This is a genomic window from Bacillus halotolerans (genome assembly GCF_004006435.1).
In the GTDB taxonomy this organism is placed as follows: Bacteria; Bacillota; Bacilli; order Bacillales; family Bacillaceae; genus Bacillus; species Bacillus halotolerans.
Genome location: NZ_CP029364.1, coordinates 3,034,995 through 3,089,723, shown reverse-complemented (window position 1 = coordinate 3,089,723; position 54,729 = coordinate 3,034,995). Strand labels below are relative to the sequence as shown.

Sequence of the window (54,729 nt, the reverse complement as noted above, 5' to 3'; positions counted from 1 at the left end):
ATAAATCTCAATTAAAGGACTCGTGAAAAGATCAAGTTGACGTGGGGTGAGGCTCATTCAACTTCATCTTCTTCCGTTTTTTCCTCTTCTTCCTCATCCTTTTCCAGTTGACCTTCTTTTTGGCCAAATGTATCTAACATAAAAGCATCATCAGCAGTAGCATTTTCATCTTTTATTTCTAGCAACATTTCTTCCGCTTGTTCTTCTGTTAGATCAAGGATTCGCTGAAGAGCATATTTCTTTGAAATAAGTCCGGCGCTCTGTAATGTCATATAATATGTGGCATTTGCCGCCCTATCTTCTGCAATGCTATCGTCAAAATCAACCGTTACATCATAGTCATCAGGAGCTGTAAAAATATCATATAGCTCGGCCACATTAACAATGACATCTACGAGCTCTTTAATCCCTTCTTCAACTATTGTTTCATGGCTATTTTTAGTCCTGAACGTCTTACTGTTTTCGCTGACAACCTCTGTCGCGGTCTTTAATCCTTGAGAATCAAAAGTAAATGTCCCTGCTGAGAAACCCAACTGCATAGACAGCAAATTCAAAATACTATTGATAGCATCAATATGTTCACTCACCCGCAATTCAACGCTAATGTCTTTTATTGCATCTTCACTTTCAAAGTTCATTGCCTGGTACGCTTCATCCTCAGCGTCAAAATAACGTGACATTTTTCCGCTCTGAGGATCGACTACGGTCTTTATCGCGGATTGTGGAACTAAAATGCGTTTTTTCCCTAATCGGAATTCCCTTTGAAAGCTATCATAAGCAATATCCAGAGTTTTTAATGTATCAAGGGCATTTGCATAAATGGATATCCCTAAAGGCGAATACATATCAAAATTATTTGCTGTGTTGGGCCGAATATAAACGAACAAAGGTCGTGTAAGCCCCTCAATCCTCGCCTCTTCCTCTAAATCTGGATACATAGTAGATAAAGGGACTCTAATGCCTAATGTAGCTGAGTTATTACTCTCATAAAGTTCATTGGTAATGACATATTCAGAGCCTTCCCACGTATGCCATTCAAGCAGTGTATATTTTTTGTCGCCTTTTCTTGTCTCATTAACAAAAACGCCTTCTGTCACTTCGTCACTTGTTGAGGACAAAGGATAAAAGGCGTCAGCAGCTACATATGAAATTTTAATCTGGCCGGCATCCACATGTACTTTCATAACCATGCCACCAAGAGCAAAACTGTATTCCAAATATCGTTGAAATTGCTTGCCGAATTTATTATGGTCCAGAACGTCTTTAATATTGTCATATAGTGTGTTATCTGACACATTCACCAAGCATTTTTCATTGAACACCAGTTGGGCCATTTCTGCAGCCGCAACTTTAGGCATATTTAGTGTGGCTCTGCGACGTGATCTCTCACCGGCAACTGTTTTATATCTTAAATCATGAAAGTCTTTGTGGTATCCCTTGTATAAGGCATACCATGTATCCACGTATTCATAATGCTCATCGGTAACCATTACCTTTTTGCTGTCTGTAATCTTGTTTATCCCTTGTATTAAACCCATTCTGTACATCACCGCCTTTAATGCAGAGCCTATTTTTTTGATCATTGTTTCACCGCCCTAATTTTTCAAGCCGAGCTTTTGCAAATTGTCATTAACGTAATATTGAAAGGCGTCACAAGTGTGATCATCAATTTTTATTATCTTCGGATCATCTGATTGAAGAGTGTCTGCATCCCACTGGTATTTCCTGTGCTCGGTCAAAAAGATTTGATTCGATTCTGTTTTAAGCACAAAAAAACGCCCTTGAGCCAATAGGTCCTGAACGTTATCGATCATGTCAATTTTCTTTTTCTTCGCTACCGGGTGCAGCCTGATTCCATAGTCTTTGAAGAATTGATTTCGAAGGGCACCTTCAGCTGAATCGATCGTCTGCTTGTCGAAATACTTGTTGTATTCTTGGCTTATCTTATCCATCCACTCTTTTAATTCTGTAGAAAGTTCAGATGGAGCTTTTTTCACGACTTTGTTTTCTGGGCTATAGTAATAAGTATCAAGCAGAATGACATTTTGTTTCTTTGTTAAACCGAACGCTAAATAGGTTGTCGCTGATACTTGGTGCCCGGTATCAATAGCAATATCTATAAGAATCAGTCCGTCATCCTCTGGCAACTGATCAATTTCATGAAAATGGTTCATGTTATAGACCATATCCCCAAGACCGATAACCTCTCCGCTATACATCCAGCGCCAGTAATCCTCGTCCTGTTCCTTATAACGCTCAATTTTTCGAATGAGCTGATCAGATAAGAAGCCTTTTTCATCCTCAAGGTATGTTGAGTGATGAAGGAAATACTCATCATCTCCCGCCTTATCGTCTCTCCACTCATTCACCCAAGCGTAAGGATTCCGCGGCGGGTTATAAGAATAGTAAATTTTCACTTCTTTTTCGCCCAGGTCTTGTCGGATGAATGTATCTTCCACAATATCAATATCCTCTACACCGCTAAACTCGGCCAACTCCTCAAACCATAGAGCCATGATATAACCTACTGCTATATTCATCGATTTCAGCTTCTGCGGATCATCCACGCCATAGAAATAAAAAGCCGTTTTCGTTTCCTTGTGTTCGATCTTTAATGGAGATTTACCAAAAAAGAATTCATCCTCCACACCAAGCATGTAAATAGCCCATTTTATCTGTTCATAAACAGAGGTTGAAAGGTATTTTGCAACCTTCCGCAGACAAATCACATTACCTTGGGGATCATCTAAAAAATCAATGACGAGTTTCAAAGAAATTACGGATGACTTCATAGAAGAACGGCCGCCAGATAATATTGACTTTGGTCTTTCGTTCAGCCAGAAAGAATAGAAATTCTTATTCATGAGGTCAGTAATTTTAATTGTCTTGGTTTCCATCGCTAATTGCCTTCCTCATAGCATCTTTATCATTAACGATAACAACCCGGTTCTTTCCGGATTTCTCATTCTTTGTCTCAGCCTTTGTCTTCTCGATATTCAAGCGCATTTGCTCCAATTTAAGGCGCCGTTCGTCTTCTTCATGCGCCAGCTGGTCAAATTGCTTTATCAAGCTCCTGAGCTCTCCCATTGCCCGTGATTGGGCGTTTAGGAAGGTTGCATGACGATCCCAAGCGAATTGTATTTCAAGCTCTTCTTCAGCAATGGACTTTTCAAAATACTCGTTTCCGTCTTCATCCTCTTCAGGACGATAAACGTATTTCGCTTTTTTCAGCTCTTTTGCAAGGTCATCTTTATCCTGCACGAACATAATACGCTGCGCCCGGAGAATGGCTGCATATTGAATCTGTATCTGATCCCATATCATATCAGCAGGCGAACGTTCTTGAATCTCTTCCATGATTTCAAGCGTCTCTTCTGGCAGGAATTTAGAGAAAAAGCCGTGAGTCACAGCATTTTGATTCCTCTGTGGTGCGCCGCCGTTGTTCCCGACTGCATTTTTGTTGCCGGGCTGTCCACCCTTTTTTGTGTGCACACTTTTTTCAGAGGGTGCACCCTTTTTCCTTTCCCAACCATGCCGTTGTTTCCACGATTTAATGGTGTTCACTGACACCCCGTACTTTTCGGCAAGGTCCTTGTATTTCAAGCCTTTGACGTAATCCTTGTACGCCTGAATGTGCTTTTCAGCCATCTACATTCACCGCCGCCCCCTTCTGATTCGTGTTGTTTTGGAAAAGATATTCCCTCTAAACTAAGCCCATACTCAGAGGCCTTGCCAGCAGTCTGAGATTCACTGGACTCAGTTTACAAAGAATATAAAGAGAGCATCACCGTATAGATGACGCTCCGCTTGCTGCTACTTGATATAGAAATTGCTAGTGTAGAATGTTCCTAAAGTGGTGACATAATCCCCGTTTTTATCGTATTTATAAACCTCAACTTTGAAACGGTACGTACCAGCTTTATTCAGATATTCTTTGATGTCGAATTTATCATAAGCTTTTTCATCTGGTTTTAATGGGTTAGGTGAATCAATATCAAGAGATACCCACTTACCGTTCACAAGCCGCTGAGGAATCAAATTGGGACCAGCAATATAACTATTGTCATTTTTGACTGCTACTGTGACATATTTGTCCTCTTTCAAGCTGTGCTGGGCTTTTGTAGGATTTGCACTTACTCCCTTTAATGATGCCATGTTTCTCCCTCTTTTCCGGATACAAAAAGCCCTATACCTTATAAGGGCATAGAGCTCTTGGATCACTATATTTTATTTTGTTGTGACGCGGAATGTTTTCGCCTCCCCGTCCTGCCTTCAAGTTTACACTGCCGATTTAAACGAGTTCAAATATTGCAGAAAGTTGGCTTCTTTGACTTTATTGACGATGTTGCCGATTATGGCTGTTTTGATCTTTCTGATGGTATCACGAGAGCAATCAAGGTGGTTTGCAATAGCTGTATAACTCATGCCTTCCATCATGCAATCATAAACGATACGGTGCTTTTCTTCTTCAATGTGTTCCATTGCGTTGTCCAGGTAATGCACAATAGATTCATATTTGTGGAGCCGTCTCTCTCTTCGGTCCATCTGCCGTAGTTCTGCCTGACTGACGCCTGCTGATCCCCTTGGCATGCCTGCTTCATCCCCGTATGTTGCAGTAAGCTTTCCGCCAATAAAATCTACTTTGTTTAAAACACGGTTGAGCCTTTTGATCTCCCGCAGCATGAATTTATAATCACGAATCCATTCTTCAATCTCCCATGCAATCATTTGATCTGTCATAATAATTCCTCCCTTTATTTACGCTTAAAAGCGCCGCCTTTGCCGCGTCTGAGTGTTTGCATGTTCGTGTTCATAATTGATTGCCAGAAACGATCTGAGCGCTCCTGTTGCTTCTGTGATGGCTTCTTTTTGGACTGTTTCATGTCTCATCACTCCTTTCACCGTTAGTAATTGCGATAGACATCCAGATAGTTGCGAAATAAAAAACGGACACCAAACAAACAGCGCTAATGCTGTAAGTTCAGTGTCCGCAGGCTTTCCGTCTTGGACTTATTCAGTTAAAGCAGCACGTATGTAGCAATGGTGCCGATAATAGATGTGATACATATTGCAGTTAAGTGATTCCGCAGCTGCGAATCCTTATCCTCTCCTATAACTCCCATAAGAGAGATAACCAGAACCAGTAGGAGAACTATTTTCAAGGCTATTAACATCTTTCTCCTCCTAATTAAGACCCATTTGATTCATTCTGGATTTAACAGCTAGAGGCACCACGTCCGCCGGCTCCACATATGGATTCTTCTTGTATTCCTGATAGTAAGCTACAATTAGCTTTGATGTATGGCTAACAAGCTCCAGTTGTAGAGGCATACCCTTTTTTAATTCATCAACAATCATTTGCAGTTCAATCTCAGAAAATCCGTTCATTTGTCTTCCCTCTTCTCTATATACTTATCAATATCTTTAAAGTAAGCCGCAGCCGTGAAAGAAATGATTGCCCCGATCAAAGCAATGTTCGCTTTCATGTCCGGCCTGTAATCGTGTTGGAAAAATATCCAGAATCCGCATCCCATCAACAGAAACAGTATCCTGAGAATCATAGGTTGCTCTCCATCACTCCGCGCCCTCCAATAACTCAGGATATCTGTCAGAAGACCATTCCAACGCTTCTGTGAGAGCGTCGCGTAGACTTTCGTCACTTGTTTCAAATTCACAAGAAATTCCGATGTCATTGGGACAAATATCAAGTTCGAAAAGTTGTACACACCATTGCTCGTTTGATGAGTAAATATCCATTTGGTGTCGTTCTCGTAGCTTCATTATTAATTCATGAGAGTTCATTTCGCCCCCTCCAATAACTCAGGGTTTTGATATACGTCACCGATTACTTTTAATGGAACAGTTTTTCTTATTGAGTGTCCCGTCCATCCGCCATTGCCTGCATTCGCAAGGTAGAACTGAACCGGCACAATTTTAAACATAGCCTGATTCGCGTCATAACAGATGACCCCATTTTGATAATTAAAAGTCCCATATTTGACTATAGACCCATCATAAAGACTTTTATCCTTCAACCCTGTCCCCCACATGAGAACGGATTTTCCGTCCTGACTGGATGCGACTATATCAGGACATAAACCTGCGGAATCTTTATACAACGTCCATACCTTGTCTCTTATAAAAAGGGTCAGATTCACGTCATCCCCATAATGCATATTCTCGCCGTCCCAAACTCTGTATGCTGTGTTCATAGAAGCGAACCGTCCATGATAAGGACTTCAATTTCAGGGTTGTTGAAATCCTCTGAAATACGAGTGTAAGAAACAAGCTCCCCATCTTCATCCTTTGTTTGCGAAAACATAATGAGTGCATCGTCGCGTTCTACTTCTCGGATTTCATCGTCTTGAAAATTTTCGTAATCGTCCGTGTCAGCAATTTGCTCGTTGTAAATCCTTTCAGCATCCGCCTCGTCTTTCGCTTTGAGAAGTGCGTAATATGGTTCATTGATTTCATAGAATTTCATTGTTCTTCCCCCTTCAATTGTTTGGATGTCTGAAATGATCGGGTTGTCGGTATGGTTCATCAATACCCCTCCTGCTGCCGCTGATGATTGACGGCGTTTTTCTCCATGTAAGCAGCTTCGATCTGTTCCCATTTAAAGCCGAGCTTGTTGCCTAATTCAAAGAACGTTGTAAACAAGCTGATATATGTCCCCTTTTCCACATTGCTAAAATGGAATCCATAAGCAATGGATAACAAGCAGGAGAATGTTTTTGCTGTGTCAAACCCTTTGTCAGATATTAAATGCTGCACGACTACATCATCTATGGTGTCAGTATCATTCCAGCCAAGCCGGTTTCCGATGCTCAAGATAAAATGCAGGCAGTCCACGTATTCCTCAAGAAGTGGGTTTCCGCCTTTCCTGAAAGCACCATTAGGAGAAGTTTCTAACGGGTGCTTTGTTCTCGGCTCCCGGTCATTGCTCCAATGCTTAAAGCCTCGCCATTCATTCGCACACTCGGCCAGCTCCACCTGTAAAGCAAGAATGAGGTTTGGCAGCAAGTCCTGACCTTCCAGCCCCTTTTCTTTGATGATCCGTTCATCAAGCGCCTTTTGCATTTCGAACATTTTTTGTAGATTCATTGTTTCCGCCCCCTATTTCCGCCCGCCGACGGTTTTCATTAGATTGTCTTGCAGCAGGAACATTAGATAGTTCCTGCCATTGTCACCGTACTTCTGTTCAAAAACTTCAATTGCTTGCTGGAGAATTGGCTTGTAATCTTGTTTAACAGTCACACGCCGCACATCCCTTCTCGCATTCCCTTTTAGAAACTTGGTTCCGGTTCTTCTTCTGGCGTAACTGCATCATTTTCCCATTCAATATCAAGGATTATTCCCACGCCGTTTTGAGATAATCTCATGAGCAGAATTTCAAATTCGTTCAGACGTCTGAGAGATTTTAAGTCATGCACTGAGTTATATTTCAAATCCCATTCCTTATCTTTTCCGTTCTTATAAAAGGAAATCGGTATTTCAAAGTTCATTTTTTCGTCATGATCGCACTCAAATAAAATTATTGCGTGTTCAAAAATACTCCAACTTCTATCATCGTTACGTTCAACATTTACAGATACCTCAACCGCTTCATATTCAGGTCTATCATCAAATTCTACTTCCAGACCGTCAGTCTCAACGTTTTTTGCGACATAGTTCATCCATTTTGCGAAGAGGTCAGACAGTTTGACTGTTTTTTCTGCTACTTCTTCCGACATCAATTCCTTGAAATTGTTTAGAAGGTTACGGTTTTCCAATGTTGTATTTTGTAATACTTCGACCAGCACATGGTCAAGCTTTGTAATGTACTTTGAGTAATCATAGTTTTCTAAGTAAGGGACGATGACGCTTTTTAGTTTGCTTTTGATAATGTCGGTCACATCGCCATAGCTTGAGAATAAATTTTCAAGCGCTTTTGAAATTCCTTTTTCCAGTTGTTCTGCGACCAGTTTTTCAACCATTCCTTCTTCCATTTGTTTTGCGATTACATCTTTGATATTTTTTTCAAGGTTCATTTTAATTTCCTCCTAATTTGTATATACTTGTAAAATTGTTCATGTGTTCATTTCCTCATGGTTTTATATATGAATTTCCCTTAAACGCCACACATGCCCTCACATTCATTTAAAAAGTGATCAATGTCGAGCTGATTCTCATTGAAATTAACTTCCTCCAAAGGCTTTCCAGACTTATGCAGGAAGGCGTTATTTTTGAATCGTGGCAGCTTCCGAATAAGCCGATCTATTTCCACCGCGTCTTTCCATGACTCTGGGTCCTTCATTTTCATGTCACGCCATGCGTTATAATCATGAAAAGGGCAGCCTATGCAGCTGGATTTTGCCGGGGTCCCGAGCCCTTCACGTTCAACGTAAGTAATGCAGCGTGACCGATCTATGAAAGCCACATCAACCAAAGGATGTTCGGCTACTTGCCAGCTTTCCCGGCTCGGTTTAACTCGCTGAATTTCATCGGTGCTTATGCCTTTCCATAGATGAACGACTTCTTTAATGCGCTGCCTCGGCTTGTATCCGAGCAATGAACGGATTTTCCGGTTAACCGGCAATATTTTGTATTCGTTTGTACACTGACGCATTACCATGCCAATTTCACCCTTTGATCCCCGCGTGTATAAAGGCATGCTCGCGAATCGTCCTCCTGTCTCAGCGCCTTTTACAATGTCATCTCTAATGCTGCCATTGTCTGTGAAAATGATCTCTCGTCCATATGTTTCTTTGATATGCTCGTTTACTTTGTTGATCCAGTCGTAAACGTGTTGAGGCTCCCAGCCAGTATCAGAGAAAATGATATGGTCAGGAATAACGCCATTTATTTCACCTTTCAAAGCCATGAGGAGAAGGGCCGTTGATTGTGTGCCCCCTCCGTATGAAAGAACGTGTATATGCTGTTTGCCATCGTCATAATGCTGCTTGATCATGGTGTCATCCCCCTATCCCTGGCAGAACCGCAATTGCAAAGAATAAAACCGCCACGATCCCGCCAAGGAGCCAAGTATTTGTCTTATCACGCTTTGCAATGATTGTTTCCTCACCGATCATTTTCAGATCGTCTGACTTTGCCACGAGCACCGGTATGTAATCTGGATGTACTTTCAAATATTCCGCCGCCTGCTCAACTGTCATCGCTTCGTCTTTCGTGGCTTTGACTGCCCGTTGAAGCTCAACTTGTAAAGGGATCATCGTTTTGCACCGCCTAACACTTTAGGTTTTTGATATACGTCACCTATCACTTCTATCTGAATACCGCTATTTAACGGGATGCAATTGATATTGCTTGAATTTAGTGTTAAAGCATAGTAACCATTGAAATAACAGACAGTGTATGTTCTACCAAGGAAAACGGCCAAATCATGCTCGTAAATCTCCCTGCCGTTTTTATCCTTCAGCCCAGTGTATAAATCTCTGTTAATTAGTTCATAACCAAACTCTTCACAAAAGACGGGTGACAGCTTCCGGGACGGCCGGCCTTCAAGCTGACCGATGGAATACGTTTTTAACTCGATATTGCCAGTTTCCTTATGCCGAAAAGCGTATCGGATTTTGATGATGCTCATTTCACATCACCCTCCAATTCATTTTGGGCAACTGTTATCGCGAAATTGAGATTGGTAATGATCTTCTCCAATGCCTGTTTGTATCGGCTACTTTGCCCGCTTAGATGCTGAATGTCCTTTTGTGCCTGCCGGAACTGATGTACCGTTACTTCCTGCTGGCGCTTGTTTTCCTCAATGATTTCCTGCTGTTTTTCTACTGATTGAATTAGAAATTCTTGATCCTCAAGAATAGTGGACCAATTAACGTCTATTTGCTTTTTATAAAGTGAAGTTGCTATTGAAAATCTATTTTTTATTTCCTGAAATTTATCCATGCCGTTCCTCCCCCGCAGGGGAAAGCCCCTGCTATTTGATTTTGAAACCTATTTCATGATCAACTCGAGCAAAGCTGCCCTTTGCCGTTTGAATGATTGTTTTGCCATGCTCCGGGGCTTCCAAGACATGTGCGGTACCCTGGCTCCCGTCTAAAACGATGATCTGTATTTTGCCCGACTCCATTGCCTGTTCGATTGTTGTATCTTTGCTTAAATTAATTTCTCTTGGGTTGTACATTCTTAGCGCCCCCTGTGCTATGATAGAAGTACCAGTTCATATCAATGCATCGGGGCTAACGCTTCGGTGCTTTTTTGTGTTTAATAGTGGTCCATTCTCCATCTATCCATCGTGAACGCCGGAGACGGTTTCAATTCCTCCCGGTAAACGATCGGATGCTTCTTCACGTATTCGGCCAGCTGTTCCGGCATCATCTTCCATTCTTCAACCGGTCCTGGCTTGTAAGGATTGATGCTTTGCTGTTCCATGGTATCTACCTCCTGAATTGATTTTGGGAATTTCCGTGCCGCCGAGTTTCTTGCAATCAGAACCCATTCGGCTGGCGCATGCCTTAAACTGAGAGCAACGTGTCATACAGGCCATGAGCTTATCTTCTTCCTGCACCCACAACGGCCGATCGTCTGCGATTACCACGTTTAACAGTGGACTTTCCCGCCTTTCTTTTGAGTTTTTTCAGCTCGTCCAGCTCGATGAAGCCAAGTGACTTATCAAGAGCCAGCACCTTGAGTGGCGTATCGTAAAGCCGCTCGTACAGCTTGCGTTTGATGGCAAATTCCTTTGTTTCCACGCCCTTGATGTCAATGATCTCGATGCTGCCGTCCAAATTATGAACCTCAAAGTCTGCAATATACTCAATCTTCCGAAAAGTTTTGCCGTTCTTTTTGAATGCCTCTTGCAGCAGGAAACGTGGCTGTAGCTTAAAATCTTTGATTTGCTTGCTAACCTTGAGCCATTTCAGCTGCTCATAGTATTTGGCTTCGGCCCGGCTATCGAACGTAATGCCGTCCACCTGTGTTTTTCTGGCGCCGTACTTATTCGCTGGCATGTGATGCCTCCAAAAGCTCTGGATTTTCGTAGATGTTTCCTATGACTTCAAATCTTTCACCACAAAATAGGGAATCACGAATTGGATGGGTCCGTAAATCTCCCAAATATCCAATTACACAGAAACAGCCATCATCAAAAACTACTTCTGCAGAGTTCTTGCGCTTATCAATTACAATATCCCCTTCATAAATCTCCCGACCGTTTTTGTCTTTCAACCCGGTGTATTGTCTTAACCAAACATCACCATACCCGCTTGGTTCTAAAGAGAAATGACACCAGTCGCCTATTTCCCCATCAAAATCTCCCACGACTGTTTTGCTATTAAAATTGATATTGTGCGGAATAAACATTTCTTTTGTTGGCTTATAGATACCTTGAAACTTAATTTCCCTCATTTCCCTTACCTCCCGTCATTCTCTTCCCATTGCTGAATCTGCTTTTCTTTTGCTGGCGCCGTGAGTATGATGGCCGGCAGCAGGATCACCGCTTTAAGCACTGCGCATCAGCTCCATTTGTCTGATCTTTTCCTCAAGCACCCGGATAGCCGGTGTGAGGTCCTTGCCGCCCTTTTGTTCAGCAGGCCCGAACATGTAAATGCCGCCGATTCCGTTCGTTTTTTCATCCATTCCGCAACCCTGCCAATCTATGATTTAATAGCATTCTGTCGCCCTTGATGATCACGCAATAGTCCGCGCACATTTCATAAATCCGGGTACCAAGCGCCTCGTCAATCTCCACAAGTTTCTCGATGTCCAATTCACTCGAGATTAAGACCGGCTTATGATTCAGATACCGATAATTGATGACGGAATATGTCTGCTCCACCTGCCAATCGGTTGCCCGGGGCTTTCCATTCATAGGCTTGAATAAGTCATCTATGAACAGCACTTCAATCTCTTTTATGCGATTGAGTTTTTCTTCAAGCTTGTCAAAATCATCTTTCAGATCGTTGAAGCCTTCCACGTAAGGAAAATACTGAACCGCGATATTTTTCGATTTAATCAGCTTGTTTGAAATAGCTGTCAACAAGTGCGTTTTCCCTGAGCCTGGCTGCCCTAGCAAAGCGATACTGTTGCTACGGGTGCCCCTTATGCTGTCAAAATCCTTGTAGTATTCCACCGCAGTATCGTAAGCGTCTTTCACAACAGCCGGCTTTCCTTCCGTTGTGAAATTCTTGAATTTCAACTTCTCAAATTCAGCAGTTATGTCACTAGAATTCATCAGTTTTCGGATGCGCCTACGTTCTATGCATTTGCACCGGACCCAGACCTCATAGCCGTCTCTGTTCTCGATATATCCGAGCTGATCCTTACATTTAGAGCATTCATAATCAGCCTTTTCTTCTGAGCCGTCCAACCCCGCCGAAAATTGGGCTGACCTTTCCTGAAGCTTCTTCAGTATTGCTGCCATTGCCGCGTCTGTACTTTGCGTTTTGTGTGTTTCCATGTTGCCACTCCTTACTTTTGTTCTTGTTTGACTGGAGAATGCGCTGTACATAGGCCAGATTGCGAGCGTTCCGCGTTACCGCCTCTTTCATTGCCTCCAGTACCTTATCTTCGCCATAATCGTCTATCAAGCTATTAAGCTTTTCAGCCATGAACGATGATAGAAGGCCGAATCCCTCATCCTCGAAAAATGCAAATGCGTTACTTTTCATTTTCTTCTCATCCTCCTGCTGCTCATTCGGTAATGGTGCCGAGTCTTTCTTTTTGTTGTAATTTCCTAGTTGTATGTACTCAGCGTAATGAAGAACTGTTACGATAAAACCGCGCTTTTGTGGTAGCCGGTCCAACTTCAAATATTCTTGTTTAACCATTCGATCTAGTGAATACTTGATCTGATCAGCTGACCAGTTGAAGCGTTTAGCCAGATCCACCAGCTTTATAATTGTTTGGCCGGGCTCTAATTGTTGATCCGGCCTGTACTCAGCCCTTTTAAACAAGTGATCATAAATCGTCTCATCGCGTGAATCCTTAAAGGGTAGCCGGGGCAGGATCACATACCCCAAACCGTGCATATCCATGCCGCTCACCTACTTCCTTTCACACAGTGCTGTCAGGGCTTTAAAATCAATTTCAATTAATCGCAGCGTCGGCTCATTTCTTTTGAGGTAGTCAGTGACATACCGCGTGTACAAGTCTTTTCGCATATCTCGTCGGACAGTTTTCACAAGCCAGACATAACAATGGGGAATATGGACTTTGATCATTGCCCTTTCCATCAACTAACCAACTCCGAAAAATGTATGATGCTGTTCAGTTGATTAGTGGCCCGGCAATACTTACATTTTTCGCACCTTTCAGGCTTCTCTCCGCCATATTTAACTTGGATAATGCGTTCCATCCGTTTTTCAATATCCTCAAGCTCTACTTCCATCCGGCCTTCATCAATATTGATGACAGCTTTATCGGGTGGATCTTCTTTTGAAACCCCTACAATCAGGGGCTCAAGCCATTCGCTCCGTCCAGTCATTCTTTTTTCAAGCTCTGCATACAGTGCCATTTGAGCAATATAGCCATTCGCCTCAACAAATGAGCAATATCCTATTTCCGGGTCCCAGACTTTCTCCCGCAATGACCTTGCTGTTTTCAGATCGGAGAAACGACCGCCAACTGGGTTGTATACGTCCAGCTTTCCTTTCCACGGAACACCGAACAATTCAGCAGTTACGATGACTTCCTTTTCTCCTTGAAGAACAAACATACAGAGATCATCATTTTCAATCGCCTCAATCATCAGATCAGCTAACTGATACTGCTTGTATAGCTGACCTTTTTGAGTAAATAGTGAAGGTGTGTTCCTCTTGAATTCGTCAAAGGCCTGTTCTCCCTCAAGCCAGGCATGAACGTATTGACCGAAGAGAAGGGCCTCCGATGTTGGGGGCGTCCATTCTCCGTTAATCTTTGCCATCGTTGCTGCCTCACATTGCAGAAAGCTTTTGTATTGAGAGTTTGACATGTAGTGTCTATCAATCTCGTTAGAATAGTAGTTCTCCTTGTTTAGCGCCGGTATCCGCATTAGCAGGATCACCCGCCTTCTCTTTACTTTCAGCAGGCTTGTCAGCTTGCTCTTTTTGCTTTTTGAACTCTTCCTCAGCCTTTGATTTTGTTGCACCTGTAGCCTTGGTATTGAAGTAATCTTCCTTCTTTGCCATACCATCACGTAAAGATGTATAAATGCGGCCAATCTTTAAAAAGTCTTGTTCTGTAAAGGCATCAACGTTACTTCCGATGTATTCCTCAATCATTTCTTTAGTAATCCCAAATTCTTTCTTGAATGTTGATAATGCATTTCTGAGACGATCTTCCAATGGTTCTTTATGTCCGTTTATTAACGTTTTCTGGCACATATCAACTGCAGCATCAACGATATCGCCAGGAATCACTCCAAGTATGCAGGAACGGAGTCGACGGGCTCCTTGATTGGCAACCATTTCGTAAATATCCCTTGCATCATTGAGCTTTGTCACTGTACCTTTTGCCTTTCTCTCATGCTTCACAGTGAATATTTTGGTTTGTCGTGTATTCGTTTCGAGGTCCCAAGCATACGCCATGACAGAGGATTCTCCGGCTTTTTGCTCGAGTTCCATAATTCCGTAATCAATGTTGCCCCAATTCTGCGCCAATGCCTCAGCCAATCGGATTGACGGACCAGATACCTTTGTCCCACCGCGGGGATATTCATACACCGCATTCTCAGCTAGCAATCTTCGTTCGCATGCTTTTTTTATCCGATCAAACGCCGCATATACGTCCCGCGGAAATTTCTTTGCAATAACCATAGCCGCCTGTACTTCTTGCGCCTGACGGCTTACCATGGCTTCTGTAGTCACACTTGATGCCTGCTGAGGTGCCGGCATGTAATCTGAGTAATCTACCTGTGATAATCCATTCATCGTGCTTCTGCCACCTTTCTTTTGTATGCTTCCGTTCCAAGCCGCTGCCATTCCCGGTAGTGATCCATTGAAGGGAAACTAAACTGCGCTTTACCGTTTTTGGCGAATACAATTGAACCGCCGACCTGTCTCAAACGTTGCTGATCCTCCGCGCGCTCGCTGAATGCCACTTTAACTGCTTTAGCCATATATAAAACCTCCATTGATTTTTATGAGGCGTTTTGGTATAATTAAGTAACTATTTAAGTCAAAACGCCTTACTGAGTCCACTTTGCCGAGTGGGCTTTTTTATTGCTCATTTTTAAATTTGAAGCCAAGCTGCTCCCTGAGATAGCGATCAAGGTTCTCTCTCAAGATCACCGCGCCGCAATCGATTACATAATCATCGACTGGCGTAACATCATCCCCGAAAAAATCCTTTGGTGTTTCTGGCTCAGTCAGCTTATCGTGCCAGTTGTTTAGAATCATTGGATTTTCGATCATTCATATTCTCCTTTCTGTAATTCGCTGTGCGTTCATCCCAAATCAAGTGCAGTTCGCTATGGTTTCGGATTCTTTCACACCATGCTTTGACCTCCAACGCTGTTGCTGGTTTGTGGACAAAGTGAACCATCATCCCAAACACCTACTTATCACTGCCAAATTGATGCCTCGTTGTTGCATTTTCATAGCTGTTTCATACAACCGCCCTTTATTCGCCAGTCGGCTGATATCCTCTGTAAGAACTTTGATACTTCCCGCGAGACTAATTGCCTCTTCATAATCACCATCACGTAATGCTTCTGAAAGCATGATAGAGAGCTCTTCCGCTGATTCGATTTTTCTTTTAGCTGAATCTACATCTGTCTTTAAAAATTGATTGGTTTTCATACCAATACCGCCTTCCTTTCCTCTTGTTTTGCCATAGCAACCTGATCCATTAACGCTTTGCGCGTCCACCTGTCAGCCAGTTCAGGCATCTTCAAACCGTAGTTCCGTACTAAAGAGTAAATGAGTGTTTTATTTGCTGGAATTAGATCAAAAATTTGCTTAATATCGCTCATCGGTAGTTCCCCAGTTCTGCCCGGCCGATCATTTGCCAACCATCGCGCCAGATGCTTTGTAGCTTGCAATGCTTCTTCAAGTTGATGAATCATATTGATTACTGCGCTACTCGCACTTTCATTAAGTGCAGGGTCTATAGGTGCCGAAGCTGTCGGATGCAGCTTAAACAAGTAATGTACAAGATCGATGTGTTCATACGATTCGCAGGCTTCAAACCACTTGATACACAGCTCAGGTGTTAAAGGAAAAATGCCATTTTCGATATTAGAGACATACGACTGATCTCTGTTACCAATAATCTTTCCAATTTGGTACTGAGACAGCCTTGCTCTCTTCCGCTCTGTTTTGAGTATGATTGGTAAATTGTCCATATTGTATGGATTGTTCGACATAAGTTCGCCCCCTGATATATTTAGTTTTAATTGGTAAAATTTAATTAATGAAGGAACTAGCTTGCTTGCTGTTTCAGCTTGTTGATGATGAAGGCTTGTCCCTTCGGAGTGATGCGCATTGTCAGCCAGGACTTCGGCGTCCCGTTTACATCTCGCACCCCCTGTGCGATTTCAAAGTAACCGCGCTCGACGTATTCCTGGTATGGCTCATTTTTGTTGGCCATGATCATCTTCCATTCGCGCAACTTCTGAAAGAGTCGTTTCTCACCGATAACAATGCCGTTTTTACAAGCAAGCTTTGCCAGTTCACGAACAAGCATTGATCTTTCTGATGCCATACAACTCTGTGCAAAGTTGACTAATGGTTCTTGAATTTTCAATGTTTGTTCAAGTTGCTGCCGTTCTTCCTGCTCGCTGATCCATCGCTTTGCCCGGCTGACTGGATCTTCGATCATGTAGGACGGCTGAGTCATTTTTTGAAGCTCGGCTTCCATCCGGTTAAATTCGGCAATGTATTTTTCTTTGAATAGCGCTGCTTTGGCGCCCGTGTAACCAAAAACCAAAAATGTGAGTCCGTCACGTTTGATCAGATATTTTTTCAATGATCGTCCTGTTGGATCTTGATATTCACTCAACGAAAAATTTCGTTCAGCAAAATCTTCGGAGCAATTAAGCGTTTCAATGCTTTTTATTACATCGGCGTGTCGTTTCCCGAATACTTCAGCCACTGTCAGGCTGTCTGTTACGGCTTGGTTGCCTTCAATAAAAACGAGTTGATTCACTCTATAGTGCCTCCTTCATATTTTCTTGTTCCTGCGCTTCGATCCATGCATCTATATTGTGTCTGGTGAAGAAAATACGTGTACGTACTCGGAAGTGAGGAATTTGCTTTTCACGAACCATTGCATAGATCGTATCGTGATGAACACCAAGGTATTCAGCTGCTTCTTGGACAGTCATTGTGTTGCGAGTCATTTCGTAACCTCCTATGCTGTATGTTTTTCACCCTGCAATTCGTGGTGTTTATTATCAAAAAAAATCTGCTGAACAGTTTTTTGGTAATAATCAGCCAATTTAATTTTAATTTCGTCCCGAGGAATACGCTTCCCAGTTTCATACATCTGCAAAGCACTTATGCTGATTTTAACTGCTTCAGCTACCTCGCTACGGGACTTTCCGGCTCTTAAACTAAGAAGCCTTTGACCAATGAGCTTTTTATCCAATCAAGTCACCCCCTACACGATGTGTGGTGTTCTTGATTATTATATTAAACCACGCGATTCGTGGTGTCAACACTTTTCGTGGTGTTTTTATAAAAAACACGTATCGTGTGGTATTATCAATACAGGTGATGACTGTGAAATTTAATGAGACTCTAAAAAAATTGAGGCGAGAAAAAAACCTCTCTCAAAAGGAATTAGGAAATAAATTAGGTTTAGCTGAGAGTACGATTGGCATGTATGAACAAGGCAAAAGACAACCTGATTACGAAACGCTTCTAAAAATCGCTGATTTTTTTGAGGTTACTTTGGATTTCCTTTTAGGCAATCCAAAAGATGCTTCAAGTATCAAAGAAAAAGAGGCCACTTACAGCATCAGCGATCCAGACTTGCAAATAGCTTTTAAAGATGCATCTGACTTTTCAGAAGAAGCACGTAGACAAGCTATTGATTTTATCGAGTACCTGAAAGAGAAAGAAAAAGCAAAAGGTCGAAAAGGTTAATCAATCGCCTTATATATTTCTTTGTTAATTATGTTTAAATTCTGTTTACTAATAAGATCAGAACTCTCATCCGATCTGGATCAGAACTCTCATCAGGAAAGATAAATTTCACAAGCTGTTAAACCCTTACGTATCAAGGGTTTCAGCGTTTCTTCTCATCCGGATTCCCTTCTGAATTGGATCGGGATTCTCTTCCGGAAAAATTGAAGGTTTTTAAAACGAGGCTAACTCGTTTAAATAAAAGAAATTCAATATAAAAAAGGGGAATTTATTTTGAGAAAAATAGTTTTATTATTTGCCTCCTTCTCTTTAATTTTAATCTTAGCATCTTGCGGTTCTTCGGATTTCAATTATAAAGTTGTAGAGGAAAATAAAAACAAGGCCGGTCAGCTATATTTAAGAATTACAACTGATGTGAGTAAAAAAGACGATCTTAAAACATTAGCTGAACAAGTAGCTCGGGAAAAAGATGACGGGAAATTAGATTCAATTTTCATTTTTATCCACAAAGAAGCTGGTAAGAATGATAAAAAATTCGGCGAAAATATGGCAACAGCAAAAGAAGCTTATACTAATAAAGGACAAGCTCAAACTGGTTTAGATGATAATTACAAGATAAATATAGAATATAAATAAAAGTCTTTTTATAGGCTTTTATTTTATAACCAAAACAAGAACATACATTCCCCTCAGGTGGTGTTATTATGACAATTCAGTTATCTCATCTAGAAGAAGAAGTAAAGAAAATTTATACAAAATTGAATATGCTTACTCCTGAAGAGGTTGACATGGAACGTATTGCAGCTGCTTTTCAGATTTGGATACATTACGAAAAAAAAGGCAGCAGCATGTTTTGTATAAATGGTCTTTATAGCATGGTTTTGGATTCAAGGACTTCTCGTCAACAACAATGGGAGGACTTTGTCCACGAGCTCGGGCATGTGATTAAACACTGCGGGAACCAATTCAATATGAATCGTATGTTCCGCCAGTTGCAAGAGTACCAGGCTAATAGGTTCATGTATCACTTTTGTGTACCGACATTCATGCTCGAAAAGATTTCGTTGCCGCGCATGCAATCGGAGGCTATAAAGTTAATTGGGGATACCTTTAACGTCACATACCCTTTCGCAGCTAAACGGCTTGAAATTTACAAAAGAAAACAGTTCTCTATTCACTGGCATCAAAAGCTCTATCAAATGAATTAATAGAACAAGGAGGTTGCCACATGGCTAGTATTGAAAGACGCAGTGAAAAATCTTTTAGATTAATAGTCGAAAATGGTTATGACGCAAACGGTAAAAGGGTTAGAAGAAAGAAAACAATTCGTATAGAAGATCCAAAGCTATTAAGGACTAAACGTAAATTACAAGAGTATCTGGAAGACCAGCTGCACCGTTTCAGAATTGAAGTAGAGGCTGGCGAGTATATTGCGCCTGAAAAATCAACATTCGAATCATTTGCAGAGAAATGGGTCGAAAAGAAACTCTTTAATAAAAGTGGAAAACCTTACTCTTATAAAGCATCCGAGAAACACTCAGGTCACTTACACAACCACATCCTTCCTGCATTTGGGCATAAACAAATAGACAAAATAAAAACACTTCACGTTGTTGATTTTATAGATGATTTATCTAAAGATGGTGCTCGAAAAGATGGAAAACCTGGAGGGCTTGGTGATAGAACAATTCTTGATGTATTTCAAACGCTACAGGCAATGTTCAAGACAGCTACAGAAGAATGGAAACTCATTAAAGACAATCCTATGGAGGGATTAAGTCAGCCGCATGTGGAACCGAAAGAAATGCAGTATTTTCAGACTGATGAAGCTGAAGAATGTATCCGAGTTTTATATGAGATTGATATTAAATGGCGTTTGTACTTTTTAGGCGCAATGATTGGTGGGTTACGTCGTGGTGAAGGACTCGCCTTTCAATGGCATCTAGATGTCGATTGGGATAGAGGTGGTTTCTATGTAAATCGCTCAATTTCAAAAACAGTCAACGGGCAGCCGCTTGTAAAGGCACCTAAATCTCGCAGTTCAAAACGTTTTGTTAAAATGCCGGATTTCTATATGGAGGATTTAGCAAAGTATTATCGGATGTGGAAGAAAGAAAAACTCATGCTCGGTGATGCCTGGGAAGGCGAGGACAATCAATACATCTTTCACAGTGGAACAGGAAAACCATATTACTACACAACCCCTACTGCAAAGTGGGCTAAAATCAAAAAGAAGTATGGGCTCAAAAATATTAGGCTCCATGACCTGCGGCATACGATGGTGGCTCTCCTTATAGAAGCCGGTGAAAATATGAGTGCAATTCAAAAACGTGCCGGTCACGCAAGCAGACGAATAACATCTGATATTTACGGCCACGTTACCGAAAAACTTGAAAATGAAACAGCTCAATATTTTGATCAATTTAACCCTAATTTGAAGGTGAAAAGCAACTAAATGACCCCAAAATAAAATTTTGGTCCCCAATTTGTCCCCAATTGCTTTTTGGGGTAATTGGCTCTGTTCCTGACAAATAAAAAAACCCTTATAAAATAAGGGTTTACAGGTATGGAGCCAAGGGGGCTCGAACCCCTGACCTCTACGCTGCCAGCGTAGCGCTCTCCCAGCTGAGCTATGGCCCCGTATGTAACGTCATGTTTATTATAGATGATTTTTTTTTGAAAAACAAGCTGTTCCTTTCTAATTGACAGAAAAAAACAAGGCCCTTTCCGGAGCCTTATTTTTCGATTTACATCATAAACAAAAGTAAAATCACACCGAGAATGATTCGATAGATTGCAAACGGAACGAGTTTGATTTTGTTAATCAGTCTTAGGAAGAAACGGACTACAAACAGCGCGACAACAAAGGCACAGATAAAGCCGACGATAAAAAACGGCATTAAATCGGAGCTTAAGCTGTCCCAATGTTTCACTAGGCTTAAGGTGCTGGCTCCCATCATAATCGGCATTGCCATAATAAATGTGAAATCGGCTGCCGCACGGTGATTCAACCCGAGAATAACGCCCCCGGAAATCGTTGAGCCGGAGCGTGAGAAACCCGGCCAAAGGGCAAGACATTGGAATAAACCGACGCCGATTGCCTGCTTGTATGAAATACGGTCTAGGGTGTCTGTCGTTTCTTTCCGTTTATTAATCCAATCGGCTGCAAGCATTAAAACTGCCCCGGCAATTAAGCCAATGGCCACGGTGCGGACTGAAAATAAATATTCATCAATATAATCCTCAAACAAAAAGCCGAGAACCGCGGCGGGCACAAGCCCTACTGCGATTTGGGCAATGCTTAATTTGTGACCATGCTCTTGGTCACTCGTGATATTTTTTTTCAAGCCAAGCAAGTTCAAAATCCTGTCTTTAAACACGATCGCAACCGCTAAAATAGAGCCAAGCTGAATGACAACTTTAAATGAGTTGGCTGCTTCTTCAGACATGAGACTGCCTGATTTAAGCCAGATATCGTCTACTATAATCATATGTCCTGTCGAAGAAACCGGTGCGTACTCTGTTAATCCTTCTACGATTCCTAAAATAGCAGCTACAAACAATTCCCATAGAGTCATGATTTTAATTCTCCCCATTAGACATTTATTTTTTACATAACGGGAGCCTTCCATAAATGGAAAGCCCGTCTTATATAACTATAAATGAAATTTATGCTTTATGACTCTTTGCATTTTCATTTTTTTCTTCATCGTATAGATGCGACTGCATTTTAAACCAGTCAAATAAATGTGTCGTAATGACTTTGGCAACCGCATAGCCCGGAATCGCAAGAATAATTCCGATAACACCAAACAGCTTGCCGGCGGTTAACAGCAGAAAAATAATGGTGATTGGGTGGATATGAAGGTTTTTCCCCATAATTTGCGGGGAGATCAGTTTCCCTTCAATAAGCTGAACAATTGTCCAGACGATCACAAGCTTGAGCAGCATCAGAGGCGATGTCACAATAGCGATAATGATCGCAGGCGTAATGGCGATTGTCGGACCTAAATACGGCACGATGCTTGTACAAGCCGCAATAACGGCAAGTAGCGAAGCGTAATCCAGTCCGATGATCAAATAGCCGATAAACAGCAAAAATCCAATGCAGAAGCTGACAATGATCTGTCCTCTGATATAAGAACTTAGCCGATGATTCATTTCGCTTAAGACTGTGTATGTCTGCTCTTTTAATTGTGTCGGCACAAACTTCAGTATGTAGATCGGCAATTTCTTTCCGTCCTTTAACAGATAGAAAAGAATAAATGGAACTGTCACGATCGAAATGATAATCTCAGTTAAGGCGCCGATAAAATTCCCAACGCCGGTAAAGGTGCTGTTTACAATCGTCGCTGCCTGATCTGACACCTTTGTCGCGAGATCAGATATATTAATGTTCATCGTTTGCTGCGCCTGATTGACAAAGTTACTGCCGATCAGTTCTTTTGTCTGATTCTCAACAACATCCACATATCTCGGGATGTTGTCAATCAAACTCATAATTTGCTCTTTTAAAAAGGGGATAATCGACACGATTGTGATCGTGATCAGCCCGATAATCAACAGATATAACAGCAAAATGGAATAGATTCTTCTGATTCTTCTTCTCTCAAGGAAATCAACGACAGGGTTTAACAGATAAAAAACAATGCCTGTTAAAATAATCGGAAGCGATATCGTTTTGAGCAGAACAATGATCGGGGTGAAAATAAATGATGTTTTTGTAAATACGAGAATATTTAAACCAATCAGCAGCAGAACAAGCAGAAATAAAACAAACTTGTTGTCCAAGAAGAATCGCTTGAATCTGCCGCTCCATGTTTGCAACGTCTCCACTATCGTTCCTCCGTCATACATAGTTTAAGTAAATTGTACACTATCGTACCTATAATGAAAAATAAAAACCGCTAATTGCTGGAAAAACTTCCTTATCTAAAAAATGTGATTTGATCTATCATGTGCTTTTCTTCTTTTTAAGCTATAATTTAGCTATATCATACAAAAGGAGCGATATGCGTGATACGATTTGCAATAGTAGGAACCAACTGGATTACAGACCGCTTTCTAGAAGCAGCTTCAGAAATTGAAGATTTCCGGCTCACAGCCGTTTATTCAAGAACACCTGAACGCGCCGCTGAGTTTGCCGCTCGGCATGGGGCTGCACATACCTTCTCCGACCTTCAGGAAATGGCGGCAAGCGATGGCTTTGATGCTGTATATCTCGCCAGCCCGAATGCCCTTCACAAGGAGCAGGCGATCCTCTTTATGAAACATGGCAAACATGTGCTATGCGAGAAACCGCTTGCTTCAAATACCAGAGAAACAGAAGAGATGATTTCAGCGGCCAGAGCGAATGGTGTTGTCCTCATGGAAGCAATGAAGACCACATTCCTGCCTAATTTTAAAGAGCTGAAAAAACACTTCCACAAAATCGGCACAATCCGCAGATTTACCGCAAGCTACTGTCAGTACTCTTCAAGGTATGATGCGTTTAGAAACGGAACTGTTTTGAACGCGTTTCAGCCTGAGCTGTCTAACGGCTCATTGATGGATATCGGCATCTATTGTATTTACCCTGCCGTTGTGCTGTTTGGAGAGCCGAAAGCCGTGAAAGCGAACGGATACACTTTATCTTCCGGCGTTGATGGAGAAGGTACCGTCATTCTCTCATATGACGGGTTTGAGGCCGTACTGATGCATTCTAAAATCTCAACTTCCTACGCGCCTGCTGAAATCCAAGGAGAAGACGGGACAATTGTATTGGATACGATCCATCGTCCTGAACGAGTGGAAATCCGCTATCGTGACGGCCGCCTGGAAAACATTTCGCTCTCTGATCCTAAACCGGCAATGTTTTACGAAGCGGCTGAATTTGTTTCCCTCGTGAAAGAGAAGAAACAGGAATCTGAAGAAAATACATATGAACGCTCCTTGATCACTGCTAACATCATGGAGGAAGCAAGAAAACAGATGGGTATTGTGTACCCTGCTGATCAAGCCTAAAAAAATCCGCCCGCGGCATGTTGCACGCGGGCGGATTTTTTTAAACGATCGGTGAGGATGCCTGCCTTTTGAAAAGCACGTTTTGTTCATATTCTTTGATATCATCAAGCCAAGCCTCTTTTACCGGCACTCCCATTTGCTCACAGTAATAATCCCAGATGGCACCGAAAGGATAGGTTTTAAATTCCTCCATCAGCGCCAGCCTTTCTGTAAAGCGCCCCTCATCCTGCAATTGTTTTAAATGGTCATTCGGAAGAAGCAAAGCGTACATTAAAGCTTTCATCATATTTCTCGTTCCGATAGTCCAAGCGGCGACACGGTTAATGCTGGCATCGAAAAAATCCAGACCGATGGCGACTTTCTCTAATGCCTGATTACGGACGATCTCAAGGGCGATTTCTCTCAATTCATCATCTAACATCACGACATGGTCACTGTCCCAGCGAACGGGCCGGGATACGTGCAAGGCAAGTTTGTCTGTGTAAAGCAGCATCGCCGAGATCTTGTTTGATACCGTTTCTGTCGGATGGAAATGTCCCGTATCGAGCAAGCATAACTTATGGTTCGTTAAAGCATAGGCTAAATAAAACTCATGAGACCCGACGACATATGATTCTGATCCAAGTCCGAACAGCTTGCTCTCGACCGAATCAACATTGTAATCTTCACTGATTTCCTCGCGGAATATCCGATCCAATGATTCTTTTAATCTTTTGCGCGGCGTCAGCCTGTCACTCGGAATATCCTTATAGCCGTCCGGAATCCAAATATTAGTCAGGCAAGGCGTGCCTAATTCTTTGCCGAAATAAGCTCCGATGCGGCGGCACGCGATGCAGTGATGAATCCAAAACTCCCGGATGGATGGATCAGGGTGTGCGAGTGTAAGCCCGTCATCCGCTTTCTCATGTGAAAACAGTGTCGGATTGAAATCTAATCCGATACCAAGACCCTTTGCCCACTTCACCCAATTTTCAAAGTGATGCGGCTTCAGCTGATCACGTTCTACAACTTCTCCGTTTGTTTCTGCGTATATAGCGTGCAGGTTTACACGATGCTTTCCCGGGATGAGAGACAGAGCTTTCTCCAAATCTCTTCTTAATTCTTCCGGGGTTTGCGCTTTTCCGGGATAATTGCCTGTGACGTCAATGCCGCCGGAAAGCTCGCCCTTATTCACTTCAAACCCTTCAATGTCATCACCCTGCCAGCAGTGGATTGAGATCGGAACTTGCTGCAATTGCCGGAACACAGCTTCAACATCAATTCCCCATTTTTCATATTCTTGTTTTGCGCTGTCATAATTCGCTTTTATCGTCATACGGCTCTCTCCCTATTATTCGAAATAAAAGACTTCCTTCAGATCGATTGAAACGGGACTGTCATCGGCGTTTGTTTTCATTAATGGCGCCATTGATTTCCACCATCTGCGGCACACCTCTGTGTCCGCCATCTTCTTCCACTTTTCCTCATCCTCTATCTCTAAATAAGCAAATAACCGGCCTGTCTCTTCGTCTAAAAAAATAGAATAGTGATGCGCCCCATGGGCTTTAAGCGCTTCCGCCATTTCTGGCCAAATGTCATCATGCCTCTGTTTGTATTCCTTGAATTTATCTTTATGGACGAACATGATACTCGCTTTTCTTTTCAAGCTGATCACCTCTTTTTATTTAGATAGCGCTTTCAAAACAGTTTGATGATAGGACTGAATGATGGCGCTTCTGTCAGTATCTTTAGGGATAAACACTTTAATGGGAAAGGAGTTTCTGACGGTCTTGCGGGCCTGGTTTACGTCCTTTATTTCTTTGGCAGCAATCATTTGCATCAGCAGATTTCCGATGGCTGTCGCCTCAGCAGGTCCGGCGTATACCGTTTTTCCGCTCATATCAGCGGTTAATTGATTTAAGAAGTCGTTTTGGGCGCCTCCTCCGATAATATGAAGCTGTTGAATGTTTTTCCCTGTAATGGTTTCTAGTTCTGAGATGGCTATCGCATAGATGATGGCTAAATTGCTGTAGATACAGCAGGCAAGTTCGCCTGCGGTGTGAGGAATCTGTTGGAAGGTTTCTCTGCAATAATGTTGTATTTCCTTTATCATGTCATGCGGATACAGAAAACGATCATCATTTAAGTTGATAAACTGCTGAAACGGTTTTGTTTTTCCAGCTTCTTCTGCCAGTTGCTGAAAATTGTAATCTTCTCGTAATTGTTTCCGGACTTCTTGTATCATCCACATGCCAATGATGTTTTTCAGGAAACGAATGGTGTTGTTTGCGCCGCGTTCATTGGTATAATTGTTTTTCAATGCGAGTTTATTTATAATCGGCGTTTCGTTCTCAATTCCGATTAGCGACCATGTTCCGCTGCTGATATACGCCCAATCATTGTTTATGCCTGGTGCGGCGAGGACAGCTGAAGCAGTATCATGCGTTGCGACGGTAACCACCCTGCAAGCCGGCAGATCATAGCCTGGAAACCAATCATTTCTTAGCTTGCCGAGTTCCTGTCCCGGTTCAGTCAGCGGCGGAAATTGCTGTTCCTTAACAGACACGGCTTCGAGCAATTCGGGATCAAACTTTCCGGTTAAGGCGTTTAAGAGCTGTGTCGTGGACGCATTTGTGATTTCCGCTGCTGCTTTGCCGGTTAAGCAATAGCCTAAATAATCCGGCACCATTAAAATCTGCTCTGTTTTTCTCAGCAGCTCCTGGTCTTCTTCATATAATTGATAGATTGTGTTAAAAGGCAGAAACTGAATGCCTGTTTTTTGATAGATTGTTTCTTTTGATATCGTTTGCGCAAGCTTCTCCATTGTGTTCTCTGTTCTTTTATCCCGGTATGATATGACTTCTCGTAAGCGGCTGCCTTTCTCATCCAGCAAGACGTAATCAACGGCCCATGTATCAATGCCGACGGTGCAGCAGTCATAGCCAAGGGCTTTCACCTTTTGCAGCCCTTGCAGGATTTGCTCTAGCAAATGATCAATATCCCAATAGCCATGTCCGTCTCTTTGCATGAAGCCGTTTGCGAATCGGTGAATCTCTTGTACTGCAAGCTTTCCTTCCTGGAGTTCGCCTATTATGACTCTCCCGCTTGATGCCCCTATATCAACAGCAGCATATATCATCCTTTCACCCTTTCTTTAGGAAGGGGGACGGCTGTCACTTTCACATTCTTTTCTTCAAGGGCTTTTACTGATACCGGATCAAGTCTAGAATCGGTAATGATGCAGCTGACATCCTGCAAAGAGGCGATATGTGAAAACTCGCGGTTCCCCCATTTGCTTGAATCGGCCATCAAAATGGTCTGATCAGATCTTTCAATCATCCGTATTTTAAGCAGTGCCTGCCACTCATTTGAGTCGCTCATTCCATGTTCCATATCAAACCCTTGGCAGGACAGAAAGGTTTTATTTACATGATAGGTTTCAAGTGAACGCTCAGCTAACGGTCCCGCAAATGATAATGATTTTGTCAGCAAGATACCGCCTGTTGAAATAACTGATATCTTTTGTTTTTTGCTCAGTTCAATGGCTGCCTTCATTGAGTTTGTAATGACGGTGAGCTCAATATCAGGGAGTATTTTCGCCATGTACCAAGCGGTGGTGCTTGCATCGAGAATGATTCGGTCACCGCTTTTTACATATTTGGCCGCTTCATGAGCAATGGCTTTTTTCTCTATTACATTTGTAATTTCACGTTCAGAAAAATGAATTTCCGACTCCTGCTGCTGAATGCTGACCGCACCTCCGTGGCTGCGGCTCAGCTTATGCTCTTTCTCAAGCTTCTCAAGGTCCCGCCGAATCGTTTCTTCTGTGACAGAAAATATGTCACTCAATTCTGATACGCGGATGCTTAAACGCTTATTCACTAGTTCGACTATTTTTTTCTGCCGTTCTGCTATTAACATCGGTAACGTCCTTCCTCATTAATATCCGTCTTGCTTTTCCCAAATCATAGCATACTTCTAACGCGTAAAAGCTGCCGGGACGCCGCCGTCTACTGTAATCATACACCCTGTCGTCTTTTCAGCTTTAGAAGAAGCCAAAAACGAGATTGATTCGGCAATATCCTGCGGGTAAATATTAACCAAAAGCGTTGTGCGTTTCCGATAATGTTCCTCTAGCTGATCCGGCTCTATTCCATATGCCGCAGCCCGCTCCTCCCGCCAGCTTGACCCCCAAATCGCTGAGCCTTGGAGAACCGCGTCAGGCAAAACTGAGTTTACACGAATGCCGTATTCTCCTCCTTCTGCTGCAATACATCGAGCCAAATGGGTTTCAAGTGCTTTTACCGAACTGTAGGCTGAAGCGTTTTTTCCCGCATAGACAGCGTTTTTCGATCCCACAAACACCATGCTTCCACCTATGTTTTGCTGTTTCATTTGCTTAAACGCTTCGCGGGCCACGAGAAAATAGCCGGTTCCCAATACATTGATATTGAGATTCCATTCTTTTAGACTTGTTTCGTCAAAAGGGCTTGATGTTGCCAGCCCGGCATTATTAACGACAATGTCAATGCCGCCGTAGGTAAGCGCTGCTTGTTCAAAGGCAGACTGTACCTCATCTTCATTTGTCACATCCATTTTGACAGCCATTGCGCGTCCTTCTCCGTACGTTTCGTTTATTTCCTCGGCAATTTTTTGTGCGCCTTCTACATTCAGGTCAGCCGCGATCACGTGTCCGCCTTCTGCTGCAAAGTGCCGGCAGGCTGCACTTCCGATTCCGCCGGCGCCACCTGTTATCAATGCTACTTTTCGAGAAAATTCTGCTTCCGGCGGGGCCAGCGTGAGTTTATATAATTCCAGCGGCCAGTATTCAACATGATAGGATTCATTTTCGTTTAATGAAACAAATCGTCCGAGTGAGGCAGAGCCTTTCATTACAGCAATAGCTCTCTGGTATAAAGCACCGCTAACTTTTGACATGGCAAGGCTTTTTCCCGTATTGACCATTCCAATGCCAGGAATCAATATGACACGCGGCGCTGATTCAAAGATTTGATCCCCTTCCTGCTGATTGCGTGCAAAGTAAGCTTGATACTCTGCTTTGAAGCGCTCGATCCCTGACTTCAGAAGATCCTCCAGCTCCTGAGCATCTTGCGTTTCCGGATTCCATTCAATGTACAGCGGGACACGCTTTGTATGAACGAGGTGATCCGGACACGCAGCGCCAATTTGAGAAAGCTCCGGCGCTTGCACGCTGTTTACAAATTCTAATACCTCTTCATGATCGTCATAGGAGAGGATCATTTTCTTTTCATCGCTTACAGCTCCTCGGATAACAGGCATGATACCCGCCAGAATTTGTTTCCGCTTATCTGCTGGCAGTGACTCGTATCGCCTGCCGCCGAATCGCTGTTTTTGGTTGATGCGTTCATGAATGTACTGCTCAGCTTCTTGAATAATGGAGATCGTTTTCTCATAACACTTCTCTGACGTATCTCCCCAAGTGACTAAGCCGTGTTTTTCCATTAAGACAAGCTCGGCATTTGGATTGTTTGCCACGCCGTCTGCGATCATTTTAGACAGAGTAAATCCCGGGCGAACGTATGGCACCCATACAAACCGGCTGCCATAAATATCTTCGGCAATTTGTTTTCCATTATCAGCGCAGCAAATGCTGATAATTGTATCCGGATGGGTATGGTCAACATGATTGTATGGCAAAAATGCGTGTAAGAGTGTTTCAATGGAAGGGCGGGGATGTTTGCTGTCTATCATACAATGAGACAAGTAATCTACCATTTCTTCATCTGACATCTGGTCTCTTTCAATCAGCGGACGGATGTCATCTAATCTCAGGCCGGTAAAGTTATGCGCTTTCATTGTTGCCAAGTCTGAGCCGCTTCCTTTTACCCACATCACTTCTGTTTCGCGGCCTCTGAAATCCTTCTCCGTTGTTTTCATCGACGTATTGCCGCCGCCCCAGTTGCATACAGTGCGGTCTGCTCCGATTAAATTGGACCGATACACCAATTCTTCAACACCCTTTGGCAGCTGGGCGGCATGTTCTGATTCCCATACATGTTTCACCATTTTCATCTTCCTCCGTCCCTTTTATTTGTATCCGCTTTCATTATATATGATGTTTGTTTGTTTTTGAATACCTTTTGTTTATTTTTGTTTTTATCAAGAAACAAAAAAAGAAAGCAGCAAAGATATGCCGCTTTCTTTTTCTATTAAGATTCAATTTTAAATTTTTTCGTAATGTCTTGAAGTTCTTCCGCCATGTTCGCCAATGTTTCAGCTGAAGAACTGATTTCCTCCATAGACGCAAGCTGCTCTTCCGCCGAAGCTGCGATATCTTGAATGCCCGCTGAGCTTTCTTTCGCTACTTCGGAAATTTCCTCAACCGCACTTGATACTTCCTGTGATCCGACTGACAGCTGTTCAACCGTTGCATTCAGATTTTGTAATTCACCGGATATTTGCGATGTCATCTCGTAGATTTGCTTAAAGCTTTCAGCTGTTTGGTCTGTAATTTGCAAGCCTTCTTTAACTTCATGATTCACGGATTGGAACATAGAGAGCGACGTGCTGATTTCTCTGACAATCTCTTGAATTAATCCTTCAATTTCCTTCGCAGAATGTGCTGATTGCACAGCAAGTTTTCTGACCTCTTCCGCTACAACAGAGAAGCCTCTGCCGTATTCTCCGGCTCTGGCTGCCTCAATTGCTGCATTTAAAGCCAACAAGTTCGTTTGATCGGCAATGCCATTGATTACATTTAAGATGCTGGTAATGTCCTGAGATTTTGTTTCAAGGCCTTTGACAACTGCTTCGGCTTTTTGAACCGATTCATCGATTGTCTTCATTTGGCCGACTGTGTGCTCTACCAGTTTTTCTCCGCTTCCGGCTGCCTCAGAGGACTGGATTGAAGACTTCGTAATGGTTGATGAAGCCTGAGCCACTTTTGATATGCCGTGGTTCATTTGAGAAAGATGATCTGAGCTTGTTTCCAATTTCTCGCTTTGCGCCTCGTTGCCATTTGAAAACTGTTCGATTGCCAGCGTAATGTGTTCAGTCGCCTTACTCGTTTGGGCTGCACTTGCCGTCAGTTCTTCAGAAGATGATGCCACATTTTCTACAGACGTTTGAATAACACCGATGACAGAACGCAATGATTCAGACATCTCGTTAAAGCTTTCTCCTAGCTGGCCAAACTCATTTTTCGACTGAATATCAATCACTTCCGTTAAATCTCCGCTGCTGATTTTCGCAGATGTTAAAACCAGTTTTCTTAACGGTTTGGTGATGGCGCGTATAATAAAGAGAATGAGTATGCCGCCGATCACAATTGACACACATAGAATGATAACGGCAGTGTTCAGTACCGGACTTGAAGCATCTTGCAATTCACTGACAAAGTACGTACCCGCGATTTTCCACCCTGTCAATTTATTTGTCGTAAATGCCATTTTCTTTTCTTTGCCTTCGAAGGTATATTGAAATGAACCGTCTGCTTTTGAATATACCTCTTTTGTCCAGTCGCCGGATCCAGTTGTTCCAGGCTTAATCGTCGGATGGGCGATATATTTTTTGTTGCCTGTTGTAATAAATGCAAAGCCGTTTTTACCGATTTTTATTCTCTGTGAAGCTGCCAGCACTTCATCCAGATTTAAATCAAGCGCTATGACCCCTGAGCCATCTTTTAATTGTTTGGAAATCGTAACAACGATATCTCCTGTCGCTTCGTCAGTATACGGCTCTGAGAATACAGCCTGTCCTTTTTTCGCAACAGCCTGTTTGTACCAGTCACGTTCTGTCGGATCGAAACCTTTAGGAACGCCGCTTTCCGGATATTTGTAGAGCTTTTTATTTTCTGAAGCCGCATAGATTGCTCCTACATCGGCATTTAGTGTCGTGTACTGTTTAAATTTTTCATTCAGTAAGGTTTTGTTTTTGCCTTGTAATATGTCTTTATCAATTGTCTCGCTGTAATAATCAATTGCTTTTACTTTATTTTTCAATTTGTTTTCAAGTGTGCTGTTGAGTTCTTCAACGTTTCCTATTGCACTATTCGTAAGTTCCCTGTCCAGTGCGTTCCAAGCTGATTGATAACTGAAATATGCTAATACCCCAATCGGCAAAATGAGCACTGTCAGAAACGCAGCGATAAGCGGTTTGCTGATTGATGGCTGTTTGATCCAATGTATGAATTTTCCCATTCTCGATAATTCCTCCTTTAAGCTAAAAATAATATCGTCAAGCTAGGATAAAAGCTTTAATAAAAAAACTAAAAAAAACACCCAAGCGCAGAACCTTGGGTGTTTTGACTCATTATTCGATTTTGAATCGTTTTGTCATATCGCGAAGCTCTTCAGCCATGCTTGAAAGTGTTTCTGCTGATGAGCTGATTTCTTCCATAGAAGCAAGCTGCTCTTCGGCTGATGCCGCGATATCTTGAATGTGGGCTGAGCTTTCTTTTGAAATCGATGCAATATGCTCAGACGCTCCCGATACCTCTTCAGAGCTGGCAGAAAGCTGCTGAACCGTCGCACTCATGTTTTGCAGTTCTCCGGCTATCTGGTTTGTCATTTCAGAGATTCGTTTAAAGCTTGTCTCTGTTTGATCTGTGATGTCAAGGCCTGTTTGCACCTCTTGGTTCACAGACTGGAACATGCCGAGAGATGTGTTGATTTCTTTCACGATTTCAATGATGAGCGCTTCAATCTCTTTAGCTGAATCAGCGGACTGTACAGCCAGTTTTCTGACTTCTTCCGCTACGACGGAGAAGCCGCGCCCGTATTCGCCTGCGCGCGCCGCTTCAATGGCAGCGTTTAGTGCAAGCAGGTTCGTCTGGTCAGCAATACCGTTAATCACGCGCAGAATGTTTGTGATGTCTTTTGATTTGGTTTCCAATCCGCGAACAACTTGTTCCGCTTCTTTCACCGACTTGTCTATCACGTTCATTTGGCCGACAGTCTGATGAACAAGCTGTCCGCCCGCACTCGCGATTTCTGTCGATTGAACAGATGAATCTGTAATGACTTCAGAAGCTTGAGCCATATTCGTCAATCCGTCATTCATCTGATAAATATGCTCCGCCGCTGTTTCGATGTTTTCATTTTGTTTTTCATTGCCGTTTGAAAATTGTTCTATTGCCAATGTGATATGCTCGGTCGCCTTGCTTGTTTGCGCGGCAGATGCCGTCAATTCCTCGGAGGAAGCGGCAACATTGTCTACCGAATCCTGAATGGCGTGTATGAGAGAGCGAAGTGAAGACGCCATATTGTTAAAGCTTTTGCCCAGTTCGCCCAGTTCATCTTTTGAACGGATATCAATCGTTTCCGTTAAATCTCCCTCACTGATCCGCTTAGATGAACTGACAAGCTGTTTCAGCGGTGTCGTGATTGATCGAATAACCAATGTCATCACGATGATACCAACGAGAATGGCTGCAATCAGGACAATTAATGCGAGGTGAAGCACAGGCTTAGCCGCATCATGAATCTCGTCCAGATACATCGTTCCGCCTATCTTCCATCCCGTTAGCTTGTTCGTATCAAAGGCCATTTTTTTCTTATCGCCGTTCATGCTGTATTGAAAATCGCCTTTATCGGCAGACAGCATCTGTTCAAGCCAGTCGCCTTTCAATTCGGTTCCTGAAGCCTCATCAGGATGCGCAACGACCTTTTTGTCTTTCGTCATAATAAAAGCATAGCCTTCTTTGCCGATGTTCACTTGTTTGGTCGTTTTCAGCAGGTTATCGATCGTCATGTTGATTGCGATAACGCCTGATCCGTCTTTTGTCTGCTGGGCAATTGTCACAACCATTGTGTTCGTAGATGCTGTTTTGTATGGATCTGTTATGACGGCTTTGCCATTATTGGCAACCGCTTTTTTGTACCAGTCCCGTTCAACGGGATTATAATCGCTTGGCATCGGCAGATCCGGGTAACGGGTAAAGCGCCCGTCTTTGTCACTTGTATAAATAGATTCCACATCTTTATTGATTTTAATATATTGTGAGAATTTCTCTTCAATGCTGGCATTGCTCTTTGCTTTATATTTCTTTTGTGTCAGCCATTCGCTGAAGTATTCGGCGCTGTTTTCTTTTTCTCCGATGCTGGTGTTAATGATTTCGTTTAGTTGCTGTACATTTTCTAAGGCGCTTCCCATCATCTGTCTGTCGAGCGAGCTGCTGGCAGATCCATAAGCAATCGCCGCTACTATGGCAACCGGTATGATGAGAATCGATAGAAAGGAAACCAGAAGCTTCCGTGTAATTGATCTCTGTTTAATTAGTTGGAGTATTTTTTTCATCAGTTCATTTCTCCTTTTTTATGCTACCCTTCATATCGGCTGAAAATGGGTAAATATATACATTAAAAAAGAAGAAATTCAAGAAAAATAACTAAATCCCTATTTAAAATTAGTTATTTAGACCTATTAATCATCCAATTTAAATCGTTTTGTCAAATCTCGCAGCTCTTCGGACATTTTTTCAAGCGTCTGCGCCGATGAGCTGATTTCTTCCATGGAGGCAAGCTGTTCCTCGGCTGAAGCGGCGATATCTTGAATGCCGTCTGAACTTTCTTTAGAAATAGCGGCGATATCTATAGAAGCAGCGGAAATTTCCTGAGACCCTGCCGACAGCTGTTCAACCGTTGCATTCATGTTTTGCAATTCTGCGGCAATTTGATTCGTCATTTTTGATATATGTTTAAAGCTTTGTTTTGTTTCGTCTGTCATGACCAGACCTGTTTCCACTTCTTTATTTACGGATTGAAGCACGTTTAATGATGTATGAATTTCTTTTACGATTTCACTGATCAGCGATTCAATTTCCTTTGCTGAATCTGCCGACTGTACCGCAAGTTTTCTCACTTCTTCAGCGACCACAGAAAAGCCTCGTCCGTACTCGCCTGCTCTGGCCGCTTCAATGGCGGCATTTAATGCTAAAAGATTGGTTTGATCTGCGATGCCGTTGATAACACGTAAAATATTTGTGATATCCTTTGATTTGATTTCCAGGCCTTTGACCACTTGCTCCGCTTCTTTCACAGAATGATCAATCGTATTCATTTGGCCGGCTGTTCTCTGAACGAGTGTTTCCCCTGCGCTTGACACTTCGGTGGAGTCTGCAGAGGTTTCTGTAATGACTGCCGCCGCCCGGGCCAGCTCAGCAAGTCCGTCGTTCATTTCGTTAATTTGTTCTGTTGTCGTCTCGATTCGGTCGCTCTGGTTTTCGCTTCCGTTTGAAAATTGTTCGATCGCCATTGTAATGTGTTCAGTGGCCTTGCTTGTCTGATCTGCGGAAGCTGTCAGCTCTTCTGACGATGAGGCGACATGTTCTACAGATTCTTTAATGCCGTAGATCAGCGAGCGGAGAGAGTGCGCCATATTGTTGAAGCTTTGGCTCAGAACCCCGAGTTCGTCTTTTGATTTGATTTCTATCGTTTCTGTTAAATCGCCTTTGCTGATTTTTTCAGCTGACGCAACGATGCGTTTCAAAGGCCTTGTAATCGACCGGATGACAAAATAAATCGCCGTTATTCCGGCTGCAATGGCAATGGCAAGAACAACTGATGCCATAACAAGAACCCTGCTTGCGGCATCATGGATCTCGTCGGCATACATCGTGCCGCTGATTTTCCAGCCTGTTGTTTCGCTTGTGGCGAACGCCATTTTCTTCTTCTTTCCTTTGTGCGTATATTCAAAGTCGCCGCTTTTGTCTTTGTAAAGTTTGTCTATCCACTCCCCTTCTAACTGCGTACCCGCTTTTTCACCGGAGTAGGCAATGACTTCTTTATTTTGGCTGAGGATAAAGGCATAGCCTTCTTTGCCAATACTGATTTCTTTTGCTGTTGCCACAAGGTCATCGATTTTCATATCCATGGCGACAACGCCTGATCCATCCTTTGTCTGGCGCGCAATGGTGACAACCATTTTTCCTGATGAAATGGATTCGTAAGGTTCGGTCACAATTGTCTTTCCTTTATTATCCATGGCTTCTGTGTACCAGTCACGTTCTAAAGCATTAAAGTCACTCGGCATGTCTGCGTGCGGATAGCGTGTGAATGTCCCGTCTTTGCTGCTTGAAAACACCGCAGCGACATTGTCATTCATTTGAATAAATTGTTTAAATTCTTGTTTGATCTCCGTTTTTTTCTTGTCTTTCAACTTGTCTGCTGTCGCCCAATCGCTGAAAAACGCGAGGCTTTTTTCAGTCGTTTTGATTTTGCCATCAATAATGTTATCTAATATTTGAACGTTTTCCTTTGCGCTTTGTGTCATCTGTATGTCAAGAGATGCAACAGCTGATTGATAAGCGCTTACCGATAGTGCCGTAATCGGGACAATTAAGATCAGCAGGAAAGAAATAATGAGTCTCCTGGCAATTGATGATCTGCGAATGGTGGTGAGTGTTTTTTTCATTCCTCTTGAACCTTCTTTCAATAATTTACAAATTATATCGGCTGATATTCCTTTATCTTACATTGAAAATGAAGGAAAAAATGAAAAATAGTTCAAAACTCACCGATTTAGACAGGTCTTTTTTATTATTTCTTATACAGAAAAACAGCGCTTCATAAGCGCTGTTTTTTGCTCTTATTCAATTTTAAATTTCTTTGTCAGATCACGGAGCTCTTCTGCCATCTGCGCCAGGGTCGTGGCTGATGAACTGATTTCTTCCATAGAAGCAAGCTGCTCCTCGGCCGATGCAGCAATGTCTTGAATGCTTGCCGAGCTTTCTCTTGAAACATCGGCAATTCCGCTCACCGCTGCCGATACATGCTCTGAACGGCCTGACAGCTGTTCTACGGTTGTATTCATCGTCTGCAATTTGTCTGCAATCTCATTTGTCATGCTGAAAATACTTTGAAAGCTTTCCTTTGTATTGTCTGTGACAACTAGCCCTGATTGCACTTCTTGATTAACGGCTTTAAACATGTGAAGAGAAGTTTCGATTTCTGCAACGATTTCCTGGATCAGATTTTCGATTTCTTTAGATGAATCTGCAGATTGAACGGCCAGTTTACGCACTTCCTCCGCTACAACAGAGAAGCCTCGTCCAGATTCCCCGGCCCGCGCCGCTTCAATGGCTGCATTTAATGCCAGCAGGTTTGTTTGATCAGCAATCCCATTGATGACTCGTAAAATACTCGTGATATCTTTTGATTTTTCTTCTAACCCTTTCACCACTGCTTCAGCCTGCTGAACCGACTCATTAATTGAATTCATCTGCCCGACTGTCTGCTGGACAAACTTCTCGCCTGTACCCGCGATTTCCGTTGATTGGATAGACGCTTTCGTAATGTCTGATGATGTTTGTGAGACTTGCTGGAGCCCTTCATTCATCATGTTCAGCTGATGAGAGCTGGACTCCACTTTTTCGCTCTGCTCTTCGTTTCCGTTTGAGAACTGCTCAATTGCCATTGTAATATGCTCCGTCGCCTTGCTCGTTTGCCCGGCGGATGCAGTCAGCTGTTCGGATGATGCGGCAACATTATTAACCGAGTCTTGAATGGCGCTGATAAGCGAACGCAAGGATTGTCCCATTTCATTGAAGCTTTCGCCAAGCTCGCCCAGTTCATCTTTCGAACGGATCTCGATGGTTTCTGTCAGATCTCCGCTGCTGATCATTTTTGATGATTGAACCAGACGTTTTAACGGTTTTGTGATCGAACCAACGATAAACAGGATTAACATCCCGCCTGCCAGTATTGAAGCAATCAGCACGATCATGCCTGTTGTCAGGACAGATTTTGAGGATTCCTTGATTTCACTCATATACATGGTGCCGGCAATTTTCCAGCCAGTCAGTTGATTTGTCGTATATGTCATCTTTTTATCTTCATGATTCAGGGTGTACTGCAGCTCGCCGCTGTCCTTGTCATACATTTTGGCAACCCAGTCGCCAGACAGCTTTTCACCAGCCTTATGGTTTTGATGGGCAACATATGTTTTGTTTTTCGTCGCGATGAAAGCATAGCCCTCTTTTCCGACTTTAATTTGTTTCAACTGTTCTAACAGTTTATCAATTGTGATATCCATGGCGACGACGCCTGAACCATCCTTCAATTCCTGAGCAATGGTAATGACCATGCTTCCGTCGCTGGCTGCCACATAAGGATCGGTCACTACGATTTCACCGCCGGCCTTCATTGCATCCTGGTACCAAGAACGTTTTCTCGGATCGTAGCCATCCGGCAATTTTTCTTTCGGTGCCTGTACATATGTGCCGTTTTCTGCCCCTCCGTAAATTCTGGCTACGTCTTGGTTAATGGAAACATATTGCGAAAACTTGGCCTTAACCTCTTCCTGTTTGGATTTTCCTTTAAACGCGGAGCTTTTCAGTGATTTACTGAAAAAGCTGATGCCTTTCGCTTTTGCTCCTATATCATTTGTAACGGTTGTATTAAATGAATCGACACTATTTTTCGCATTTCCCATGATCTCCTGATCCAGTTTTCCGCTTGCTGAGCGATAAGAACTGAATTCCAATATAAGAATCGGAATAATTAAAATCACAACAAATGAAATAATTAGTTTTCTAGAAATAGACGGTTTTGTCAGCCAATTGATAAAAGTCTTCATATCCAGCTTCTCCTTCAGGTTTGATACAGTATATATCGGCTGCTTTAAAAAGTTTTTAAAATAGAAGAAGTTTCCTTTTCAACATTTCTCTGTCTTTTTAGCTTTCATTGCACAAGCCTTGTGCATAGTTTATAAAAAACAAGGGGGGCTTCAGATGATTATTGTATCCGGGCAATGGCTCCGTCCCCAAGACATTGAAAACTGGCAAATAGACAAAAACCTGAATCCGCTGCTAAAAGAAATGATTGCTACACCCGTTCAGTTTGATTATCATTCGATCGCTGAACTGATGTTTGAGCTTCATTTGCGCATGAACATTGTTGAATCGGCAAAAGCGCTGCATAAAAGCGGGGCGAAGTTCGCCACCTTTGTAAAAACATACGGGAATACAGCGTATTGGCGGGTTTCACCGGAAGGGGCTCTGGAGCTTAAGTATAAAATGCCGCCTTCAAAGGCGATTCGGGATATTGCAGAAAACGGCCCGTTTTATGCGTTTGAATGCGCGACGGCAATCGTTGTGATTTATTACTTAGCATTGCTTAAAACCATCGGAGAAGAAAAATTCGACGCAGCCTTTGACAGAATTATTTTATATGACTGGCATTATGAGAAATTGCCGATATATACGGAAACGGGACATCACTTTTTCCTTGGAGACTGTTTGTATTTTAAAAATCCTGAATTTGATCCGCAGAAAGCGCAGTGGAGAGGCGAAAATGTGATTTTATTAGAAAAGGACAAATATTTTGCTCACGGCCTGGGAATTTTAAACGCTCAGCAAATTATTGATAAGCTGAATTCTTTCAGACGAAAAGGAGCCGTACAGTCAGCTTATCTCCTTTCACAAGCGACCAGGCTTGATATTCCGTCACTCTATCCCATCACCCGCTAAAAACCCCACCGTCTATTTTGGGGACGATGGGGTTTCAAATGCTTTTCGTTTTCGATAGAAAGGGGCTGTGCCGACATACTGGTTCGCAGCCCATTCCATTTTTTCAAGGTCATTTCTCGTCACGATGGGATCTTGGCTGCTCCACTTGATAAACCGGACAAAATAATACCCTTTGATGGGAGCCATTGTAACTTTTGAATGAGGCCAGTCTTCAAATACAAACTCAATTTTCCCTTTCTTTTTATAAGAATATTGAAGAATGTTCATCGTCTGTCACCTCTGTTAGTTACGTTACGATTGGCAAAGCTCAGCTATCAGCGTTTTCACGTCAGAGGGCCCATTGAGCAATCCGACTGATTGCCCCGCCCACAGAGACATGTGACCGGAATCTTTGGCTGCGGCGGCATGTTTTCTCATTGGTTTTGTTAACGTGTTTTGCAATGGATAAGGAAGTGTATTTGCCTCTTCAGCTTGTTGCTCTTTCATCCATTGGTTGACTATACCCCTTGCAGGCTTCCCCGAAAACAATGCGGTAAGGCGCGTGTCTGTTCCATGCGCTTCTTTTAATTCCTGTCTGTACGTTTCAGAGGCTTTGCTTTCCTCACACATAAGAAATGGGGTCCCGACCTGTACACCTTGCGCTCCGAGACAGTGAGCCGCTTGGACGCCGCGGCGGTCTGCAATTCCGCCTGCCGCAATCACGGGTACTGAAACAGCGTCTGCAGCTTGGGGGACCAGTGACATTAAGCCAATAGAAGACTCTCCGCTGACCGGCAGAAAAGAACCGCGGTGGCCGCCTGCTTCACTGCCTTGCAGCACGATGATATCCATTCCGCGCTCTTCCAGCAGGACGGCTTCTTGCGGCGAAGTAGCCGTTCCGATAAGACAGCAGCCATTTTTCTTTAATAAATGAATGCTTTCATCAGGCGGAATGCCGAACGTAAATGAACAGGCTCTTACATTGTATGTAAGAATCAGATTTATTTTTTTATGAAAATCCTCCCACTCTTCCTCCTCTAAAGGAAAAGCAGCCGCCTGTTCCGCAAACGGAATGTTTTGTTTCCATGTGTGAACCCTTTTATCGTCCGGTGCCTTCCTTTTTTCCGGCACAAACACATTTACCTGAAAAGCGCTGCTGGTCAATTCCTGCATCTCGATGATTTGTTTTTCAAGCGTAGCTGGACTGAGATATCCGGAAGCGAGACTTCCGAGCGCGCCTTCATTCGACACAGCGGCTGCCAGTCGGGGTGTGACCAGGCCGCCTGCCATCGGCGCCTGAATGACAGGCTTTGATAATGATAGTGCTTTCATCCATTGAGTCATAGAAGCACCTCCTGTTATTCCATGATTTTGATATGGCAAGTTCGATGACGCGGACCATCAAATTCGCAGAAATAAATACCTTGCCACGTCCCGAGAATGAGACGCCCGTTTTCAATGATGACATGCTGTGAAGCGCCTACCGTACTGGACTTCATATGTGCAGCTGTATTGCCTTCCATATGGCGGTCCAGCTCATGGTCCCATGGATACATCTCATCAAATCTTCGGAGCATATCTCTTTTCACATCGGGATCGGCATTTTCATTAATTGTAATGCCCGCCGTCGTATGCGGACAGTAAATCAGCGCTGCCCCGCTTGCCACTCCTGTTTCTTGAAGAAACGCTTCCACCTCGTGAGTGATTTCAACCATTTCACCTCTTTTGTTTGTTTTGATTTGCAGAGTTTTCAGCATTTGTTTCTCCTTTCACTTCCCCTTCTCTTTGCATATTCGTTCTGTGTTCTTTTTTTCCTGTTAAACCAGGCTCATAAACCTGAAGAAAACAAAAACTCCAGCTTGTTTCTGGAGTTTTATTGCCATAGATATACTCTGGCTTCATAAGGTTTTAACAGCAGTGATGTCGTATGCTTGTGCGGTTCTGTTTCCATATTCGACAATAGGAGTTTGTCAGAAAATAACGGCAATGCGGGATATCTGCAGAACGCCGGCGCACCCGTCAGATTTGCCGCAATTAGCGCAGTTTGGCTCTCGTTTTTGCGAAGGTATGCAAAGATTTGCTGATCTTCCGGCAAAATCAGCTCGTATTGGCCATAAATAAATACATCATATGTTTGGCGGAGTTTGATCAAGCTTTTATAAAAGTGATAGACAGATGTGTTATCGTTTATTTGCGCCTCGGCGTTCAGCCATGTGTAATTGTCATTAACCCCAATCCATGGCTTGGCATCGGAAAACCCAGCGTGAGGAGATGCATTCCATTGCATTGGTGTTCGAGAATTGTCTCTTCCCTTTTTCCAGACAATCTTCATCACTTCCTCGTGAGAAGCGCCTTTTGCGGTCTCTATGTCATACAGCCGCTTCATCGCGACATCATCATAATCCTCAATCGAAGGAAACGCCACATTGGTCATGCCGATTTCCTGTCCTTGATAAATAAACGGCGTGCCTTTCATCAGAAAATAAACAACGGCGAGTGCTTTTGCACTTTCCTTTAAGGAATTCCCCTCGTTTCCCCATACAGAAACAGAACGGGGCTGATCATGGTTTTCCATAAACAAAGCATTCCAGCCGATTCCCTCCAAACTGTTCTGCCACTCTGTTAAAATCCGTTTGAATGCAACGATATCGATGCTTTCATTTATCTCTATATCCCACAGGCCGAGATGTTCAAATTGAAAAATCATGCTGAAAATGCCGGATTCCTCCCCCGCCCACTCAGCCGCCTCCTTTGCCGCGACACCGTTTGCCTCTCCGACCGTCATGATCGGGTAGCGGGAAAATGTGTTTTCCTTCAGCTCTGTTAAAAAATCCAATATGCCCTCAGCATTCATATGATAAGGAAAAGAAGGAACATAGGACAGCCCTTTCGGATTCGGCAGATCAGGCAGCCCTTCTTTTTTCTTAATATGAGAAATGGCATCCACCCGAAATCCGTCTATGCCTTTATCGAGCCACCAATTGACCATGTCATAAACGGCGTTTCTTACCTCTTGATTTTCCCAGTTCAGGTCTGGCTGCTTTTTATCAAAAAGGTGGAGATAATACTGGCTTGTCTGCTGATCATACTGCCAAGCCGATCCTCCGAAAATGCTTTCCCAATTGTTTGGCTCTTTTCCGTCTTTCCCGTCCTTCCAAATATACCAGTCGCGTTTTTGGGATTGTAAAGATGCACGTGATTCAATGAACCATGGATGTTCATCACTTGTATGATTCACGACAAGATCCATAATGAGCTTCATGCCAAGCTCATGAATATCATGAAGCAGCTGATCGAAATCTGCCATTGTGCCGAAATCGCTCAATATGTTTTTGTAATCTCTTATATCATAGCCGTTATCCGCATTGGGTGAGTCGTACAAAGGACAAATCCAAATCACATCGGCACCAAGTTCTTTTATGTACGGAAGCTTGGACCTGATTCCTTGAATATCCCCGATTCCATCGCTGTTTGAATCCTTGAAGCTGCGGGGATAAATTTGGTAGACCACCGCTTCCTTCCACCAAGCCTTTTTCATACAGCCACTCCTTCCTGCGTGTGCGGTTTTTATATCTTATGTAGAAAAAAGCCTTTGAAGCATTCATTTTTTCAGAAAAAAAGCCTCTTGCCGATGACAAGAGACTGATCAATTTTTCAGAAGCCTTTGGTCCTGATTTTCTTTGAGCTCAAAAAACAGCCGCGATCCAGCCCGGCTGTTTTTGATTAAAACTCTGTTTTTTTGATTTCGACAAATCGAATGTGATGGTCTTCAGCGTCGAGGATTTTAAACTCGCAGCCCTCCGCCTGTATCACATCTCCTGCTTCCAGCTCCATTTTTTGCGTCAGAAGCCAGCCTGCAATCGTATCAATTTCTTCATTCTCAATGGCAATGTCGAGCAGGTCGTTCACTTCATCTATTAGCGCTTTGCCATCCATCACATAATGGTGCTCGCCTTTTTTCAAAATATGCGGCGTTTCATCCTGATCATATTCATCACGGATTTCCCCGACAATTTCTTCGATAATATCCTCGACAGTGACAAGCCCCGCCGTTCCCCCGTATTCATCTACGAGAATCGCCATATGAATCCGTTCCTTCTGCATGCGGATTAAAAGCTGCTGGACAGGAATGCTTTCAATGACCCTGATGACAGGTCTCATAATTTGCTTCAGCTTAATCGGCTGGCCGAGAAAATACGCTTTAAACATATCTTTGCTGTTGATAATCCCTAAAATATGATCCTTATCTTCTTTGATGACAGGATACCGTGTATACCGTTCGTTAATGATGAGATGAATCGCTTCTTCAAGCGACTGCTCCAGAGAGATGACAGCGATTTCTGTTCGCGGAATCATAATTTCTCTCGCCACGCGGTTGTCGAATTCAAAAATCTTATTCACATAGCGAAATTCAGACTGGTTGATTTCCCCTTTTTCATAGCTTTCTGACAGGATCAGCCTCAGTTCCTCCTCGCTGATGACAACCTCATGCTCCTTGACTGAATGAAAGCCAAACAATTTCACAAGAAAACTTGCAGAGCCGTTCAATGCTTTGATAAACGGATATGTGATTTTATAAAACCAGATCAGCGGCTTTGCAATCCATAAACTGACAGCTTCAGCCTTTTGAATGGAAACCGTTTTCGGCGCAAGCTCACCCATTACCACATGCAAAAAAGTGACGATGATAAATGCAATTACAAATGTGACAATGTGGTTAAACGGTTCCGGTATGCCTGCCGCTGTAAATAAGGGATGAAGAATGCGTTCAAATGTCGGTTCACCAAGCCATCCAAGGCCGAGGGCTGTAATTGTAATCCCGAGCTGGCAGGCTGATAAATACTCGTCAAGATTGGAGATGATTTTATGTGCGGCAAGCGCCCGGCTGTCTCCGCTTTCGATGAGCTGATTGATTTTTGAACCTCTGATTTTGACGATTGCAAATTCGGCTGCAACGAAAACAGCCGTAATGCCAATCAAAACAAAAATGGCGATCAATTGTAATATAAGCAAAAAAAGCCCTTACCATAAATGGTAAGGGGCCACCTCCTTAACGTTAATTCTCATTACGACCGTTTAAGAAGATCATCACAAAGCGAAGAAGTTCAAACAGGGAAACCAGGGCGGCGGCCACATACGTTAAGGCGGCGGCGCTCAGCACTTTATTTACCCCATTCTCTTCATTGTTCCGGATGAATCCTTCTGACACAATAATTTGCTTCGCGCGTGAACTTGCATTGAATTCGACAGGCAGTGTGATCAGCTGGAAAAAGACAGCGGCTGAAAACAGAATGATGCCAAGCCCGATCAAATTCAGGCTGCCGAGAAGCATGCCTCCTAAGAAAAGCAAAGGAGCTACACCGGATGCAAAATTCACGACTGGGAAGATTTTATGTCTCAGCACAAGCGCACCATATGACTCCTGATGCTGCAAGGCATGTCCGACTTCATGGGAAGCTACGGAGATGGCGGAAATTGAGCGGCCATAATAGACCGGCTCAGATAAACGCACCACCCGTCTTGTCGGGTCGTAATGGTCTGTTAAAGCGCCTCTTACCGGTTCGACCGGCACGTCGTAAAGACCGTTTATATCTAGAATCCGTCTTGCCGTTTCTGCCCCTGTTCGACCGCTTGAGGCTTCCACTTTTGAATATTTTTCAAAGTTGCTCTTTACTTTAAATTGTGCCCAAAACGACAATCCCAATGCGGCTATTGTTAAAAATATAAACAGCATGTTTCATCATCCTTTTTTAAAGATCGTATGTTTCTTTATTACGATTATTTTAATGAGTTTTCTTTCTCGTGTACAGAAAAGCGCTTCTTCTTCCGTCTAGGCGCACACATTCCGATAAGCAAAAGGAACAAGCCAGCCGAAAACAAATAAAAAGAAAAGCCTCCAATCAGCTCTTTCAAAAAATGATGCCATGAGAAGCTATCGGAGAAGTGATTATACGAATTCAAGTCGAAAATAAACAAAATCACTGCGGATGCCGCAAGCTGGGTACCGATCAAAACCACGACGGTTCTTTGAATGATCGTCATCTGTTCCATCCTTTTTTCACCTATTTGTTTTAGTTTATGGAGAAATCCGGTTTTATATGTTTTGTTCATTTTTTGAAAAACAATGCCGGAAGTGGGACATACTGTTATAAAAAGAGCACGGGTGTGATGAACATGAAAGTGACGAGCGAGGAAAAGGAACAGCTGAGTACAGCGATTGACCGGATGAATGAAGGGCTGGACGTATTTATCCAGTTTTATAATGAATCCGAAATCGACGAACCTCTCATTCAGCTTGAAGACGATACAGCTGATCTCATGAAGCAGGCCCGCGACCTGTACGGTCAGGAAAAGCTAAATGAGAAGCTGAATACGATTATTAAACAGATTTTATCTATTTCATTATCTGAAGAAGGGGAAAAAGAATGAAGTCAAACCGGATCTTTATTTCTTGGCTGAGATGGCCGTTATTTATCCGAATCGGGCTGATCATTCTTTTTCTGATTCTTTTGTTCGGACAAATCATTTATTTACTTGAGCCCGAGCAGTTTACTTCCGTCTTCGAAGGTATTTGGTGGGCCGTGGTTACCATCTCAACAGTGGGCTACGGAGACTATGTGCCGCACACGCCGCTTGGTCAAGCAGCCGGAATGCTGCTGATATTCATCGGCGCAAGCTTTGTCACTGCTTACTTTGCCACCTTATCCGCTGCCGCTTTCAGTAAACAGCACCGCTACATAGAGGGAAAGGTCGCTTACAAAGGACGGGGCCATGTGATTATTATCGGCTGGAATGAAAAATCAAATCGCCTTTTGAGAGAGCTTCAGCTGGCGGCGCCCTCCAAGACAGTCGTTCTGATTGATGAATCGTTAAAAGAAGGGCCGCTCATTGAAAATGTCCATTTCATACGCGGACACGCCGCTGATGATGAAACGCTGAAACGAGCCAATATTACTGAGGCGGACACAGTTATGGTCACTGCCGACCAATATAAAAGTGAAGCGGAAGCGGATATGCTGTCGGTGCTGATTCTGTTATCAGTCAAAGGATTGAATCCGCTGGCATACTGTATTGTCGAAATTCTGACAGACCGCTTTGTCACCAATGCAGAACGGGCGGGCGCTAATAAAATTATCGGGACGTCTCAGCTCTTAAGCCGCGTGATGCTGGAACATTACCGGGTCAAATTGCAGCTGTCTAAACCGCAAAGCTTAATCGAGCTGACACTCGATAAAAAAGTGAGGCTGATTTCGGTTCCTTCTGAACTGCATGGTGCCGCTTATAAAACATGCGTCCTCTATTTTCTTGATCACAACACCACTATTATCGGCATACAAAAAGAGGAAGGGCCTATGATTACCCCTCCTCTTTCATATAAAGTGCTTGAAACGGATCAATTCCTTGCGCTTTAACCCAACAAAACATCCTCCAGCTCTTTGACAAGGGAGGCGCCGATATCCAAATACGCCGGATCAATCTCTGCGTCCCGTCTCTCGGGCTCAGAAAATTGATTAAACAGCGATTGAAACGGCCCTCCTTCAGCATGATCATCAAGGCCTGCCTGGAACACCTGCCTCAGCATAAACGGAGTTCCGATACGGACAGCTGCCCCGCGTTCATCCAGACTGCCTTGTATGGCATTGACGGGAATTCTTAAAAATAAATATCCGTCTCTATCATCAATTTTATAATCAAAATAGCCGTGGTCGTACTCCCAGCCGCCGTTTATCACATAACCGAGCGGCTTCATGACTTGTTCCAGCTCTTGAAGCAAGAAAGGCTGTCCATCTATCGCGGAAGGTATCGTAATCATCAAACTGCCCCTTTTTTCGTTTATCCTGTCCCGCAGAACAAGACTTCATTCAGAGGCTTATTACATGGAAACCGTTTTTTCCTTTGCACGGCCAACCGAAAAGAAAGCGCATTCAATTAAGAAGTAAACAGTCATCGCTGCAGCAATCCCCGCCGCAGATTCCCATGAAACATATACAACAGCTGTATAGAGTCCTAACTTTGTTAAAAGGGTGTGAGATCGCTTCAATTTCAGAAAATGGTGCACCGCATCGGTAAAAATGGCAAGCGGCAGCCCGATCAGAAGAAAGGTGTGGATAAAAAAGTGTGAGAGTGTGCCGCCAAGGTTGGAAGAAAACTCTGTATTCACGGCATCAAAGGATATGAGAATAACTAAAACAGCTGCAGAAAAACCCGCAATGATGAGATGTTTGACCACTTGTTTCATGAACATCAGCACCTTTCTGATTTTATAAAAAGCCGACCGGCAAATGCCAGTCAGCTTTCGTACATTAATCTTCGAGACGTTTTTCAAGCTCAGCTTTTTTCTCTTCAAAGCCAGGTTTGCCAAGCAATGCAAACATATTGACTTTATATGCTTCTACTCCAGGCTGGTCAAAAGGATTGACGCCGAGGAGATAACCGCTCATCGCGCAGGCTTTTTCAAAGAAATAAACAAGATATCCAAAAGTATATGCATTCAGCTCAGGAATGTTGACGATTAGGTTCGGAACATTTCCGTCTGTATGAGCCAGCATTGTACCTTGGAATGCTTTTTTGTTAACGAAGTCTACAGTTTTTCCGGCTAAATAGTTTAAGCCGTCAAGATCGTTATCGGCTTCTTCGATTGTCAGCTCGTGTTTAGGTTTTTCGACATTCAGCACCGTTTCGAACAAGTCTCTGCGGCCTTCCTGTACGTACTGTCCTAATGAGTGAAGATCTGTTGAATAGTTGGCAGAAGAAGGATAAATGCCCTTCTCGTCTTTGCCTTCACTTTCGCCGAACAGCTGCTTCCACCACTCCGCAAAATATTGAAGCGCCGGCTCATAGTTGATAAGCATTTCAATCGTTTTGCCTTTATTGTAAAGCACATTGCGAACGACCGCATACTGGTATGCAGGGTTTTCTTCCAATTCTGATGTGGCAAAATCCTTGCTCGCATCAAATGCGCCTTTCATCATGTCGTCAATGTTGACGCCGCTGACAGCAATCGGCAGGAGACCAACGGCTGTTAAGACAGAATAACGGCCGCCGACATCATCAGGAATGACAAATGATTCGAAGCCTTCTTCGTTAGAAAGTGTTTTTAACGCGCCGCGCTCTTTATCAGTTGTCGCGTAAATCCGCGCTTTCGCTTCTTCCTTGCCGTATTTCTCTTCAAGAAGCTTGCGGAAAATACGGAAAGCGATTGCAGGTTCAGTTGTTGTACCTGATTTAGAGATGACGTTAATGGAGAAGTCAACATCTTCGAGAAGATCCATGACATCTCTCATATAAGATGAACTGATGTTGTTTCCGATGAAAATGACTTGCGGATTGCCTCGTTTTGCTTTCGGCAGTGTATTGTAAAACGCGTGATTAAGCGCTTCAATCGCTGCCCGCGCGCCGAGGTAAGAACCTCCGATACCGACAACAAGCAATACATCAGAGTCAGATTTGATTTTTTCCGCGCTTTTTTTAATGCGCGCAAATTCTTCTTTATCATAATGTTCAGGGAGGTCCACCCAGCCTAGAAAATCGCTGCCCGCGCCTGTTTTTTCATGAATATTATGGTGTGCTGTTTTTACAAAGTCGCGCAAATATGTAAGTTCATGTTCGTTGAAGAAAGTCAACGCTTTTGAGTAGTCAAAGCGTACATGCGTCATTGCTTGTCCCTCCATAACGGTATAATGTTTTCATCTTTCACTTTATATGAACTTATCTGTGAAATCAAGTCAAGAAGAAAGGACGGAATGACTGCATTCCGTCCTTAGAAATCAGAGTGACGCGCGAAGGATGGCAAGCACGTCATCTTTGTTCAGTTTTTGGAAGTTGCCGAAGCCGCCATGCTCCATTTCTTTGGCTGCGATATCAGCAATCAGTTCCAGTTTTTCCTCTCCGATATCATAGTCGGATAAACGAGAAGGCGCACCCAGACTTGTCCAGAACGCAGACAGCTTGTCGATTCCTTCAAGCACGATTTCTTTATCCGTTTTGCCTTCTGTATCAATGTCAAACATATTGAGCATAAGGTTTTTAAAGCGGCCGACATTTGTATCAAGCGTGTATCTCATCCAGTTCGGGAACAGGATCGCGAGTCCGCCGGCATGCGGAATATCGTAAACAGCTGATACGGCATGCTCCATAGTGTGAGAAGCCCAGTCGCCGAAGTAGCCCATTTGAAGCGTGCCATTCAGAGCGATTGTGCCAGCATATAAAATCGTTTCACGATGTTTGTAATTTTCCAGATCCTCCAATAGTTTTGGAGCTGTTTCGATTACCGTCTGCAGAACGGCAAAGCACATTCTGTCTTGCAGCGGTGTGTTTTCGACATTATGGAAGTATTGTTCAAACACGTGGCTCATCATGTCAACCATACCGTAAACCGTTTGATTTTCAGGCACTGTAAACGTATTTTCAGGGTCTAAAATCGAGAACCGCGGATGAGTTACATTGCTTCCCCATACAAATTTCTCGTTTGTTTCCCAGTTTGTAATCACAGAGTCAGGGTTCATTTCAGAACCTGTAGCAGCAAGGGTTAGAACGGTACCGAACGGCAGTGCATCTTCGGCTGTTACTTTTTTGCTGAAAATGTCCCAAGCGTCTCCGTCGTATTTTACTCCCGCAGCGATCGCTTTTGTGCAGTCAATGACACTTCCGCCGCCCACAGCAAGCAGAAAATCAATATCATGCTGTCTGCATAGGTCAATGCCTTTTTCCACAGTTGCAAGACGCGGGTTCGGCTCTACCCCTGGCAGTTCATAGACAGCGGCGCCTTCTTCTTTTAATATGCCTGTTACTTGGTCATAAAGGCCATTACGTTTAATGCTTCCGCCTCCGTAGACAAGCAGAACATTTTTACCGTATTGCTTTAATTCTTTTCTTAATTGTTCAAGCTGGCCTTTTCCGAAGATCAGCTTCGTCGGGTTATAATAAGTAAAATTTTCCATTGTAAAACCTCCAAATATTGCTGTATCAAAAAACAGATTAACAATTGTAACATAAGTCCAAAGAAAAAGGGAAGCAGCCGGATCGGCTATTTCCCCCTTTTGTTATAGAGATGCTTTTAAAATAGCGAGTACATCTTCTTTGTTAAGTGATTTAAACTGGCCGAACGTACCGTTGGCCATTGCCTTGTCGGCAATTGTGCCGAGCTGTTCGTCATTTATATCGTAGTCAGCCAGACGGTTTGGAGCGCCTAGGCTTGTCCAGAAAGCAGACAGCTTGTCGATGCCTTCCAGCGCGATTTCCTCATCTGATTTTCCAGCTTCTTCTACATCAAACACACGCACCGCAAGCTGCTTCATGCGGGCCGGGTTTTCTGATAATGTATGTCTCATCCAGTTCGGGAAGAGAATCGCAAGTCCGCCGGCATGCGGAATATCGTAAACGGCTGAAACGGCATGTTCGATATTATGAGTTGCCCAATCCCCTCTTGCGCCCATTGACAGCATACCGTTTAAAGCGATTGTCCCTGTATAAAGAATCGTTTCACGCAGTTCGTAATTTTCAAGATCATTGATCAGCTTAGGCGCTGTTTCGATGACTGTGCGTAAAAGAGATTCGCACATGCGATCCTGGTAAGGTGTGTTTGATACATGGTGGAAGTATTGTTCAAACACGTGGCTCATCATATCAACCATTCCGTAGATCGTGTGGTTTTTAGGAACAGTAAATGTGTTCACTGGGTCCAAAATAGAGAATTTAGGGAACACGAGCGGGCTGCCCCAGCCATATTTCTCTTTTGTTTCCCAGTTGGTAATAACTGAACCTGCGTTCATTTCAGAGCCAGTTGCGGCGAGAGTCAATACAGTTCCGAACGGTAAAGCTTCCTTCGGCTGGTGTTTTTTCGTTACGATATCCCACGCATCACCATCATACTTTGCCCCCGCAGCAATCGCCTTTGTACAGTCGATGACACTTCCGCCGCCGACAGCCAATAAGAAATCAATGTTGTTTTCTTTGCAGATCGCAACACCTTTATTAACAGTCGACACACGCGGGTTCGGCTCTACGCCTGCTAATTCATGCACCGTGACACCGGCTTTATTCAGCTGTTCCATCACTTGATCATAAAGGCCGCTGCGTTTAATGCTTCCGCCTCCGTAGACTAACAATACATTTTTTCCGTAAGGTTTCAGTTCCTCCGGGAGTTTTTCAACTTCTCCGCGGCCGAAAATTAATTTCGTCGGATTCCAATATGTAAAGTTTTGCATGACATCTCCTCCTTAGATTTTCATTATGCAGAATGCCTGCGCTCCATGTAAAGCAATCAGCTCTTTCCGTTTTCAGCGTATCGGGCAGTTTTCATTTGCAAGATGCTGGGAAAGAAACAGATACAAGCTGAGTTTGGGCCGTTTCGTCCGGCTACTCTCAATATGGAGAATGCATGTATAGATTCTCCATTTTGTCACAATCTATAACTGTTTTAATAATTCATGGAGGAGGTTGCAAAACATGAGTACAATTCAGAGAATTTGCCTTGTATTAACAATCATTGGCGCTATTAACTGGGGACTGATCGGATTTTTCCAATTTGATTTAGTAGCGGCCATCTTCGGCGGCCAAGGGTCAGCTCTTTCCCGTATTATTTACGGTCTTGTCGGAATCGCCGGCTTAATCAACCTCGGTCTGCTGTTTAAACCAAACGAGGAAAGATCACGTGAAGAGGCAGCAAATCCTGAAATGCGATAGGATAAAAAAAAGCACCGAACATTCCTGTCCGGTGCTTTTTTCATGCTTATTTTTTGATAAGGTCTTTACGGTTGGACATTTCAATCCACTCTTCAAGCTTATCTTTTAATGTGTTGAAACCTTGTGGTGCAGAAGCTTCTTCGCTTACTTGCGCAGCTTTAGGTTTTCTTGGTTTGCTTTCTTTTTTCTCAGGCGCAGCTTGTGTCGCACGAATAGAAAGGCTGATTTTTCCTTTTTCTTCATCAACAGCAAGTACTTTTACTTGTACTTCGTCGCCAACTGAAAGGTGCTCGTTGATGTCTTTTACGAAACCGTGAGTCACTTCAGAAATGTGTACTAAACCTTGAGTTTCTTCATCTAATGCAACAAACGCACCATACGCTTGTAATCCTGTAACTTTACCAGTGTAAACACTGCCCACTTCAAATTTTGCTGCCATTCATAACAACTCCTAAGTTAAATTAAATATCTGTTTATACGCAATTTAAAATTATATCATACATGTCTCATTTCCGCAAAGGAAACTTTTTTTAATATGATATCAGGTTTAAGCATATCAAAAAGAGGGCATACTGCAAATACCAAAGGCTTTCTAGTATTCCCCCTTTTATTGGATGCGAACAAAAGGTTCGTATCTTTTTTTATGTTGTTTTGTGTAAGAAGCGCTTCATTCTGACCAATGCTTCTTGCAGCTGTTCAATTGATGTCGCATATGAACAGCGGATATATCCTTCTCCGCTCGGCCCAAACACATTACCGGGAACAACGGCTACTTTTTCCTGCATCAGGAGCTCCTCGGCAAACTGTTCTGAGCTCATCCCAGTGCTTTTGATGGATGGGAAAGCATAGAAAGCACCGCTCGGATGGTGGCAGCTGAGACCGATTTCATTTAGCGTTTCGACAAACAAATTACGTCTTCTTCGGTAGCTCTTTTTCATCTTTTCTACGTCTTCTATTCCGTTTTTTAATCCTTCAAGCGCTGCATATTGCGCCATTGCAGGCGCGCACATCATCGCATACTGGTGGATTTTAAGCATCGCGTTGCGAATTTCTGAAGGCGCCGCGGCAAAACCGAGTCTCCAGCCTGTCATGGCAAACGCCTTTGAAAATCCCGAAATGACAACCGTCCGCTCTTTCATCCCCGGGAATGCTGCTATGCTTGTAAATTCCTCATCGTATGTCAGTTCCGCGTAAATCTCGTCGCTCAGTACGATCAAATCATTTGTTTTAGCAAACTCAGCAATTTCATGTAACTCTTTCTTTGAGTAAACCGAGCCGGTCGGATTCGAAGGCGAACAAATGAGAATAGCCTTTGTTTTTTCGGTCACTGCCGCTTCAAAATCCTCAGCAGTCGCTTTAAAACCTTTATCAGCCGTCGTATGGACATGAACAGGGACGCCGCCTGTCAAAGACACAAGCGATTCATACGCCACAAAACACGGCTCAGGAATAATCACTTCCTCACCGGGATTTACAATGGCGCGGATCGCAATATCCAAAGCCTGACTCGCCCCTACCGTCACAATCAGTTCATCGTCAGGAGAGTATGTAAGACCAAACCGGCTGCTGACATAACGGCTGATTTCCTCCCGCAATGAGTATAAACCTGCATTAGCGGTATATGACGTATACCCTTGTTCAAGGGAAAGAATGCTTGCTTCACGGACATTCCAAGCCGTTACAAAGTCAGGTTCTCCGACTCCTAAAGAAATAACCCCTTCCATCGTTGCCGCCAAATCAAAGAATCTGCGGATGCCGGATGGTTTTATTTGTTGTACATAATCGGATAAATAAGAAGTCATTTACGGTGACACCACGATTCTTTTGTCGTCGTCTCCCGTTTCAAATACTTTGCCGTCATGCTTGTATTTTTTCAGGATAAAATGTGTTGTCGTAGACACAACTGAATCAAGAGTTGACAGTTTATCAGATACGAAACGCGCAACGTCAGACATTGAATTGCCGCGGATCACGACAGACAGGTCGTATGCGCCTGACATCAGGTAGACTGATTCTACCTCCTGGAATCGGTAAATCCGCTCCGCCACTTCGTCAAAACCGACTCCGCGCTTCGGAGTGACTTTAACATCAATCATGGCTGTCACGCCTTCATGGCCGTCCACCTTCCGCCAGTCGATCATAGCGGAATAATCGATAATAACCTTTTCTTTTTCCAATTTGTCAATGATCGCTTTTACTTCATTTACAGGGATACCGGCCATCTTTGCGATTGTTTCTAGATCAGCGCGGCTGTTTTCGTCTAAAATTTCTAATATTTCTGTTTCTTTCTCGGTCAATTTCATTCAATTCACACCTTTGCAATGTCAAGAAATCTCATGACATTATATCACGTTTTTTGACGAATGCTAAGAAAAAACGAGGAGAAACTTCCGCTAGAACTTACAATTTCAGGGCATAATACAGGACATCCTATGAAGGGAGTGACGGCAAAATGGAGGCGGTTACACCAATAAGGCGTGTTAAAGTCGGAGGAGTAAATGTATATTATGAGCACTATCAAAATCCAGGCAAACAAACAATTGTCTGCGTACACGGTTTTTTATCTTCTGCTTTCAGCTTCAGAAAATTAATCCCCTTGCTTCGGGACCAGTATGA

69 protein-coding genes and 1 tRNA gene (2 of these 70 running past the window's edge) are annotated in these 54,729 nt (G+C 43.2%); 10 read left to right on the top strand and 60 right to left on the bottom strand.

The annotated features are described in order from the left end of the window. The 33 genes from DIC78_RS15800 to DIC78_RS15645 form a co-directional block, all read right to left on the bottom strand. Window positions 1-57, bottom strand: the start of a protein-coding gene (locus DIC78_RS15800) for a phage minor capsid protein (protein ID WP_127696574.1). The gene continues 1,050 nt to the left of window position 1, outside the view; 57 of the gene's 1,107 nt are visible here — the first part of the coding sequence; it begins with the start codon at window positions 55-57; the stop codon falls past the left edge of the window. Then, window positions 54-1,583 carry a phage portal protein gene (locus DIC78_RS15795; RefSeq protein WP_127696573.1) on the bottom strand — a complete coding sequence of 510 codons (1,530 nt, stop codon included), beginning with the start codon at window positions 1,581-1,583 and terminating at the stop codon, window positions 54-56. The genes DIC78_RS15800 and DIC78_RS15795 overlap by 4 nt, the downstream gene beginning before the upstream one ends. A gap of 12 nt (window positions 1,584-1,595) precedes the next feature. Next, a complete protein-coding gene (locus tag DIC78_RS15790) occupies window positions 1,596-2,897 on the bottom strand; it encodes a PBSX family phage terminase large subunit (protein WP_017697404.1) in 1,302 nt (433 codons plus the stop codon). After that, entirely contained in the window at window positions 2,878-3,648 is a 771-nt protein-coding gene (terS, locus tag DIC78_RS15785) for a phage terminase small subunit (RefSeq protein WP_127696572.1), read from the bottom strand. The genes DIC78_RS15790 and terS overlap by 20 nt, the downstream gene beginning before the upstream one ends. Window positions 3,649-3,813: 165 nt before the next feature. After that, window positions 3,814-4,155, bottom strand: a complete 342-nt coding sequence (locus DIC78_RS15780) for a structural protein (protein ID WP_127696571.1) — start codon at window positions 4,153-4,155, stop codon at window positions 3,814-3,816. A 123-nt stretch (window positions 4,156-4,278) separates the two neighbouring features. Next, window positions 4,279-4,740, bottom strand: a complete 462-nt coding sequence (locus DIC78_RS15775) for a sigma-70 RNA polymerase sigma factor region 4 domain-containing protein (protein WP_038428466.1) — start codon at window positions 4,738-4,740, stop codon at window positions 4,279-4,281. A 14-nt stretch (window positions 4,741-4,754) separates the two neighbouring features. Beyond that, complete coding sequence (locus DIC78_RS15770) at window positions 4,755-4,883, bottom strand: hypothetical protein (protein WP_127696570.1); 129 nt, start codon at window positions 4,881-4,883, stop codon at window positions 4,755-4,757. Window positions 4,884-5,184: 301 nt separating this feature from the next. Continuing rightward, on the bottom strand, window positions 5,185-5,388 hold the full coding sequence (locus DIC78_RS15765; RefSeq protein ID WP_127696569.1) for a hypothetical protein: 204 nt from the start codon (window positions 5,386-5,388) through the stop codon (window positions 5,185-5,187). Beyond that, the gene (locus DIC78_RS21605) at window positions 5,385-5,561 is read right to left on the bottom strand and encodes a hypothetical protein (RefSeq protein ID WP_164848128.1); all 177 of its coding nucleotides are present in this window, start codon (window positions 5,559-5,561) and stop codon (window positions 5,385-5,387) included. Before DIC78_RS21605 ends, DIC78_RS15765 begins: the two co-directional genes overlap by 4 nt. Window positions 5,562-5,798: 237 nt before the next feature. After that, window positions 5,799-6,176, bottom strand: a complete 378-nt coding sequence (locus DIC78_RS15755; protein WP_240671147.1) for a YopX family protein — start codon at window positions 6,174-6,176, stop codon at window positions 5,799-5,801. A 32-nt stretch (window positions 6,177-6,208) separates the two neighbouring features. Beyond that, window positions 6,209-6,544, bottom strand: a complete 336-nt coding sequence (locus tag DIC78_RS15750) for a hypothetical protein (protein WP_164848144.1) — start codon at window positions 6,542-6,544, stop codon at window positions 6,209-6,211. Continuing rightward, complete coding sequence (locus DIC78_RS15745) at window positions 6,544-7,104, bottom strand: dUTP diphosphatase (protein ID WP_127696566.1); 561 nt, start codon at window positions 7,102-7,104, stop codon at window positions 6,544-6,546. Before DIC78_RS15745 ends, DIC78_RS15750 begins: the two co-directional genes overlap by 1 nt. Window positions 7,105-7,286: 182 nt before the next feature. Next, a complete protein-coding gene (locus tag DIC78_RS15740) occupies window positions 7,287-8,030 on the bottom strand; it encodes a hypothetical protein (RefSeq protein WP_127696565.1) in 744 nt (247 codons plus the stop codon). An 80-nt stretch (window positions 8,031-8,110) separates the two neighbouring features. Next, on the bottom strand, window positions 8,111-8,950 hold the full coding sequence (locus tag DIC78_RS15735) for a phosphoadenosine phosphosulfate reductase domain-containing protein (protein ID WP_127696564.1): 840 nt from the start codon (window positions 8,948-8,950) through the stop codon (window positions 8,111-8,113). A gap of 4 nt (window positions 8,951-8,954) precedes the next feature. After that, window positions 8,955-9,212 (bottom strand): hypothetical protein, encoded by a 258-nt coding sequence (locus tag DIC78_RS15730; protein ID WP_127696563.1) that lies wholly within the window; start codon window positions 9,210-9,212, stop codon window positions 8,955-8,957. After that, the gene (locus DIC78_RS15725) at window positions 9,209-9,586 is read right to left on the bottom strand and encodes a YopX family protein (protein WP_127696562.1); all 378 of its coding nucleotides are present in this window, start codon (window positions 9,584-9,586) and stop codon (window positions 9,209-9,211) included. The genes DIC78_RS15730 and DIC78_RS15725 overlap by 4 nt, the downstream gene beginning before the upstream one ends. After that, window positions 9,583-9,900: a VWA domain-containing protein gene (locus DIC78_RS15720; RefSeq protein WP_127696561.1), complete on the bottom strand. Its 318-nt coding sequence runs from the start codon at window positions 9,898-9,900 to the stop codon at window positions 9,583-9,585. Before DIC78_RS15720 ends, DIC78_RS15725 begins: the two co-directional genes overlap by 4 nt. A 31-nt stretch (window positions 9,901-9,931) precedes the next feature. After that, window positions 9,932-10,138: an XtrA/YqaO family protein gene (locus DIC78_RS15715; protein WP_015715365.1), complete on the bottom strand. Its 207-nt coding sequence runs from the start codon at window positions 10,136-10,138 to the stop codon at window positions 9,932-9,934. 80 nt (window positions 10,139-10,218) lie between these two features. Beyond that, a complete protein-coding gene (locus DIC78_RS21600; protein ID WP_164848143.1) occupies window positions 10,219-10,386 on the bottom strand; it encodes a hypothetical protein in 168 nt (55 codons plus the stop codon). A gap of 119 nt (window positions 10,387-10,505) precedes the next feature. Then, window positions 10,506-10,964 (bottom strand): DUF1064 domain-containing protein, encoded by a 459-nt coding sequence (locus DIC78_RS15710; RefSeq protein WP_017697392.1) that lies wholly within the window; start codon window positions 10,962-10,964, stop codon window positions 10,506-10,508. Beyond that, window positions 10,951-11,361, bottom strand: coding sequence for a YopX family protein (locus DIC78_RS15705; RefSeq protein ID WP_127696560.1), 411 nt, complete (start codon window positions 11,359-11,361; stop codon window positions 10,951-10,953). Before DIC78_RS15705 ends, DIC78_RS15710 begins: the two co-directional genes overlap by 14 nt. 93 nt (window positions 11,362-11,454) lie before the next feature. After that, window positions 11,455-11,592 carry a hypothetical protein gene (locus DIC78_RS21595; RefSeq protein WP_164848142.1) on the bottom strand — a complete coding sequence of 46 codons (138 nt, stop codon included), beginning with the start codon at window positions 11,590-11,592 and terminating at the stop codon, window positions 11,455-11,457. Next, entirely contained in the window at window positions 11,585-12,412 is an 828-nt protein-coding gene (locus DIC78_RS15700) for an ATP-binding protein (protein ID WP_240671126.1), read from the bottom strand. Before DIC78_RS15700 ends, DIC78_RS21595 begins: the two co-directional genes overlap by 8 nt. Further along, entirely contained in the window at window positions 12,297-12,989 is a 693-nt protein-coding gene (locus DIC78_RS15695) for a DnaD domain-containing protein (RefSeq protein ID WP_127696559.1), read from the bottom strand. Before DIC78_RS15695 ends, DIC78_RS15700 begins: the two co-directional genes overlap by 116 nt. A 197-nt stretch (window positions 12,990-13,186) precedes the next feature. Further along, on the bottom strand, window positions 13,187-13,984 hold the full coding sequence (locus DIC78_RS15685; protein ID WP_338021170.1) for a PD-(D/E)XK nuclease-like domain-containing protein: 798 nt from the start codon (window positions 13,982-13,984) through the stop codon (window positions 13,187-13,189). Then, window positions 13,944-14,861: a hypothetical protein gene (locus DIC78_RS15680; RefSeq protein ID WP_127696557.1), complete on the bottom strand. Its 918-nt coding sequence runs from the start codon at window positions 14,859-14,861 to the stop codon at window positions 13,944-13,946. The genes DIC78_RS15685 and DIC78_RS15680 overlap by 41 nt, the downstream gene beginning before the upstream one ends. Next, entirely contained in the window at window positions 14,858-15,049 is a 192-nt protein-coding gene (locus DIC78_RS15675; RefSeq protein WP_127696556.1) for a hypothetical protein, read from the bottom strand. The genes DIC78_RS15680 and DIC78_RS15675 overlap by 4 nt, the downstream gene beginning before the upstream one ends. A gap of 100 nt (window positions 15,050-15,149) precedes the next feature. Continuing rightward, on the bottom strand, window positions 15,150-15,344 hold the full coding sequence (locus tag DIC78_RS15670; RefSeq protein WP_127696555.1) for a YqaI family protein: 195 nt from the start codon (window positions 15,342-15,344) through the stop codon (window positions 15,150-15,152). Window positions 15,345-15,473: 129 nt separating this feature from the next. Continuing rightward, window positions 15,474-15,731, bottom strand: coding sequence for a YqaH family protein (locus DIC78_RS15665; RefSeq protein ID WP_072565177.1), 258 nt, complete (start codon window positions 15,729-15,731; stop codon window positions 15,474-15,476). Further along, window positions 15,728-16,297, bottom strand: a complete 570-nt coding sequence (locus DIC78_RS15660) for a helix-turn-helix domain-containing protein (RefSeq protein ID WP_127696554.1) — start codon at window positions 16,295-16,297, stop codon at window positions 15,728-15,730. Before DIC78_RS15660 ends, DIC78_RS15665 begins: the two co-directional genes overlap by 4 nt. A 56-nt stretch (window positions 16,298-16,353) precedes the next feature. Then, the gene (locus DIC78_RS15655) at window positions 16,354-17,079 is read right to left on the bottom strand and encodes a Rha family transcriptional regulator (protein ID WP_127696553.1); all 726 of its coding nucleotides are present in this window, start codon (window positions 17,077-17,079) and stop codon (window positions 16,354-16,356) included. Between the two features lies 1 nt (window position 17,080). Continuing rightward, on the bottom strand, window positions 17,081-17,272 hold the full coding sequence (locus DIC78_RS15650; protein ID WP_127696552.1) for a helix-turn-helix domain-containing protein: 192 nt from the start codon (window positions 17,270-17,272) through the stop codon (window positions 17,081-17,083). An 11-nt stretch (window positions 17,273-17,283) separates the two neighbouring features. Beyond that, the gene (locus tag DIC78_RS15645; protein WP_127696551.1) at window positions 17,284-17,520 is read right to left on the bottom strand and encodes a helix-turn-helix transcriptional regulator; all 237 of its coding nucleotides are present in this window, start codon (window positions 17,518-17,520) and stop codon (window positions 17,284-17,286) included. A 128-nt stretch (window positions 17,521-17,648) separates the two neighbouring features. On the opposite strand from DIC78_RS15645, the gene DIC78_RS15640 reads away from it, so the two are divergent. From DIC78_RS15640 to DIC78_RS15625, 4 genes are all read left to right on the top strand, one after another. Continuing rightward, window positions 17,649-18,020, top strand: a complete 372-nt coding sequence (locus tag DIC78_RS15640) for a helix-turn-helix domain-containing protein (RefSeq protein WP_420867038.1) — start codon at window positions 17,649-17,651, stop codon at window positions 18,018-18,020. 273 nt (window positions 18,021-18,293) lie between these two features. Further along, complete coding sequence (locus tag DIC78_RS15635) at window positions 18,294-18,656, top strand: hypothetical protein (protein ID WP_127696549.1); 363 nt, start codon at window positions 18,294-18,296, stop codon at window positions 18,654-18,656. 68 nt (window positions 18,657-18,724) lie between these two features. Next, a complete protein-coding gene (locus tag DIC78_RS15630; RefSeq protein ID WP_127696548.1) occupies window positions 18,725-19,228 on the top strand; it encodes an ImmA/IrrE family metallo-endopeptidase in 504 nt (167 codons plus the stop codon). Between the two features lie 20 nt (window positions 19,229-19,248). Next, on the top strand, window positions 19,249-20,475 hold the full coding sequence (locus tag DIC78_RS15625; RefSeq protein ID WP_127696547.1) for a tyrosine-type recombinase/integrase: 1,227 nt from the start codon (window positions 19,249-19,251) through the stop codon (window positions 20,473-20,475). A 112-nt stretch (window positions 20,476-20,587) separates the two neighbouring features. On the opposite strand, the gene DIC78_RS15620 is transcribed toward DIC78_RS15625, so the two are convergent. The 3 genes from DIC78_RS15620 to DIC78_RS15610 all read right to left on the bottom strand — a co-directional run bounded on the left by DIC78_RS15620 (window position 20,588) and on the right by DIC78_RS15610 (window position 22,856). Further along, a tRNA-Ala gene (locus DIC78_RS15620) sits at window positions 20,588-20,660 on the bottom strand. 107 nt (window positions 20,661-20,767) lie between these two features. Continuing rightward, on the bottom strand, window positions 20,768-21,598 hold the full coding sequence (locus tag DIC78_RS15615) for an undecaprenyl-diphosphate phosphatase (protein WP_010331630.1): 831 nt from the start codon (window positions 21,596-21,598) through the stop codon (window positions 20,768-20,770). 91 nt (window positions 21,599-21,689) lie between these two features. Next, entirely contained in the window at window positions 21,690-22,856 is a 1,167-nt protein-coding gene (locus tag DIC78_RS15610; protein ID WP_024122625.1) for an AI-2E family transporter, read from the bottom strand. A gap of 180 nt (window positions 22,857-23,036) precedes the next feature. On the opposite strand from DIC78_RS15610, the gene DIC78_RS15605 reads away from it, so the two are divergent. Further along, window positions 23,037-24,023: a Gfo/Idh/MocA family protein gene (locus DIC78_RS15605; protein WP_127696546.1), complete on the top strand. Its 987-nt coding sequence runs from the start codon at window positions 23,037-23,039 to the stop codon at window positions 24,021-24,023. Window positions 24,024-24,063: 40 nt separating this feature from the next. Here DIC78_RS15605 and rhaA read toward each other — a convergent pair whose 3' ends face one another. The 9 genes from rhaA to tlpB (DIC78_RS15560) all read right to left on the bottom strand — a co-directional run bounded on the left by rhaA (window position 24,064) and on the right by tlpB (DIC78_RS15560) (window position 38,558). Continuing rightward, complete coding sequence (gene rhaA / locus DIC78_RS15600; protein WP_095713953.1) at window positions 24,064-25,338, bottom strand: L-rhamnose isomerase; 1,275 nt, start codon at window positions 25,336-25,338, stop codon at window positions 24,064-24,066. A gap of 15 nt (window positions 25,339-25,353) precedes the next feature. Beyond that, entirely contained in the window at window positions 25,354-25,668 is a 315-nt protein-coding gene (gene rhaM, locus DIC78_RS15595) for an L-rhamnose mutarotase (RefSeq protein WP_059292671.1), read from the bottom strand. A 15-nt stretch (window positions 25,669-25,683) separates the two neighbouring features. Further along, on the bottom strand, window positions 25,684-27,141 hold the full coding sequence (rhaB, locus tag DIC78_RS15590; protein WP_127696545.1) for a rhamnulokinase: 1,458 nt from the start codon (window positions 27,139-27,141) through the stop codon (window positions 25,684-25,686). Next, window positions 27,138-27,923, bottom strand: a complete 786-nt coding sequence (locus tag DIC78_RS15585; RefSeq protein WP_127696544.1) for a DeoR/GlpR family DNA-binding transcription regulator — start codon at window positions 27,921-27,923, stop codon at window positions 27,138-27,140. Before DIC78_RS15585 ends, rhaB begins: the two co-directional genes overlap by 4 nt. Window positions 27,924-27,980: 57 nt before the next feature. Continuing rightward, on the bottom strand, window positions 27,981-30,050 hold the full coding sequence (locus DIC78_RS15580; protein WP_127696543.1) for a bifunctional aldolase/short-chain dehydrogenase: 2,070 nt from the start codon (window positions 30,048-30,050) through the stop codon (window positions 27,981-27,983). Between the two features lie 143 nt (window positions 30,051-30,193). After that, window positions 30,194-32,182, bottom strand: coding sequence for a methyl-accepting chemotaxis protein (gene tlpB, locus DIC78_RS15575; RefSeq protein WP_127696542.1), 1,989 nt, complete (start codon window positions 32,180-32,182; stop codon window positions 30,194-30,196). 112 nt (window positions 32,183-32,294) lie between these two features. After that, window positions 32,295-34,280, bottom strand: coding sequence for a methyl-accepting chemotaxis protein (mcpA, locus tag DIC78_RS22235; protein WP_106019460.1), 1,986 nt, complete (start codon window positions 34,278-34,280; stop codon window positions 32,295-32,297). A 126-nt stretch (window positions 34,281-34,406) separates the two neighbouring features. Then, window positions 34,407-36,395, bottom strand: a complete 1,989-nt coding sequence (tlpB, locus tag DIC78_RS15565; protein WP_127696541.1) for a methyl-accepting chemotaxis protein — start codon at window positions 36,393-36,395, stop codon at window positions 34,407-34,409. A gap of 174 nt (window positions 36,396-36,569) precedes the next feature. Continuing rightward, window positions 36,570-38,558 (bottom strand): HAMP domain-containing methyl-accepting chemotaxis protein, encoded by a 1,989-nt coding sequence (gene tlpB / locus DIC78_RS15560; RefSeq protein WP_127696540.1) that lies wholly within the window; start codon window positions 38,556-38,558, stop codon window positions 36,570-36,572. Window positions 38,559-38,712: 154 nt separating this feature from the next. Between tlpB (DIC78_RS15560) and DIC78_RS15555 the strand changes: the two genes are divergently transcribed. Beyond that, entirely contained in the window at window positions 38,713-39,450 is a 738-nt protein-coding gene (locus tag DIC78_RS15555) for a protein-glutamine gamma-glutamyltransferase (RefSeq protein ID WP_106019463.1), read from the top strand. 12 nt (window positions 39,451-39,462) lie between these two features. Here the strand turns inward: DIC78_RS15555 and DIC78_RS15550 are convergent, their stop codons facing one another. From DIC78_RS15550 to DIC78_RS15515, 7 genes are all read right to left on the bottom strand, one after another. Next, entirely contained in the window at window positions 39,463-39,717 is a 255-nt protein-coding gene (locus DIC78_RS15550; RefSeq protein ID WP_024122638.1) for a hypothetical protein, read from the bottom strand. A 24-nt stretch (window positions 39,718-39,741) separates the two neighbouring features. Continuing rightward, window positions 39,742-40,773, bottom strand: coding sequence for a nitronate monooxygenase (locus DIC78_RS15545; RefSeq protein WP_106019464.1), 1,032 nt, complete (start codon window positions 40,771-40,773; stop codon window positions 39,742-39,744). Window positions 40,774-40,787: 14 nt separating this feature from the next. Next, window positions 40,788-41,186 (bottom strand): secondary thiamine-phosphate synthase enzyme YjbQ, encoded by a 399-nt coding sequence (locus tag DIC78_RS15540; RefSeq protein WP_127696539.1) that lies wholly within the window; start codon window positions 41,184-41,186, stop codon window positions 40,788-40,790. Window positions 41,187-41,302: 116 nt separating this feature from the next. Then, a complete protein-coding gene (locus DIC78_RS15530; protein WP_127696537.1) occupies window positions 41,303-42,967 on the bottom strand; it encodes a glycoside hydrolase family 13 protein in 1,665 nt (554 codons plus the stop codon). A 185-nt stretch (window positions 42,968-43,152) separates the two neighbouring features. Beyond that, window positions 43,153-44,442, bottom strand: coding sequence for a hemolysin family protein (locus DIC78_RS15525; RefSeq protein ID WP_024122642.1), 1,290 nt, complete (start codon window positions 44,440-44,442; stop codon window positions 43,153-43,155). 43 nt (window positions 44,443-44,485) lie between these two features. Then, window positions 44,486-45,163, bottom strand: coding sequence for a zinc metallopeptidase (locus DIC78_RS15520; RefSeq protein WP_024122643.1), 678 nt, complete (start codon window positions 45,161-45,163; stop codon window positions 44,486-44,488). Window positions 45,164-45,207: 44 nt separating this feature from the next. Beyond that, window positions 45,208-45,471 (bottom strand): YuzI family membrane protein, encoded by a 264-nt coding sequence (locus DIC78_RS15515; RefSeq protein ID WP_059335356.1) that lies wholly within the window; start codon window positions 45,469-45,471, stop codon window positions 45,208-45,210. Between the two features lie 132 nt (window positions 45,472-45,603). Here DIC78_RS15515 and DIC78_RS15510 point away from each other — a divergent pair, with 132 nt between their 5' ends. Then, window positions 45,604-45,858, top strand: a complete 255-nt coding sequence (locus DIC78_RS15510) for a protein mistic (protein ID WP_024122645.1) — start codon at window positions 45,604-45,606, stop codon at window positions 45,856-45,858. Next, window positions 45,855-46,841 carry a potassium channel family protein gene (locus tag DIC78_RS15505; RefSeq protein ID WP_024122646.1) on the top strand — a complete coding sequence of 329 codons (987 nt, stop codon included), beginning with the start codon at window positions 45,855-45,857 and terminating at the stop codon, window positions 46,839-46,841. The genes DIC78_RS15510 and DIC78_RS15505 overlap by 4 nt, the downstream gene beginning before the upstream one ends. Here DIC78_RS15505 and DIC78_RS15500 read toward each other — a convergent pair. From DIC78_RS15500 to DIC78_RS15480, 5 genes are all read right to left on the bottom strand, one after another. Beyond that, window positions 46,838-47,242, bottom strand: a complete 405-nt coding sequence (locus DIC78_RS15500) for a YugN-like family protein (protein WP_024122647.1) — start codon at window positions 47,240-47,242, stop codon at window positions 46,838-46,840. The two genes, DIC78_RS15505 and DIC78_RS15500, sit on opposite strands and share 4 nt — an antisense overlap. Before the next feature lie 60 nt (window positions 47,243-47,302). Beyond that, window positions 47,303-47,674: a hypothetical protein gene (locus tag DIC78_RS15495; protein WP_101864235.1), complete on the bottom strand. Its 372-nt coding sequence runs from the start codon at window positions 47,672-47,674 to the stop codon at window positions 47,303-47,305. A 58-nt stretch (window positions 47,675-47,732) separates the two neighbouring features. Beyond that, entirely contained in the window at window positions 47,733-49,085 is a 1,353-nt protein-coding gene (locus tag DIC78_RS15490) for a glucose-6-phosphate isomerase (RefSeq protein WP_101864150.1), read from the bottom strand. Between the two features lie 111 nt (window positions 49,086-49,196). Continuing rightward, on the bottom strand, window positions 49,197-50,369 hold the full coding sequence (locus DIC78_RS15485; RefSeq protein ID WP_024122650.1) for an iron-containing alcohol dehydrogenase: 1,173 nt from the start codon (window positions 50,367-50,369) through the stop codon (window positions 49,197-49,199). A 102-nt stretch (window positions 50,370-50,471) separates the two neighbouring features. Further along, entirely contained in the window at window positions 50,472-51,635 is a 1,164-nt protein-coding gene (locus DIC78_RS15480; RefSeq protein ID WP_024122651.1) for an iron-containing alcohol dehydrogenase, read from the bottom strand. 241 nt (window positions 51,636-51,876) lie between these two features. On the opposite strand from DIC78_RS15480, the gene DIC78_RS15475 reads away from it, so the two are divergent. Then, window positions 51,877-52,113, top strand: a complete 237-nt coding sequence (locus DIC78_RS15475; RefSeq protein WP_003220771.1) for a DUF378 domain-containing protein — start codon at window positions 51,877-51,879, stop codon at window positions 52,111-52,113. A 46-nt stretch (window positions 52,114-52,159) separates the two neighbouring features. Here DIC78_RS15475 and yugI read toward each other — a convergent pair whose 3' ends face one another. The 3 genes from yugI to DIC78_RS15460 form a co-directional block, all read right to left on the bottom strand. After that, window positions 52,160-52,552 (bottom strand): S1 domain-containing post-transcriptional regulator GSP13, encoded by a 393-nt coding sequence (yugI, locus tag DIC78_RS15470; RefSeq protein WP_019259312.1) that lies wholly within the window; start codon window positions 52,550-52,552, stop codon window positions 52,160-52,162. A gap of 202 nt (window positions 52,553-52,754) precedes the next feature. Beyond that, on the bottom strand, window positions 52,755-53,915 hold the full coding sequence (locus DIC78_RS15465; RefSeq protein ID WP_127696536.1) for an aminotransferase: 1,161 nt from the start codon (window positions 53,913-53,915) through the stop codon (window positions 52,755-52,757). Then, on the bottom strand, window positions 53,916-54,416 hold the full coding sequence (locus DIC78_RS15460) for an Lrp/AsnC family transcriptional regulator (RefSeq protein ID WP_106019468.1): 501 nt from the start codon (window positions 54,414-54,416) through the stop codon (window positions 53,916-53,918). 149 nt (window positions 54,417-54,565) lie between these two features. Between DIC78_RS15460 and DIC78_RS15455 the strand changes: the two genes are divergently transcribed. Beyond that, window positions 54,566-54,729: the beginning of an alpha/beta fold hydrolase gene (locus DIC78_RS15455; protein WP_127696535.1), read on the top strand. It continues 661 nt past the right edge of the window; 164 of the gene's 825 nt are visible here — the first part of the coding sequence; its start codon is at window positions 54,566-54,568; its stop codon lies off the right edge, out of view.

What these genes read in the sequence shown, in the direction of transcription:
- DIC78_RS15735 (WP_127696564.1), bottom strand. Translation starts at nt 8,950, where the DNA reads ATGATCAAGCAGCATTATGACGATGGCAAACAGCATATACACGTTCTT.
- DIC78_RS15460 (WP_106019468.1), bottom strand. Translation starts at nt 54,416, where the DNA reads ATGAAATTGACCGAGAAAGAAACAGAAATATTAGAAATTTTAGACGAA.
- tlpB (WP_127696540.1), bottom strand. Translation starts at nt 38,558, where the DNA reads ATGAAGACTTTTATCAATTGGCTGACAAAACCGTCTATTTCTAGAAAA.
- DIC78_RS15490 (WP_101864150.1), bottom strand. Translation starts at nt 49,085, where the DNA reads ATGACGCATGTACGCTTTGACTACTCAAAAGCGTTGACTTTCTTCAAC.
- DIC78_RS21600 (WP_164848143.1), bottom strand. Translation starts at nt 10,386, where the DNA reads ATGGAACAGCAAAGCATCAATCCTTACAAGCCAGGACCGGTTGAAGAA.
- DIC78_RS15650 (WP_127696552.1), bottom strand. Translation starts at nt 17,272, where the DNA reads ATGACTCGCAACACAATGACTGTCCAAGAAGCAGCTGAATACCTTGGT.
- tlpB (WP_127696542.1), bottom strand. Translation starts at nt 32,182, where the DNA reads ATGGGAAAATTCATACATTGGATCAAACAGCCATCAATCAGCAAACCG.
- DIC78_RS15790 (WP_017697404.1), bottom strand. Translation starts at nt 2,897, where the DNA reads ATGGAAACCAAGACAATTAAAATTACTGACCTCATGAATAAGAATTTC.
- DIC78_RS15540 (WP_127696539.1), bottom strand. Translation starts at nt 41,186, where the DNA reads ATGCTGAAAACTCTGCAAATCAAAACAAACAAAAGAGGTGAAATGGTT.
- DIC78_RS15740 (WP_127696565.1), bottom strand. Translation starts at nt 8,030, where the DNA reads ATGAACCTTGAAAAAAATATCAAAGATGTAATCGCAAAACAAATGGAA.
- DIC78_RS15695 (WP_127696559.1), bottom strand. Translation starts at nt 12,989, where the DNA reads ATGGATATGCACGGTTTGGGGTATGTGATCCTGCCCCGGCTACCCTTT.
- DIC78_RS15660 (WP_127696554.1), bottom strand. Translation starts at nt 16,297, where the DNA reads ATGTCGAACAATCCATACAATATGGACAATTTACCAATCATACTCAAA.
- rhaA (WP_095713953.1), bottom strand. Translation starts at nt 25,338, where the DNA reads ATGACGATAAAAGCGAATTATGACAGCGCAAAACAAGAATATGAAAAA.
- DIC78_RS21605 (WP_164848128.1), bottom strand. Translation starts at nt 5,561, where the DNA reads ATGATTCTCAGGATACTGTTTCTGTTGATGGGATGCGGATTCTGGATA.
- rhaB (WP_127696545.1), bottom strand. Translation starts at nt 27,141, where the DNA reads ATGATATATGCTGCTGTTGATATAGGGGCATCAAGCGGGAGAGTCATA.
- DIC78_RS15510 (WP_024122645.1), top strand. Translation starts at nt 45,604, where the DNA reads ATGAAAGTGACGAGCGAGGAAAAGGAACAGCTGAGTACAGCGATTGAC.
- DIC78_RS15485 (WP_024122650.1), bottom strand. Translation starts at nt 50,369, where the DNA reads ATGGAAAATTTTACTTATTATAACCCGACGAAGCTGATCTTCGGAAAA.
- DIC78_RS15670 (WP_127696555.1), bottom strand. Translation starts at nt 15,344, where the DNA reads ATGATCGAAAATCCAATGATTCTAAACAACTGGCACGATAAGCTGACT.
- DIC78_RS21595 (WP_164848142.1), bottom strand. Translation starts at nt 11,592, where the DNA reads ATGGATGAAAAAACGAACGGAATCGGCGGCATTTACATGTTCGGGCCT.
- DIC78_RS15500 (WP_024122647.1), bottom strand. Translation starts at nt 47,242, where the DNA reads ATGATTACGATACCTTCCGCGATAGATGGACAGCCTTTCTTGCTTCAA.
- DIC78_RS15530 (WP_127696537.1), bottom strand. Translation starts at nt 42,967, where the DNA reads ATGAAAAAGGCTTGGTGGAAGGAAGCGGTGGTCTACCAAATTTATCCC.
- DIC78_RS15730 (WP_127696563.1), bottom strand. Translation starts at nt 9,212, where the DNA reads ATGATCCCTTTACAAGTTGAGCTTCAACGGGCAGTCAAAGCCACGAAA.
- DIC78_RS15780 (WP_127696571.1), bottom strand. Translation starts at nt 4,155, where the DNA reads ATGGCATCATTAAAGGGAGTAAGTGCAAATCCTACAAAAGCCCAGCAC.
- DIC78_RS15545 (WP_106019464.1), bottom strand. Translation starts at nt 40,773, where the DNA reads ATGACTCAATGGATGAAAGCACTATCATTATCAAAGCCTGTCATTCAG.
- yugI (WP_019259312.1), bottom strand. Translation starts at nt 52,552, where the DNA reads ATGGCAGCAAAATTTGAAGTGGGCAGTGTTTACACTGGTAAAGTTACA.
- DIC78_RS15475 (WP_003220771.1), top strand. Translation starts at nt 51,877, where the DNA reads ATGAGTACAATTCAGAGAATTTGCCTTGTATTAACAATCATTGGCGCT.
- DIC78_RS15615 (WP_010331630.1), bottom strand. Translation starts at nt 21,598, where the DNA reads ATGACTCTATGGGAATTGTTTGTAGCTGCTATTTTAGGAATCGTAGAA.
- DIC78_RS15705 (WP_127696560.1), bottom strand. Translation starts at nt 11,361, where the DNA reads ATGAGGGAAATTAAGTTTCAAGGTATCTATAAGCCAACAAAAGAAATG.
- DIC78_RS15640 (WP_420867038.1), top strand. Translation starts at nt 17,649, where the DNA reads ATGACTGTGAAATTTAATGAGACTCTAAAAAAATTGAGGCGAGAAAAA.
- DIC78_RS15750 (WP_164848144.1), bottom strand. Translation starts at nt 6,544, where the DNA reads ATGAACCATACCGACAACCCGATCATTTCAGACATCCAAACAATTGAA.
- DIC78_RS15580 (WP_127696543.1), bottom strand. Translation starts at nt 30,050, where the DNA reads ATGGTGAAACATGTATGGGAATCAGAACATGCCGCCCAGCTGCCAAAG.
- DIC78_RS15680 (WP_127696557.1), bottom strand. Translation starts at nt 14,861, where the DNA reads ATGAATGGATTATCACAGGTAGATTACTCAGATTACATGCCGGCACCT.
- DIC78_RS15755 (WP_240671147.1), bottom strand. Translation starts at nt 6,176, where the DNA reads ATGCATTATGGGGATGACGTGAATCTGACCCTTTTTATAAGAGACAAG.
- DIC78_RS15715 (WP_015715365.1), bottom strand. Translation starts at nt 10,138, where the DNA reads ATGTACAACCCAAGAGAAATTAATTTAAGCAAAGATACAACAATCGAA.
- mcpA (WP_106019460.1), bottom strand. Translation starts at nt 34,280, where the DNA reads ATGAAAAAAATACTCCAACTAATTAAACAGAGATCAATTACACGGAAG.
- DIC78_RS15770 (WP_127696570.1), bottom strand. Translation starts at nt 4,883, where the DNA reads ATGAAACAGTCCAAAAAGAAGCCATCACAGAAGCAACAGGAGCGCTCA.
- DIC78_RS15725 (WP_127696562.1), bottom strand. Translation starts at nt 9,586, where the DNA reads ATGAGCATCATCAAAATCCGATACGCTTTTCGGCATAAGGAAACTGGC.
- DIC78_RS15505 (WP_024122646.1), top strand. Translation starts at nt 45,855, where the DNA reads ATGAAGTCAAACCGGATCTTTATTTCTTGGCTGAGATGGCCGTTATTT.
- DIC78_RS15665 (WP_072565177.1), bottom strand. Translation starts at nt 15,731, where the DNA reads ATGAAAACCAATCAATTTTTAAAGACAGATGTAGATTCAGCTAAAAGA.
- terS (WP_127696572.1), bottom strand. Translation starts at nt 3,648, where the DNA reads ATGGCTGAAAAGCACATTCAGGCGTACAAGGATTACGTCAAAGGCTTG.
- DIC78_RS15585 (WP_127696544.1), bottom strand. Translation starts at nt 27,923, where the DNA reads ATGTTAATAGCAGAACGGCAGAAAAAAATAGTCGAACTAGTGAATAAG.
- DIC78_RS15700 (WP_240671126.1), bottom strand. Translation starts at nt 12,412, where the DNA reads ATGGAAACACACAAAACGCAAAGTACAGACGCGGCAATGGCAGCAATA.
- DIC78_RS15775 (WP_038428466.1), bottom strand. Translation starts at nt 4,740, where the DNA reads ATGACAGATCAAATGATTGCATGGGAGATTGAAGAATGGATTCGTGAT.
- DIC78_RS15550 (WP_024122638.1), bottom strand. Translation starts at nt 39,717, where the DNA reads ATGAACATTCTTCAATATTCTTATAAAAAGAAAGGGAAAATTGAGTTT.
- DIC78_RS15520 (WP_024122643.1), bottom strand. Translation starts at nt 45,163, where the DNA reads ATGCTGTTTATATTTTTAACAATAGCCGCATTGGGATTGTCGTTTTGG.
- DIC78_RS15465 (WP_127696536.1), bottom strand. Translation starts at nt 53,915, where the DNA reads ATGACTTCTTATTTATCCGATTATGTACAACAAATAAAACCATCCGGC.
- tlpB (WP_127696541.1), bottom strand. Translation starts at nt 36,395, where the DNA reads ATGAAAAAAACACTCACCACCATTCGCAGATCATCAATTGCCAGGAGA.
- DIC78_RS15765 (WP_127696569.1), bottom strand. Translation starts at nt 5,388, where the DNA reads ATGAACGGATTTTCTGAGATTGAACTGCAAATGATTGTTGATGAATTA.
- DIC78_RS15630 (WP_127696548.1), top strand. Translation starts at nt 18,725, where the DNA reads ATGACAATTCAGTTATCTCATCTAGAAGAAGAAGTAAAGAAAATTTAT.
- DIC78_RS15745 (WP_127696566.1), bottom strand. Translation starts at nt 7,104, where the DNA reads ATGAATCTACAAAAAATGTTCGAAATGCAAAAGGCGCTTGATGAACGG.
- DIC78_RS15720 (WP_127696561.1), bottom strand. Translation starts at nt 9,900, where the DNA reads ATGGATAAATTTCAGGAAATAAAAAATAGATTTTCAATAGCAACTTCA.
- DIC78_RS15515 (WP_059335356.1), bottom strand. Translation starts at nt 45,471, where the DNA reads ATGACGATCATTCAAAGAACCGTCGTGGTTTTGATCGGTACCCAGCTT.
- DIC78_RS15795 (WP_127696573.1), bottom strand. Translation starts at nt 1,583, where the DNA reads ATGATCAAAAAAATAGGCTCTGCATTAAAGGCGGTGATGTACAGAATG.
- DIC78_RS15625 (WP_127696547.1), top strand. Translation starts at nt 19,249, where the DNA reads ATGGCTAGTATTGAAAGACGCAGTGAAAAATCTTTTAGATTAATAGTC.
- DIC78_RS15710 (WP_017697392.1), bottom strand. Translation starts at nt 10,964, where the DNA reads ATGCCAGCGAATAAGTACGGCGCCAGAAAAACACAGGTGGACGGCATT.
- DIC78_RS15675 (WP_127696556.1), bottom strand. Translation starts at nt 15,049, where the DNA reads ATGGCTAAAGCAGTTAAAGTGGCATTCAGCGAGCGCGCGGAGGATCAG.
- DIC78_RS15480 (WP_024122651.1), bottom strand. Translation starts at nt 51,635, where the DNA reads ATGCAAAACTTTACATATTGGAATCCGACGAAATTAATTTTCGGCCGC.
- DIC78_RS15555 (WP_106019463.1), top strand. Translation starts at nt 38,713, where the DNA reads ATGATTATTGTATCCGGGCAATGGCTCCGTCCCCAAGACATTGAAAAC.
- DIC78_RS15495 (WP_101864235.1), bottom strand. Translation starts at nt 47,674, where the DNA reads ATGTTCATGAAACAAGTGGTCAAACATCTCATCATTGCGGGTTTTTCT.
- DIC78_RS15685 (WP_338021170.1), bottom strand. Translation starts at nt 13,984, where the DNA reads ATGCGGATACCGGCGCTAAACAAGGAGAACTACTATTCTAACGAGATT.